Raw genomic sequence first — 45,216 nt, forward strand, 5'->3', positions numbered from 1 at the left:
GTGAGCGCCCCCTTCACGAAGCGGACGGGCATCGGGTTCAAGGACATCTACAAGCACTGTCAAGAGGGGACGATGAAGGAGCTCGCGAAGAAGGCGCCTCTCCACAGCGTCGTGCTGAACATGGTCATCCGCCACCTGCCGAATCCGCTCGAAGCACAGAAGATCCGGATCCCGATCATCTGGAAGGGAGACCCGCAGTCGCCCATCGGCAAAGCGATGATGACCGTCGACGAGAACGGCCCGGTCGGGTTCATGGTGACGAAAATCATCGTCGATCCCCAGGCGGGCGAAGTCGCCGCCGGTCGCCTCTATTCGGGCAAGATTCGCCGGGGCCAAGAGCTGTGGGTCAGCGGGATGCCGAAGCCCCAGCGCGCGCAGACCGTCGCGATGATCGTCGGCCCGGACCGCATCCCCGTCGACGAGATCGATGCGGGGAACGTCGTCGCGGTCGTCGGGCTGCGGGACGCGGTCGCCGGCTCGACCGTGAGCGACGACAAGGAGATGCAGCCGTTCGAGAAAATCGTCCACTATTCGGACCCTGTCGTGACAATCGCCGTCGAAGCGAAGTCAACGTCGGACCTCCCAAAGCTCGTCGAGGCGCTCCGCCTCTTGGCGAAAGCGGACCCGAGCATCCAGGTGGAGATCAACCAGGAGACCGGGGAGCACCTGATCTCCGGGATGGGGGAACTCCACCTCGAGATCACGATCTACCGGGTCCAGAACGACTACAAGATCCCCGTCACGACGAGCACTCCCATCGTCGTCTACCGGGAGGGCGTGGGCGGCAGGGGCGGGCCGTTCGAAGGCAAGTCGCCGAACAAGCACAACCGCTTCTACATGGAGGTCGAACCGCTCGAGGAGAAGGTCGTCGCCGCGATCCGCGCCGGCGAGATCGCGTCCGGGCAGCGCATCAAGGATTCGAAGGTGCTCGCGAAGAAACTCGAGGAGCTCGGGATGGACCGGAACGACGCGAAGAACGTCGTCTGGATTCAAGACACGAACATGCTGCTGGACGCGACGAAGGGGATCCAGTATCTCCACGAGACGATGGAGCTGATCAAGGAGGCGTACATCGAGGCGATGAACCGCGGCCCGCTCGCGGCGGAGAAAGGTATGGCCCTGAAGGTGAGCCTCGTCGACGCAAAGCTCCACGAGGACTCCGTCCACCGCGGGCCGGCACAGGTCATCCCCGCCGCCCGATCGTCGATCTACGGCGCGATGGTCCAAGCGGGGCGGAGCCTCCTCGAGCCGATCCAGAAGGTCTTCATCAACGTGCCACAGGACTTCATGGGCTCCGCGATCGGGGACGTCCAGAGCCGCCGCGGTGTAATCGAGGACATCACCCAGGAAGGCGAGATCACGGTCATCCACGCGAAGGCGCCGGTCGCAGAGATGTTCGGCTTCGCATCGGCGATCCGCTCGGCGACGCAGGGACGCGCCCTGTGGTCGACGGAGAACAGCGGCTTCGAGCCCGTGCCGGGGAACCTTCAGGACGAGGTCGTCCGGGCGATCCGCACCCGGAAGGGACTGCCGCCGGAGCCGTACGACGAAGCCTACTACGCGGCGTGATGTCCGGCGAAGGGTTCCCTCACCGCCATTCGCAATCCTGAAGTCTCCTCACGACGATCGACTGCCCTGAGCACCATGACCACGGACCGACGTTTCAGCCGCTTCAGCAAATCTCGGGACACCGCCGCCTTCAGCCTCACGGAGATTCCGGACGGCGGCGTCTGCCTGTCCGCGTTCCTGATCCTCACGGAAGCCGGACAACCGTCGCGCATCCTGATGGGCCACATGAATCCCGAGGCGCGGTGGGACCACATCGGGGCGCTCGATCCGAAGCGGGTCGAAGTGCACTCGCGCGCCTGGATGCTTCCGTCGTCCCACCTCATCTATCTCGAATCGCCCCAAGGCGCCGCTCGACGGATCGCGCGGGAACAGCTGAATCTCCCGAACGTCGAGCTCTCGGGGCCGCTGGTCGTCTCGGAGGCATACACGCCGAAGCGCTTCCCCGGAACACAGCATCACTGGGACGTCGAATTCCTGTTCCGCGGAGAGCTCGCGGGCCCGGACGTCCCGCGCGCCGCCGCGTGGAAGGAGCTGGCGTTCGTCGACCTGCGCCGCACGCCGAAAGCCGAGATTGCACGTTCCCACGAAGACATCATCGAGTCCGCCGGCCTGCGGTTCGGGACGGACTGAGCGGGCCTCCTCGCGGCCCGTTCCTATGGAGAAAATCGGGCGGGAGAATCAAGCGTGCGGGTGGGAAAGCATAAATACAGCAGGATGATTAGGCGCGTCCCACGGAGCGAAAAGCATGCCCGCGAAGCCCCACCTGAACCTCGTGTTCATCGGCCACGTCGACCACGGGAAGTCGACGACGGTCGGCCGGATCCTCTACGACACGGGAAACATCGACCCGCACGAACTCGAGAACCTGAAGAAGCTCGCCGAGCAGATGGGCAAGGCGACCTTCGAGTTCGCGTTCGTGATGGACCAGGTCAAGGAGGAGCGGGAGCGCGGCCTGACGATCGACGTCGCGCACAAGCGCTTCGACACGGACAAGTACTATTTCACGATCATCGACGCCCCGGGCCACCGGGACTTCGTCAAGAACATGATCACGGGCACGTCCCAGGCGGACGCCGCCGTCCTCGTCGTCGGCGCGGCGGAGGGCGTTCAGACGCAGACCAAGGAGCACATCTACCTCGCGAAGGTCCTCGGGGTCGAGCAGATGATCGTCGCGATCAACAAGATGGACGCGACGAAGCCCGAATACTCGGAGAAGCGCTTCACGGAGCTGAAGACGGAACTGAGCGGCCTCCTGAAGGTCTCCGGCTTCAAGGTCGACAAGATCCCCTTCATCCCGATCAGCTCGTACAAGGGCGAGAACATCGCGAAGGCGTCGACGAAGATGGGGTGGTACAAGGGCCCTGCCCTCGTCCCTGCGCTGAACGATCTCAGTGTGCCGCCGAAGCCGACGAACCTCCCGCTCCGGCTCCCCGTGCAGGACGTCTACTCGATCACCGGCGCCGGCACGGTGCCCGTCGGACGGGTCGAGACGGGCGTGCTGAAGGTCGGGATGAAGGTCCACTTCATGCCCGCCGACAAGGTGGGCGAGGTCAAGTCGATCGAGATGCACCACGAGCAGATCCCGCAGGCGGAGCCGGGCGACAACGTCGGATTCAACGTGCGCGGGGTCGACAAGAAGGACCTCCGCCGGGGCGACGTCGCCGGGCCGCCGGACAACCCGCCGACCGTCGCGAAGTCCTTCACGGCGCAGATCGTCGTCCTGAATCATCCAAGCGTCATCACGGCCGGGTACACGCCGGTCTTCCACGCGCACACGGCCCAGGTCGCCGGCACCTTCGAGGAGATCATCGCGGTGCTCGACCCGAAGACGGGCGCGCCGAAGCCCGAGAAACCCGACTTCCTCAAGACCGGCGACGCGGCCCGCGTCAAGATCCGACCGACGAAACCCCTCGTGATCGAGGCGTTCAAGGCGTTTCCCCAGATGGGGCGGTTCGCGGTCCGCGACATGGGGCAGACCGTCGCGGCGGGCCAGGTCATCGACGTCGAGAAGGCGAAGTGACCTCACGTCCGCGAGATCCGAATCCCCAGGTTGACGTATGGCTCAGAAGGCACGGATCTCGCTCAGCGGAACGGACCCGAAGAAGGTCGACAACGTGTGCCAGCAGATCAAGCTGATCAGCGAGCGGACGGGCGTCGCGATGTCCGGGCCGATCCCGCTCCCGACGAAGCGGCTCCTCGTGCCCGTCCGCAAGTCGCCGGACGGCGAGGGCAGCGAGACGTGGGACCGCTGGGAGATGCGGATCCACAAGAGGCTCATCGACCTCGACGCGGACGAGCGGGCGTTGCGGCAGCTCATGCGCATCCAGGTGCCGGACGGCGTGAACATCGAGATCGTCTTGCGATCGTGAGCCTCAGCGCGGCTCGAGATAGGTTCGGGAGAGCGCGAGCAAGGCGACGACGTCGACCACGAACAGGGCGAATCCCGATGCGACGATCGCGGTCGGGAGATTCGCGAGGACGAGCACGATCGGCCCGAATCCGGCCGCGGACGCGAACGCCACGGGCCACGCCCAGAACCGGCGGCGCAGGAAGCCGATCCCCGTCGCGAGGGCGACGAGCGGGGCGTAGCCGCTGAGGAAGGCGTGGCCGAGCGGGTCGAGGTGTGCCCACAGGATCGCCAGGAGGACGGAGAGGATCCATCCCGCCGCGGGCGCCATCGCGGGCCACGGCCTTTGATCCGCCACGATGCTCACGAGCGCCAGGACGACGGCCAGGGCGGCCGCGGAGACGACCGCCCACGGCGAGCCGGAAATCTGGCCGAACTCGATCGCGCCCGTGAGGAGAGCGAGGCTCCCGCCGACGAGGCTCAGTCCGACGAACCAGCGCAACGCGGCTTCGGTCCGCGGCGTCACGCCCCCGGCATCCGCGGCGGGCGGAAAAGCGTTCGGCCGTTCGTGGCGATGCCTTCGTCGGAAATCCGGGCGGCCTCAGTCGCCGCCGGTCTTCCGCCGCCTCCGCACCGCGACGTACGCCGAGACGACCACGATCGCCCCGAGGACGAGCATCAGGAACCAGAAGTCGATCGCCGGGACCCCTTGAGCCGAGGGCCCGCCGCCGCCGTACACGAACGGAACGCTCGCCTCGGCGACGTTGCCTGCTCGGTCCGTCGCTCGGACGGTCACGAAGTGCGGACCGATCGTCGGCGAGGGTACGTCGTACGTCGTCGCGCCCGTAGCGACGACGGGCGAGCCGCCGTCGTAGGCGACCTCGACCCGCGCGATCCCCGACAAGTCGTCCGACGCGGTCCACGCCACCGTCACGCCGCCGTACACGGTCGAGCCGCCCGCGGGGCCGGTCAGCGAGAGGGAGGGAGGGGTCGCGTCCACCGTCACGGCGACCGTCGTCTCGGCGACGTTCCCCGCGCGGTCGAACGCCTTGAGGAGGACGGTCCGTGCGCCCTCCGGCACGTTCGGGAACGTGTAGCCGGCCGCCTCGGCCAGCCGCACAGCCGGTCCTCCGTCGAGGGACAGCTCGTACCCGTCGATCCCGGAGATCGCGTCGGCGCCGAGCCAGAGCAGTTGCAGCTGCCTCGAGTTGACGTACGGTCCGGCGGGGGCGACGACGGTCATGCTCGGAGGCGTCGTATCGACGGCGAACGGGACCGTCTGCGTCGCGACGTTGCCCGCGCCGTCAATCGCGACCACGCTGACCGCGTGTCCGCCTTCGGGGAGGTCCGCGAGGGGATAGGAGGTCGCGTCCGCCGCGAGCTCGACGGACGGGTTCGAGTCGACGGTCAGCCGGACGGCCGAGATTCCGGCCCCGGTGTCCCGCGCGGTCCAGCGAACGTCGACGGCCGTGGTGTTCACGAACGAGCCGCGCAGCGGCGCCGTGACCTGGAGCTCCGGCGCCTTCGGATCGAAGTGGAAGGGAATCCCCAGGCGGGCCTCGTTGCCCGCGCGGTCCGTCGCCGTGACGATGGCGGTGTGATCCCCTACCCCCTGGAGCGCCAGGTCCGTCTGGCCCGCCGCATCCGAGAAGGCGACGGGGGGCGCGGCGTCGAGCGACACGTCGACGGAAGCGACGCCGGAGACGGCGTCCTCGGCGACCCATTTCAGGACCGTGCGGCTGGTCCATTCGCCCGGAACGGGCGTCTCGACGAACAGGTCCGGCGGGTGCGTGTCGAGGATCGTCTCCGCCTTCGCGGCGTCCGGGCCCGGCTCCCGCCAGTGGCCGCGGTCCACCGCGATCGTCGAGAACTCGTAGGCGTCTTCGCCGCCCGTGTAGTACGTGTCGAAAGGAATCGTCCCGTTCGGGTCGTCCGTCCCGAAGCCGAGCGCACCGTACCATTCGCCGCTCGGGTTCCACGGGGGCGCGTAGCGCGTCCAGTTCGGCGTGTGAAGGCTCCGGTAGTACAGCTCGGTCCAGAATACGCCGCTATTCCCGGAAGACCCGCGGGACGTGAAGTTCAGGCTCACGACCTGCTGGCTCGTGTACTCGGGGAGCGGCGCGATCTCCGATTCCGGCGCGCGGTCGGCGGCCACGACGGCAAGAGGCAAGCTCGGCACGATCCCGGCCGGGCCGAAATACGCCGCCAAGACGAGCGTTATCACGGAAACCGCGGCGAGAGCCGCCATCCTCCTCAACATACCGAACCCTCATAGGATAGACTGGTGTGAAGGTACATAGCCCTTCCGTCGCGCCGGCCCGCCAGGGACCGCCGGGACCAAAGCTCAGAATGAACGAGGAAAGCCCGTGTCGCCCGAGGCCGCTCGAACGGAACGGCTTCCGATCGGCATCAGAGACCCGCGCGGAAAGTTTCATGTGAACGGCGACGCTGTGCGCGCGTCGGGCCGGTAGATCAGCGGAAGATCGCCTGCTTTGCAAGCAGGAAGTCCTGGGTTCAAATCCCAGCCGGTCCATGCCCCAATACATCGGAACTGGCGGATGCAATCAGGCAAGAAAGAGAAAGGGTGGAGGTTGCTCTTTGCTTTCACGGCTACGATCGTTGCCGAACGCCCCTGTATTCCGTGGGAATCTTATTTAGCCCAGTTCATAGTTGCCGCGATGACGCCGCTTGACCGCGAAGGCCGCCAACCGCTGCACTATGCAGCCATGGCGAACGATTCGGCGAAGGTCGCTGAGCGCCTCGCTGCCGGCGATGACGCCAATCTTGGGGACCGGATGGGCATGACCCCGCTGCATCTGGCCTGCCAGGAAGGGGCCACCACAGCCGCAGCTCTTCTTCTGGATGCGGGGGCGAACGTCAACCGGCCCAACAGGCACGGCAACACACCGCTGTTTGTTGCGGTGTTCAACTCACGCGGCCGCGGGGACCTGATTCGACTGCTCCGCTCAAGGGGCGCAAATCCGCTGTACGTGAACAAAGCTGGGCAGACCCCGCTCGGCCTCGCACGAATCATTGGCAACCACGACGTGGCCCAGTTCTTCTCGGACTTGCCATGAAATCGAGTACGACGACCCCGCGGATTCCAACGTTGCGACAGCATGTCGTTGCGGGATGGCGCCGACGATTTTCGCTCCGACATGAAGGAACGGACGCGCGTTGCGGCCAAAGACCTAAATCCAACCCTCACTCTTGTGCCGCCCTATGCCGATGATTGACGTGTACGCACCGCGAGATATTTTCCCTGCAGGGACCGAGGGCCTGCTGGGCAAGGAACTTACGATGGCAGTTCTCCGTGCCGAGGGTGTGGCAACCCCCGGGCCCTTCCATCTGAACAATACCGCGGCGTTCCTTCACCTCATGGAGCCGGGTCATATTCACACCGCGGCAACCCTCTCCGCCCGCACCGTCCGCGTCCAGGTCATCACGCCGCCTGCGGCGTTAACGCGCGAAGGGCAGAAGCAACTCGTAAAAGAGATCACCGAGATCGTAACCAAGGTCTCCAACGACCCGACCCAATCCAGTCGCACGTGGGTGATTCTCACGGAGGCAGCCGAGGGCGGTTGGGGGCTCTCGGGCACCGCCTTTGGCCGGGAAGAATTCGCGGCGCTCGCAGCCAAGGCGGCTGCGGCACGCGCGAAGTAAGCGCACAATCAGTCTAGGAATCCGAGTCCCTATGGCGTGACTCCGGCCGAGTCCGGCGGCGGACCTCCTGGGCGTTCGGCGGCTTGTGACGCCGAGAGGATTTGAACCTCGGCAAGTTTGGAGCCCAGCCGGTCCATCCTTCTCGGCCGCGCGACAGGTCGACCTCGGGGCGCGCGGGACGAGGAACACAACCAGGCGGTCGCCCGGAGAGGTCGCCCGGGCACTGAGGCCCCAATGAAGGCGAACGAGATAGGTGCGGGGTCGGCCCGCGTTCACGCGATCTGTCCGAGGACCGGATCGAACTCCCAGGTGCCGTTCACCTGGCGGATGCACCGGCTCAGGGCGAAGTCCACGGTGACGGTCGTCGTCTGTCCGGACGAGATCGTGAACTGCCCCGCGATCTTGGCCGTCGCGTTGTCGGGCGGCACCATGAAGGTGACGGACTGGCCCGTCGCCGCGTCCACGCCCGTGGCGCTCACGACGGAAATCCGAATCTGCTCGTAGTGGCCCGGAGCCAACCGCGTGCTGCCGAGCAACTCGGAGACGTTCGTCAACGCGGCCAGATCGACCGTCTTGCTCCCGGAGAACACAGTGACCCAGGAGGCGTTGTCCTTCCCCGATTCATGAATCTGTACGCCCGAGAAGGTCACGTTCACGTGAGACCATGTGCTCATCGGGGCATCCTTGACGGAGACCGCCACGGCGCCCTCGTACAGAAAGTAGTACGCAGCGATTCCGCCGAGCACCACCACGACGACGAGCGCGAGCGCGGCGACGGCGCGAGGCATTCGTTCCTCCTCGGATTCCATCGTGTCGGGGGCACCGATAAACTTTCTGGAACGCTCGTCGAAACGGCCAACCCCCGCACGCGTCGGATGGCGGTTCGCGGCTTTATCCACGGCGCACGCATGGGGGGGCGCATGGCGACGGGCCGGGCCGCCCGCGCGTACGACGCCGGATATGTCGCGATCTACCGGACGGGCGTCCGGTTCAGCGACACCGCCGAGGCGACAACGGCGTTCGTGCGGTTCGTGGACCGCACGCGCCCCCGAGGCCGGGCGCTCGAACTCGGATGCGGCGAAGGCCGGGACGCGATCTTCCTGGCGAAGCGCGGACTCGACGTCGTCGCGATCGACGCATCCGCCGCGGCCTTGTCGAGGGCCCGGGAACGGGCGCGACAGGAAGGCGTCCGCGTCCGCTTTTCCCTCGGGAACATGACCGGCCGCCAGCCGTTCGGGGATGCGTCGTTCGACCTCGTCACCTGCATCGACGCCTTCCACTATGCGATCGAGGCCCGCGACCGGATCCGGCACTTCCGGGAGGCGTACCGGGTGCTGAAGCCGGGCGGCCTGTACTTCTTCTGCAACCACACGGCGCGGTGGCCGCGGACGAGCCCGGGCGAAGGGACCGAGACGATCATCGTCGAGGCGCCCGCCGGCGCGCGAGAGATCCGCATCCCGCGCGTCCCGTACGCGGTCCTCACGAAAGCGGGGTACGCCAGGGCCGTCCGCGGAGCGGGCTTCGTGATCCGGATGGCGCGGCACACGCGCACGTTCCCCATCCGAGACGAGGTCGCGCTCATCGTCGGCGAGAAGCCGCCTCGGCGTAGGCAGGGTCAGACGCCCGCATAGAGCCGGTCCGCGAGTTCGGTCGGCAGGCCCGCCTTCCGGATCTCCGCCGCGACGGCGTCGATGTCGTACGACACCCGTCGCACCTCGAACGTCCGGCGGGTGAGGTCGAGCACGCCCCACGCGGCGCGCGGATCCCCGTCCCGGGGCTGGCCCACGCTCCCCGGGTTCACGACGAGGCCCGAGCGGAACGGGCACGTCATCGGGAGGTGCGTGTGCCCCAAGATCACGAACGGAGCGGCCGCCATCCGGACGATCCACTCGTCCGCGGACCACGGGAAGACGTACTCGTCGTCGTTCCGCGGGCTCCCATGGTACATGGCGACGACGCCCTCCGGCAACGCGGTGCGGGCGCGGTCCTCAAGGTCCTTCAGGTAGCCGACCGACGCGGGCGTGAGGTGGATCCGCGTCCATCGGACCGCGATGGACGCGAGCTCGTTGAACGCGAACACCTCACCGGCGAGGGCCGCACGGTCGTGGTTTCCGCGGATCGCCCGCACCTTCCGCGCGCGCAGGGCCTCCAGGACCTCGTTCGGCCATGGGTTGTATCCGATCAGGTCTCCCGCCACCCAGATGCCTTCCGGGGCGACTCGGTCGACGTCCGCGAGGACCGCCTCGAGAGCCGGCCGGTTCGAATGGACGTCGGATAGGACCGCCAGGCGCATCGAGCGGCCGTAGGGGCTCGGGCTATTTCAGGTTCTCAATCGCGCGCGACCGAGGAACCTACAGGGCCCTTCGTGCGACGGGGTCGGATCGGACTTCTCGGGGAGCCCGCGACACGCTCCATTCGCCTACCCTGGAATTACCCTTAAGTAAGGGTAATTCCATCCATCGCCGATGCAAGTCGGCTGCGGCTTCCGGATCAAGGACGTCGGCGGACACCGATACGTCTACTTCTGGCACTACGAGGACCGAGCGGGTCGGTCGCGGCAGGTGTACGAATACGTCGGACCGTGTCGCGCGGCCTCGACAGCCGATCGTCTTCAGCAGGCGCTCGACCGCTACTACGCGTCGGCCGAGGAAGATCTCCGCCGCCAGCGGGTCCGCGCCCGCGCTTCGATCGCCCGCCTCGGGGCCTGACCAATTTCGCCGCACAGACCCCGGTTCGCGTCCATCCCCAGTGCGGTGCTCGAATGCACATCTTTAAGCCATCCGGCCCCTCTGGCCTCTCCATCCGACTCCTGGAAGGAATCGGATAGTAGGTAGTGAATGGACGAAGAGAGAGGCGGCAGACGAGGCGGCGGAGGCGGCGGCGGCGGCGGTTACGACCGAGGCCCGCGTACAATGTACGACGCGGTGTGCTCGGACTGCGGCCAAGCCACCCAGGTCCCGTTCAAACCGGACCCGGCCCGACCCGTCTACTGCCGAGATTGTTTCGCAAAGCGCCGGCCGCGACGGTTCTAGATCGAGAACGGCACAGCGTTCGAACCTTTTTCCGTTCGGGCTCCCAACCCGCCGTGCGGCTGGCGCGGAGCTCGTTTTTCCTTCTCCTGTCGAGCGAGGGCCATCTCGGGAAAGCAAAGCCGCGTTCGGGACGCCGCCGGACGAAGCCTCATTCGGATATCGGCCTTCGGCGGGATGGTCGAATGGGGCACCGGCTCCGGAAGTGGAAGGACGACGTGGACCGGCTCAAGACCGAGGTCCTCGCCCTCTACCTGGCTTCCAAGGATTCGCGCACGCCCTGGTACGCGAAGGTCTTGTTGGCGCTCGTCATCGGGTACGCGCTCAGCCCGATCGACCTGATTCCGGATTTCATCCCCGTGCTCGGCTACGTCGACGATTTGGTCATCGTGCCGGCCGGACTTTCGGCGGTGCGCCGGATGATCCCGCCGGACGTGCTGCGGGAATGTCGGGAACGGGCGAGCGCGGGCGGCGTCCTGACGACCCGCCAGAAGTGGATCGGGGCCGCCATCGTCGTGCTCGTGTGGACCGTCGTGCTCTATGCGTTCGTTCGGCTCCTCCTGCAATTCGTGTGACCGTGGTCCGGGAGGACGACCCGTCGAAGGGTCCGGGGCACGTGAACCCTTATCGCGCACGATGGCCTTGGAGCGCCGTGGACCGGATCGAGATTGCCCGGGGCCTCGAGGCGACCCGCGACTTCGCCCTCTTCGTGCGCGACGAGCGGACGCTGGTGATCTCGGACCTCCATCTGGGGTTCGAAGGCGCACTCGCGGAGCAAGGCGTCTCGATCCCCAGGTTTCAGAGGCGTGTCGTGCTCGAACGGCTCGGCAAGATGCTCGACCGCGGCAAGGCGGAGAAAGTCGTCATCGCGGGCGACTTCAAGCACGAGTTCTCGAAGAACCTCGTCGACGAGTGGGTCGAGGTGAAGCAGGTCCTTCGGTTCCTGAAGGACCGTGTCACGCCCGTCCTCGTCCGCGGGAACCACGACAACTACCTCGCGACGATCCTCGGAGACCTCGGGTTGACGTTGCACGAGCGCGCCGACATCGGCAACCTCACGATCGTCCACGGCCACGAGGACGTCTCGACGTTGCATCCGATCGTCATGGGGCACGAGCATCCGGCGGTCAAGCTGAAAGACGACCTAGGCGCCGTCGTCAGCGTGCCGGCGTTCCTCGTGTCGGACCGGCTGACCGTCCTGCCGGCGTTCAGCCCGCTCGCCCTCGGGGTCGATGTGTCCTCCTATCCGTACCTCTCCCCGATCCTGAACCGGACGCCGATTGACGACGCACGCGTGATCGGCGTGGACGAAAACGAGGGGCTCCTGGACTTCGGCCGCGTCGCGGGACTCAAGTCGATGCGCGCGGCTCTGCTGATGAAGTGACCACGCGTTTCAGTCGGGATGCCGGATCTCGAAGTATTCTCCGAGGACGAACAACAGGCCGACGAACCAAAACAGGACGGGGAAAAGGAGCGCACCGCTCGCGGTGCCCGACGGCGCGAGCGCCACGTATACCGGATAGAGCATCAGGATGATCGCGAGGAATCCGAAGAGCAGACCCAAGTGCCCGAAGAACGCGGCGTACTTCAAGGGAAACTCACGAGGGTTCATCGATCGACAGGGCAAAAAAGCCTGCGCTGCGAGGCGCTCGATATCGAGCCTTGATTGAATCCTCGGAGGGCCGCGACGCATTCGGCGCGGCCGGCTCCCGGGGTGAAGCACACCGCTCCGGCGATAAGACGTATGGAGGGAAGCCCGCGGACCCTCCGCCCGTCCCAGGATGAAGCGTCGAACGGTCTTCACGCCCCTAAGGTTTATGCTTCCGTCGCCACTCCACGTGCAAATGGTTGCGGACATCGACATCGCCCAGGCCGTGGCGATGCGTCGAATCGTCGATGTGGCATCCGGACTCGGACTGGGCCGGGACGACCTCGTCCTGAAGGGCGACCACATCGCGAAGGTCCGCCTCGCCGCCGTCGACCGCACCCGGAACGCTCGACAAGGGAAGCTCGTCCTCGTCACCGGCACGACCCCGACCCGCTACGGCGAAGGGAAGACCTTGACCACGGTCGGGCTGGGCCAGGCGCTCACGAAGCTCGGGTCGAAGGCGATCGTCGCCGTCCGGGAGCCGTCCCTGGGGCCCGTCTTCGGGACGAAAGGCGGCGCCACGGGCGGCGGCCGCTCCCAGGTCCTCCCGATGGAGGAGATCAACCTGCACTTCACGGGCGACATCCACGCGGTCGGCGCCGCGAACAACCTGATCGCCGCCGTCATGGACGCCCACGTCTTCCACGGGAACGAGGTCGACATCGATCCGACGCGCGTGCTGTTCCCGAGGTGCTTGGACATGAACGACCGTCAACTGCGGAACATCGTCACGGGCCTCGGCGGCCCGAAGCACGGCGTGCCGCGGGAGGACGGCTTCATCATCACGGCCGCGAGCGAGGTCATGGCGATCCTCTGCCTGACGGAAGGGATCCGGGACCTCAAGGAGCGCCTGGAACGGATCATCGTTGCGTTCGATCGCCATGAGCACCCCGTCCGCGTCGGCGACTTGAGCGTGCAGGGCGCCGCCTCGATCCTGCTGAAGGACGCGCTCATGCCGAACCTCGTGCAGACCCTCGAAGGCACGCCGGCGTTCGTCCACGGCGGCCCGTTCGCAAACATCGCCCACGGCCACAATAGCCTCCTCGCGGACCGACTCGCCCTCGGCCTCGGGGACGTCGTCGTCACGGAGGCGGGGTTCGGCTCCGACCTCGGCGGGGAGAAGTTCGTGGACCTCGTGTGCCGCGGGAGCGGCCTCGTCGCCGACGCGGCGGTCCTCGTCGTCAGCGTGCGCGCCCTGAAGCACCACGGCGGCGTCAAGAAGAAGGACCTCGCGGTCGAGGACCTGAAAGGCCTCCGGGCCGGCTTCCCGAACCTGGACGCCCACATGAAGATCCTCCAGACGCTCGGCATCGCCCCGGTCGTCGCGGTGAACCGCTTCGCGACCGACACGGATCGGGAGGTCGACGGGATCGTCGACCACTGCCAGGACGCCGGCGTCCGCGCGGCGGCGCACACGTGCCACCGGGACGGCGGGGCGGGCGGGGAAGACCTCGCGCGGCTCGTGCTCGACGCGGCCGGGGCCTCGCCGCACTCCGTGCGGTTCGTGTACAAGGACGACGACCCGCTCGAGGAGAAGGTCGCGAAGGTGGCCACGTCGATCTACGGCGCGGCCGGCGTGAAGTTCGATGCCGCCGCCCTCGGCGACCTCGAGCGCCTCCAGGCCGCAGGCCTCGACCGGCTCCCGGTCTGCATTGCCAAGACGCAGCTCTCCCTCTCCGACGACGAGCGCGCGCTCGGCGCCCCGAGAGGATGGACGCTCCAGGTCCGGGGCATCCGGCCATCCGCGGGCGCAGGATTCCTCGTCGTGCTGGCGGGCGACATCATGCGGATGCCCGGCTTGGGCGAGGAGCCGGCCGCGCTGGCCATGGACATCGACGCGAACGGACGCATCAAGGGCCTGTTCTAGCGAAGGCCTTTAGCCGACCGCCTCGTTCGTCGGGCCGTGCCCGAGCCCTCCTCGTGGGAGAGCCTGTACGCGAGCTCCGACGTCGCGACCCTCCCCTGGTACACGCCCGACCTCGACTCCGATTTCGAGGCCGCCCTCTCGCGGCGCCGCCTCGGAGGCAAGCGGATCCTCGACCTCGGGACGGGGCCCGCCACCCACGCCATCGCCCTCGCGTCCCGGGGCTACGACATCGTCGCGACAGACATCTCACCGAGCGCGATCAAACGCGCGAAGCGGGTCGCGAAGACATCCGGCGTGCGGATCGACTTCCGCGTGGACGACGTCCTGGAGTCGAAGCTCGAAACGAGCTCCGTCGACGCGATCGTGGACCGAGGGGTGTTCCACACGCTGGAGCCGGCGAAGCGTGCCGTCTACGTCCGCACGGTGCACCGCATCCTCCGCCCGCGAGGCTGGCTCTTCCTGAAATGTTTCTCGGACAAGCAGCCCGGCACATGGGGTCCCCACCGGATTTCGAGGCAGCAGCTTCGCGCCTCGTTCGAGGCGGCCTTCGAGATCCTCTCAATCACGAACACCGTGTTCGGGGGAACGTTGGATGAGAATCCGAAGGCGCTCTTCGCGACGATGCGCCGTCGGGGATCGGCGACCTCACGCGAGTGACGTCACCGGACGCCGGCGTCCGACGAGAACCGCGAAAGAAACCGCTCGACGAGATCGCGGTTCCCCACGTACGTGGGCACGGTCTGGTCGATCCCCGTCGGCGGGACGTCGAGGATCCGCTCAGCCCCCGTCGTCCCCGCGCCACCCGCGGCCTCCGCGATGAAGGCGATCGGGTTCGATTCGAAATGAAGGCGGTACTTGCCTTCGGGCTTGTCGACCTGGGCCGGGTAGGCGAAGAAGCCGCCGTAGTGGAGGATCTGATTGAAATCGCCGACGAAGCAACCGCCATAGCGAAGATTCACCAGCTCCCGTTCGAGTTCGCCGACGAACGACTTGACTTCGGGGATCCACTTCTCCCGGTGTCCGCCGATCCCGTACAGTTTCCCCTTCGCCGGCAGACGGACGCCTTCCTCGAGCAGGAAGAAGTCGTGCGGACGGCCGCCTCCTCCCTGGACGAACTCGTGCACGCCCGCGCCCGCCGCGTACACGAGCGTCGTGGCGGGCCCGTAAACCAGGTATCCCGCCGCGAACAACTCGGATCCCCTCGCCGGGAGCGTCGCGCCGTCAAAGATGCCGAAAATCGTGCCGAAGGTGTTGTTGCTCTTGACGTTCGAGGATCCGTCGAGCGGGTCGAGGGCGACCGAGAAACGCCCACGGCCCACCTCCTGCACCTGGCCCATCTCTTCGGAGGCGACCGCGGAGACCAGGTTCGACCGCCGCAGCTCCTCGACGAAAACGTCGTTCATCCAGACGTCGAGTTCGAGCTGCTGTTCCCCGTAGACGTTCCGAGTGGCCGCCGGATTCCGCCGGATGGGGAACTCCCGCCGGATCCGTGTCGCGAGCCCGGCTATCCGCCCGAGGAGGGCGGCGAAGTCGCGGTCCACCTGGGCCGCATGATCCGCGAGCGTGACGTCCGTCTCGCGTCCCTCCTCAGTACTTGACGTACCACCCGTCGAAATGGTCTTGGAGTTTCTCCTTGCCGCCGTAGAAGTCCCACCACGGACGCGCGTGGTCGTGCGCCATGTCCGCGAGGACCTTGAAGTTCTTCACGCCTTGCGTGCGGACGTAGGCCATCTGCTTCTCGATCGACGTCTCCTTGAACGCGTCCTTCCAGATCGCGCGGCCCGCGAGAAACCCGGAGGCGCCGCCCCGGCACGCGTGGTCGACGAGCGTCCGGAAGACGTCGAAGTCCGCCCCCGCGCTCAGGACGACCCACGGCGCCTTCGTCGCCTGACTGAGGCGCTCGCAGTTCTTCCGTAGATCCTCCGGGTCCTTCGTCACCTTCGGGTCCCCAGGGAACTCCGCCTTCAGCACGTCGAGCCCGAGAGGGCTGAGGACCTCCGCGGTGCGGATCACGATGTCCGCCTTGTGGTGGGCGAACTCCTCCTCGCTCTCCTCGACCGGGTACGACATCGGCTCGCACACGAACGCGAGGTCGAGTCGCCTGCATTCGTCGGCGACGGATCGCACGACCTTCACCTGGTGGTCAACGACGTCCCGCGGCGCGTCTGGGCTGAAGAACACGAGGAGCTTCGCCGCGCTCGCACCGAGCCGCCTCACCTTTTCGACGGCCCACCCATCGAGCAGCTTCGTCAGCCGCCAGTTCCCCTGCTTCTCGTACCCGGACGTCTCGAGGGCGACGAGGAGCCCCGTGCGACCGGGGAGGACGAACCGGTTGACGGCGGCGCCCACGCCGTACTCCGGGTCGAGGAGGTACCCGCTCGCGTGCGGGGCGAGCGCCTCCGTGACGCCGAGCTTGACAGCCTCCATCTCGGCGTATGTCGTGGCCTTCGGATTCTCCGGGTGGAGCATCTTCTGGAGGCTCCCCCGCTGGTCCATCGCGATCATCGTGAAGCGGCCCGTGTCGTCGGAGATCTGCTGGAGGCCGCGGAGTTTGCCCACCGAAATCCGGATTCTTTCACCCCGAGATGTCACCAAAGGACTCAGTCGTCTTGACCTTTGCGCAAGGGACGGCAGCTCACGAGGGCAGGACAATCCGCGAATCCGTCCCTGAGGTCGGCCTCCGGGGACTGGGGTCGAGCGGGGCGTAGATTTATCGGCCTGGTCGCGCATCGGAAACGGGGGGAGAGGATCGTCCACGTCTCCGCCGGCCTCATCGTGACAGCGTTGCTCATCGGCGCCGCGGCCGGGGGCGCGGCCGCTTCCGGCGATTCACCCCGCTTCCTGGAGTCTCCGCTAACCGAGATGTGGGGGCCTCCCGCCCCAGGGCCTGCGGGAGACATTCGGTCGCCGTCCCCGCGGACCGTCGTCCCCATCGGGACCGACCTTGCCGATCTCGTAATCGAGCCAAACCGACCCTACGCCTACACCGCCGATCGCTTGCGGGACGAAGTCGAGGTCGTTTCCCTTTCCACCATGTCGGTCGAGCGGTCCATTCCTGTCGGCAACGAGCCGGTCGCCCTCGCCCTGAACCCGTCGTCGACGATCCTGTATGTCGGCCATGCCGCGGAGCGAACGATCCGGGCCATCGATCTCGCTTCTTGGGCGCAGGTTGGGAACTTCAGCACTCCCTTCCTCACGTGGGATCTGGTGGCTCCGACGGATGGCCAGCTCATCGCCACGACCCACGATCCCGCCTACACCGGAGAATACCCGTACGTCGTGAACAGCACGGATGGGTCTGTCTTACAACGGCTCGATCCTGGCGAGCTTGTGTACATGGACTTCCTCGTCGCGGTGAACTCGACGGGAACCCTGGCCTTCCTGGTGACTTCCGCGCTGGCTCCCTTCGTCATGTTCTCCTTCGAACGGGATTCATCGGGAACCTGGACTTTCCAGGGGCGAGGTCCGGACTTCGGTCCCGGCGCCCCAGCGGCGAGCGACATCATCGTTTCCCCGGACGATGGGTGGGTCTACGCGACTTTAGCTAGCGGCATCGTAGAGGGGATCGCGGTCAACGGGCTCGGTTCGGGCCCGATTGGCCTTGGGTCGACCTCGCATACGGCCGATGCGTCTCCGACGGGCGAGTTCGTCGTATCCGCGGGGGACGCGACGGTGCGCATTTATGATGTGAGCCCAGCAACGGATCCGGGTGGATTCCACGGATTTCCGGTCGACCCCGTGGCGACCATCGCTCTTTCGGACCAGCCTTGGCATCTTCGGATCTCCCCTCGCGGGGAGTGGATCGTCGCGATCGTCGGTATCACGGCCGACGCATGGCAAGACCTCGAGATCATCGCCGCGCCGGCGCTGACCGATGTTCGTGGTATTGCCCCACAGCCCTTCACAAAGGACCTCGTCGTAGACGTCTCGGCCCGGGTCGTGGACTTCCGGAGTCTCGCGGACTTTTCCGTGGTCGTCCTACTCGATGGCATGGCAATCCCGGGTTCCTTCGATCCCGCGAGCGGGCTTGTGGTCGCGCGCGTCGGTCCTCTCGCGGAACTCGATCACGACGTCCAAGTCCGCGCGGTCCGCGGGACCGAAGTCACGGAAGCTCGGTGGACCTTCGTCGTTGACGCGACCCCGCCTGTCCTTCAAGTCGATCCGATCCCGAGCGTCGTCGAGTCCGACGCCCTCGTGATCTCGGGAACCGTGGTCGACCTCCATCTCGTCTGGGTGCGGGTCGGGTCGTCGTTCCTGACGGATGTGACGGATAGTCGCTTCAGCGTATCGGTCCGTCTGGATGTCGGCTCGAACTCGTTCGAGATCGAAGCCCTCGATGGCGCGGGAAACGTCGCACAGACGGTTGTGAGGACCGAATTCCGGCCGCCCGTCCGATGGTTCGTCCATCCGGACGGCCACTTCCAAATCCAGATCCCTTGGGGGTGGAGCGCGGAGGGCAACGTGACCCTCGGGAATACGACGTTTGATGTCCTCCTGTCGCAACCGTCTCGCCCGGAGTTAGTCAGCGTGTCCCGTCATGCGCTCGCGCCCAGCGGCGGAGACGACGCCCGCCAAATCCTTAACAACATGATTTCCGACGCCCGCCTCGAAGCACAGGTCGAAATCTTCGAGCCGGTCGCCGACACATCCGTCGATGGACATCCGGCCGCGCGAACGGTCATCGCCCTCACGAGGATTGGCTTACCACAGATCTTCGAGGTCGTGACGGTGGTCGTGGGCACGGAATGGGGGCTCTCCTGGATCCTGATTGGAGCGGCACCGGTCGGGGTGTTCCAAGATTCCCGGCCCGAGATCGAGTCCACGATGCTTACCTTTGACATCTTCGGGTCCGGTCCGCTCGAAATCGCGAACCTAGGACTCCGGATTCTCGCGGGAGGATCCGTCGCCGCAGTGCTTGGAGGAATCATCCTCGTCGCGTTCGTCCAAGATCGCCGCCGTCAGAGGCCTTTGCGACCCTAGGCCAAGTCTTTTTCCAACAGCATCGCCTTCACGACCCGAGATGCGGCTCCCCGCGATCGTCCTGAACTTCAAGACCTACCCGGAAATCCTCGGGAAGCGGGGCTGGGACCTCGCGAAACGCTTCGCCGCGGTTGCGGATGACACGGGCGCCTCGATCGTCCTCTGCCCGCCCGCGACGGACCTCGCCCACGTTGCGAAGCTCGTGCACATCCCGGTCTTCGGGCAGCACGTCGACGCCACGGAAGCGGGGCAGGCGACCGGGTGGATCCCACCGGAGGCGCTCCTTGAGGCGGGCGCCGCGGGGACGCTGATCAACCACAGCGAACGGAAGGTCGCCTGGGAAGAAATGGCGAAGAGCGTCCCTCGTTGCCAAAAGATCGGCCTCGAAGTCGTCGCGTGTGCGGACGACCTCGCGGAAGCAGAGACCCTCGCCAAGCTTTCTCCGGAATACATCGCGATCGAGCCGCCCGAGCTAATCGGAGGAGACGTCAGCGTGACGACCGCGAAACCGGAGGTCATCGCGACCGCCGTCGAGCGAATCCATGCCGTGAACCCTCGGGTCGTGGTCCTCTGTGGCGCGGGCGTTCGGAGCCGCAAGGACGTCGCGAAGGCGCTCGACCTAGGGACTTCGGGCGTCCTGCTGTCCTCCGGCATCGTCAAGGCGAAGGATCCGGAGAAAGCGCTCCGAGACCTCGTGAAAGGGCTTCGCTGATCCCGGATTTGCCGGCGGTTTTCGCAGACCCCTCCGTGGCCTTGAAATATCCGACTGCGCACTCCGGGTTGGGGGATCGAACTCGATGTCCACGCTCGCCGAGAACGCCGTCAAGAACTGCCTTCGGATCGGACCGGACGACAACGTCAGCATCTTCTGTTATCCGCACACGTTGCCGCTCGCGGAGGATCTCGCGATCGAATGCTTCAAGGTGGGCGCGGACGCCCTCCTGGACCTGTACACGGACCGTTACCACGTCGCGTACATGAAGCACCTGTCCGTCGAGCAACTGCGGAAACCGTCCGCGTTCTGTCGCGGCCTTTCCGAGCTCTCCACCGCCGTCTTCTGGGCCGGCTCCCTCTACGATCCGTCCAACTTCCGGAAGTTCACGCCCGAGAAGATGGCGGCGAACGACGAGGCCGAGACCGCCGCCCACCTGCCGATGCGCGAACGGAAGGTACGAAGCCTTTCGCTGGGCATCTCCCTCGTGACGCGTCCGCGGGCGAAGGTATATGGTTTCGACTTCGCGGCGTGGGAGCGGATGGTCCGCGCCGCCTCGTCCGTGCCATCGAAGACGCTCACGACGACGGGGCAGAAGCTCGCGGGCATCCTCGGGACCGCGGACACGCTCCACGTGACCTCCGAAGGGGGAACCGACCTGACGGTTTCCGTGCGCGGGCGGCAGTCCATGATCTACGACGGGGTCGTCGACGAGGATGACATCGCCGCGGGCGTGTTCGAGGCCTCGATCCCGTCCGGCAGCGTCACCGTCTTGCCGGACCCGGCGAGCGCCGACGGGACCGTCGTTTTCGATACGTCGCAGGCCTGGGCCGGTCGGTCCGTCCGAAAGCTGAGCTGGGAATTCCGGAAAGGACGGCTCACGGCGTTCGAAGGGGATCCCGGCGCGGCGGCCCTGAAGAAACAGTACGACCTCGCGTCCGGCGACAAGGACCGCATCGCGGCCGTCTCGATCGGGACGAACCCGAAAGCCCAAGTCGGCTTCCTCCAGAACTCGATCGTCCGTGGAGCCGTGTCGATCGGACTCGGCGGCAACGAATTCCTCGGAGGACCGAACAAGTCGTCGTTCGGGTTCGAGAGCACGATCCGGGCCGCGACGCTCGAGGCCGACGGGAAGGAAATCGTCCGCGACGGCAAGTTGCTCTTCGCGTGACGGCCCGATAGCTGTAGCGTGCGTGCACGCCATCCGCTTATCGACCCCGGCGGCGTCCGTCGGCCGTGCGTACGCCCGGACGATGGCTCGCAGCCCCCCTCGCGGCCTTCGTGCTCCTGGCGTCGCCCCTCTGGACGGAGCGTGCGGCGACCCTCCCCCCGTTTTCTCCGCTATCGCCCGTCCCCTTTTCTTTCGGTTCGGGGGCTGCCGTGGTCCTTGCGCGAGTCTACGCGAACGCGGCCCGCGATGACGAGTTCGTCGAGATCGCGAGCCGGTCACCGGAGTTCCTTGACCTCGCGGGCTGGTCCCTCACGGATGGCGAGGCGACTGCGGTGTTCCCTCCCGATTCGGTATTGCCTCCGGGCGGCCGTCTCCTGATTGCGCGGAACGCGACGAGCTACGCGGAGGATGCACTCGCGACCGCGGACTTCGCGTTCGAGGGGGGCGCCGCTCGTCGGATGGAGGGCGGCATCCCACGGCTCGCCGATGACGGAGACGAGGTCCGCCTCGTGGACGCGTCCGAGCGAGTCGTCGACGCGTACGTGTGGGGCGATTCCTCGGATGCCGGCACGGGATGGCTGGGGCGTCCGGCGGAGGCGATGGGCCGCGGCGAGATCGCGGTGCGCTCCCAGACCGACCTCAGCGCATGGGTCGATTCCGATGGCGCGGGCGATTGGGAAGGGCTCCGACGGCACCGACTCGGTCAGTCGAGTTTCGCACCTTCGGAATTCCAAGTCTCGGGACGGCTCACGGCGGTCCTCTCGCCCGACGCTGGAGACGGCCCGCTGCGTTCGTTCGTCGAATCGACACAAGGGACGCTCGACATCGCGGTCTACACCTTCACGAGCGCCCGAATCGCATCGAGCATCGCGGACGTGGCGGGCCGGGGTGTCCGGGTCCGGGTGCTCCTCGACGGGGCGCCGGTCGGAGGCGTGGAACCGGAAGAGGACCGTGTGGTCCGCGGGCTCCTCGACGCCGGGGCGGACGTTCGGTTCCTAGCGGGCGGTGGAGACGTCGTGAAGCGGTACCGCTACCTCCATGCGAAGTACGCGATCGTCGACGGACAGGCCGCTTGGATTGGTTCGGAGAACTTCGGGGACGCGGGCTTTCCACCGGAGGACGAAGTCGGGAATCGAGGATGGTCGATCGTCGTCGCAGACCCGGTGGTGTCGGCCGCCCTGACGAAGGTATTCGAGATCGACTTCGATCCATCTCGACGGGATTCGATCGCGGCGATCCCCGAAGACGCGGAACCGCTCCCGCCTTTGCCGCGAAGCCCGCCGTGGGGCTCATCCGTCGAATCGACGAGCCGCCGCGCGAGGCTCCTCGTCGCTCCCGACACCTCGCTCGACCCGGATGGCCTCCTGGAGATCCTCGCCTCCGCATCGGATCACATCTGGATCGAAGCGTTCTACCTCGACGAGCTTTGGCGGGACCGTCCGAATCCCTTCCTCGAGGCCGCCTTCGACGGGGCCCGCCGCGGGGTCTCGGTGCGTCTCCTGCTCGACGGGAGCTGGTCCTCGGTCGGCGACGATTCCAGGGGCAACGACGCGGTCGTGGACCGACTCAACCGCCGAGCGAGGAACGAGAGCCTCGATTTCACCGCGCGACTGCTCGAGCCCCACGGACGGATCGAGCGACTGCACAACAAGGGCGTGGTCGTCGACGGCCGGACGGTCCTTGTCTCGAGCATGAACTGGGCGCTCGGGTCCGCGACCGAGAACCGGGAGATCGGGATCATCCTGGACGACCCGGACGTGGCGGGGTTCTTCGAAGCCGCATTCGCCGCGGACTGGGACGGCCGGCCGGCCTCCGGGTTCGACGCGTGGCGACTCGACGACCCGCTTCTTCTCCTGGGCGTGTACGCGTTCGTCGGCGTCGCGTCCGCGGTTTCACTGCGAAAATTGAGAGTCGGGGCCAAAGGGATAAAGCCCCGCCCGAGGGTGCGACGGCGTGGCGCCTACGGAGCTCATCTCCGCGGCCGATCTCGAGAAGTTCGGCTACTGCCCGCTGAGCTGGTGGCTCAGCCGCGGCCTCGCCCCGGAGGACGGCGCGGAGCTCGTCGAGGGCGAGAAAAGGCACGAGGCCGCGTCCGCCGACCTGAAGGGGATTGAGACCCACGAGGCCCGCGCGCGCGAGGCGGAGACGGGCGTCATGTACTTCGCGATCGCCGCTTCGATCGTCGCAATCGTCGGCGTGGGGTTCCTCACGTCCACGATTCTCGAGATCGCGCAGACCCTCGCCGCGATCGCCTTGATCTGGCTCCTCGCGGCGGTGTACTTCCTGTACCGCGCGGAGACGCTGGCGACGCCGGAGGACAAGCTGCTTTCCGAGCGGGTCATCCTCGGATTCGCGATGGCCGCGGCCGTGATCGCGACGGCGGCCGTCTCGCTGCCGGGGATCGAGAACCAGGCGCTCGCACAAGGCTTCGAGGCGCTCGCGCTCCTGTGGCTCATCGGCGCCTCGTTCTTCCTGTACCGCTCGATCGGCGCCCTCGGCGTCGCGCGTGCGACCCGTGAGAGGTACCACGTGAAGGGCGACCTCGTGTACATCGACTCGGCGGCGGAGAAGCCGAAGCTCTTCATCTCGAAACGGCACGGCCTCTCGGGCCGGCCCGACGCGGTCGTCATGGACGGGGACCACCACATCCCGGTCGAGATCAAGACGGGACGCGTGCCTCGCGGGCCCCTCTTCTCGCACATCCTCCAGGTCGTCGCGTACTGCTTCCTCCTCGAGGAGGAGTACGGCAACCCGCCCCCGTACGGCGTCATCCGGTACGGCGAGACGAACTACGAGATCGAGTACAACGAGGACCAGAAGAAGCTCCTCTTGCAGAAGCTCGCGGACATGCGCACGTCGATCGCGAAGGGCGAAGCGCACCGCAATCACAGCCGTCCCGGGAAGTGCGTCCACTGCTCCCGGCGAGGCGTGTGCCCGGAGCGGCTCGCCTAAGGCTCCTTCTTCTCGTCGCCGAGCTGCGCTCCGAGTCGTTCCGCGATCCGCTCAATCTGCTGCCGGAGCTCCCCGACCTCCCGCCGCATGTGGAGCATCTCCTGCTCGAACGGGGTGAAGCCCTTCGTCGAGAGGATCCGATGGGATACGAACATCCCGACGAAGACCGCGCCGACGATCGACAGGACGGAGATCACCATGAGCGCGAAGACGAACGTGAGGAAGGAGCCGATCACGTCCCCGGGGGTGATGAACCCCGTGATCACGGCGACCTCGACTGCGATCAGGACCCCGATGACGAGCAGCCAGAGGAGGGCCCAGCGGGAAATCCTCACGGCAAGGTCCCCTTTCGCGGGAGCACCCATCGGAAGTCGTCCGGCGGCGTGCGACGGATCACGGTCGTCAGGTTGTCGCTCTCGTACGGGAAGGTGAACACCATGACGGTCCGGTTGTCGGCGTCCTTCTCCGTCCCCACGGTGACGTTGTACTCGAAGTAGTTCCCCTGTTGGTCGACGAGGTACGCATCGATCGAGAACGTCGCGTCCGCGGGGACCCAGGTGTGCTCCTCGTACGTGTCGAGCCGGAGGATCGTCTGGTTCGCGCTCGGCTCGGATCCGTTAATCGACAGGCGGATCTCCTGGTACCGGTACGCCTGCACCGCGGCTCCGACATTGACGATGAACGTCGTGTCGTTCCGGGACATCCCGACGATGAGGAGAGGCAGCGTGGCGAGCTCCGTCGGCCGGCCGAGCAGGCCCGGGGTGATGAGGATGAGCAGCACGAGCCCGATGACCGTGATGACCATGAGGCTCCGAATCCACGCGTCCCTCTCCATGTCCGCGCGGAAGGAGGCGGCCGATAATAAACGTTCGGCGCCCGCCGATTCAGGCGCTATCGGGGCCGAAATGGAGGAGGGACGCGACGCCAAACACGCACGCGCTCACGACCGCCACGAGGAAGTTCGTCGCGTTGCCCTCGACCGAACCGAACGCGAGGTACCCGATCGCCGGTATCACGAGCGAAGCGGCGCTGAACAAGCCACTCGAGAGCCAGAGGAATTTTCGTACCCGCGCCGGGAAGGTGAGGTACGGCTCCTCCGCCTCCTCGACCGGGAACGCCAGGAGCTTCCTCGACCGCTCGACGATCGATTGCACGTGGACGAAGAACGAGAGGCCCGTCCGGTGCGCGGCGTCGGGGGCCGCCGGAGACTCCAGGATCGTCGCCACGCGCCCCGGCGACATCGGGACGACGGGATGTACGTGCCGAGGCGGTTATCGCGGCTGAAACTCACGCCTCGCTCGGGCCGACCTTCGCCTGGGAGAGGAGCCAGAAGGTGCCGCCGGAGACGACCGACGCGACGAAATTCGAAGACACGGGCTCGGGGTCCCGGTCCACAGAAACCCGACGAACGCGATCGCGAGACATGCGGCGCTAAACATCCCGGCGAACGCCCACACGAACGTGCGGATTCGGATGGGCAGGTCCCGGACGTACCTTTGCAAGGACTGCGGAACCGCGACGGAGGCCATGGAGGGTGGGCGGTGGACCGTCCCTTCCGCGCGGCCGTCGCGCCGATTTGAAACCAGAATCATCCTTGATCCGATTGGCGAGCCCGCGGCGGTCGATGGCCCGCCGAGCGCGAAAAGAAAATGGGTGGCTTTTGCGGCCACCCAGTTGGGGGGGAGGTAATCGTGACGAATCCCGACCGGACCCGCAACGCCTCCGGCGGTATCCCGTCCCTTCGCTCGCTATTTTTCCATGTACTCCCGCTTGAACGCCTCGGCCTCGGCCAAGGTTCGCTCCGCGTCCTGCATCTTCTTGAGCTTCTCGGTGACCATCTCGACTCGGCCGTACACGAAATCGCGGATTGCCGCGCGCACGGCCTCCGAGCGGCTCGGGAAGTCGTCGACTTGCACGAGGAAGTCGAGTGCCCTCAGGTAGCGCGCGGGCAGGCGCAGCGTGATCTTTTCCGTGTCCGCATCCCGCATCTTGTTCGCCCCACCGCGTATGCCAAACCGACCCCGTTTGACAGACGAGTGTCGGGCGGAACGCCTCCTCGATATATAACGCTTGCTGGACCGTTTCACGGGAAGCGACCCCGGTTCGTATGGAGTTCACGCCCACGGCACTCGTCGATCAGGCGGAAGGCCCAACGGTTCATCGCCAGGAAACGGGCACCTTGTCCGTCCGGAACCGCTGGTCCACGACCGTGTCCCCAACCTTCATGCGGACGCCGCCCCGATGCATCTCCAATCCGGTCCACGCGATCATCGCACCGTTGTCGATGCACAGGTCGCCGGGGGGGACGAACATCTTCGCCCCGCGGTCGGAGGCCATCTGGCCCACCATCTCCTGCAGCCGCCGGTTGCGGGCGACGCCGCCACCGAGGAGGACTTCTTCCTTGCCGACGTGGGCCATCGCGCGCTCCGTGACCTCCGTGAGCATCGCGAAGGCGACCTCCTGGATCGAGAACGCCAGGTCCGCGACGGACGCGCCCTGCTTGCGGAGAGCCAGGGCGGCGGTCAGCATCCCGCTGAACGCGACGTCCATGCCCTTGACGCTGTACGGGAGCGCGAGGAGCTTCGATCCCTCGCGGGCGAGCTTCTCAAGGATCGGACCCCCGGGAAACGCGAGCCCGCACTCGCGCGCGAACTTGTCGAGCAGATTTCCCACGCCGATGTCGAGCGTCTCCCCGAAGACCCGATAGCGGCCGCGGGCGAACGCGATGACCTGCGTGTTGCCTCCGCTCACGTAGAGGAGGACGGGATCCTTCGCGTCCGTGACGCCCCGGCCAATCTCGAGGTGGGCGACGCAATGGTTGACCCCGAGGATCGGCACGCCGAGGGACAGCGCGAGGGCCCGTGCGGCGGTCGCGACGGTGCGCAGGCACGGTCCGAGGCCGGGACCCTGCGAGAACGCGACGAGATCGAGGTCGTGCAGATCGATCCCGGCGACATCGACCGCCTTCGCGATGAGCGGGACGACGAGCTCCGCATGGTGGTTCGCCGCCTCCCGCGGATGGATGCCGCCCTGGTGGGGCCGGATCATGTCGTAGACGTTGGCGAGGATGCGGCAGTGCTCATCCACGATCCCAACGCCCACCGTGTGGGCGGTCCCTTCGATCCCGAGCGCCCGCATCTCTCTTGGAGATTCGCCGTCGTTGCAAAAGCGTTTGGGCCTCCGGCGAGACCTAATAGCGCACGTCGCGTTGCGACGGTCGATGGCCGCTGCGGACCGCGGGCGCCTGCTGTACGCGTACCGCCCGATCCCCGCGAACCCGATGACGGTGGCGGTGCTGTTGCTCGGCGTGCTCGTGACCTTCGTCTTCGGACCGATCGCCGCCGGCCCGGAAGGCCTGTGGCCTCTCGGCGGTCTCTGCTTCGTGCCCCTCGCGGTCGTCCTCGCGGCGATGGCCGCCTTCAAACCAAGCCCGACGTATTTGTTCGAGAGCGGGATCGAAACCTCTCTCCCGCTATGCCGGCGACTCGTCGGCGAACGCCGCTACCATCCGTGGTCCGAGATCCACGACATCTATCCGCGCAGCTACGAAGTGGCCGGGTCGTTCCTCTCTCCATTCGCCTCGTCCGCCGGCACGCTGGTCCACACGGGGATCGGACTCGAGACGAACGATGGCCGGCGACTCCTCGTACGCTTCACCCCGGGATCCATTCGCGCCTTCCGCGCGGAGTCGCGAGGCTATGCGGAGGCGATGGCGGCCATCCGCGATCGCTTCGCGCGTCGCGGCGAGCGCATGGTCACGACCGCTCGGGCGCTCACGGACGCCGAAGTCCTCGGGATGCAGGCGCGTGCCCGCGAGCCGCTCGTCTCGATCGTCGGCGTCTTCTTCGCGTTCTTCCTCCCGCCCGCCATCGTGGCGGCGGTCCTGTTGATCGCGAGCGCCGTCCGAATCGCGCTGACGCCGGTGGTCGTCGCGGCCGCAATCGCGGTCGCCCTTATTCCGCCCGCGGCGTCGATGGTCCGGACCCTTCGACAGAGCGAGCGGCGGAACGAAATCCTCTCGGAGCTGGCGAAACATCAGGAGCACCTTCGGGAGGAGGCGGAGGCCATGGGCTCGAATCGGACGGCCCCGGAAGTTAACCCCGAACCGGGTTAACGCGGCTCGATCACGGACCCGGTGGTGGCCCTGCCTCGGCGGCTCCGGGATCCTCCGACGTCACGAGCCGCACACGGTGGGCATCGCGAACGTCGTACACACGGCCCCGCCACCGGACCGTCTCGGGATGCCGGGTCCGCGCGAGTCCCCATGCCATGACCCAGGGGACTGCCAAGGTGGCGACGGCCGACCGCCATCCGGGGACGCTCCATGCGGCGGCGATTTCCGGAGCGGCGGAGAACAGCGCGCGACGGCGCAAAGACGCCTTCACAATCGCGGACGGCAACGGTGTGAGGAACAGAACCGCAGGCGCCAGGTAGAGCGGCCCCCAGAGCCCTGCCATCGCCAACGACAGCGCTCCGAAGACAATCGATCCCACGAAGACCGTAAAGGCGGCGACGGCGTAGCGGCGGACGACCGGCAGGTACAGCGTCGCCATCGTCATCTGCCGCTCGCACCACTCGAGGCACGTGGCGCGCGTCGCGCCCTCGATCGTCGCAACGAGGGCCGTGGGGACGTAGGCGATCTGGAGCCCCGCCCCTCGCACCGCCTGCGTCAGGACGAGGTCGTCGCTCAGGACGCCCCGCCACCGCTCCCCGAGCCGCAACGTCGCCAGGCGATCCCGCCGGACGGCGCACGAGCCGCCCCAGGCGAACGACCGCTGCGGGTCGAACAGGACGTTCGCGCTGACGCCGTTCCATTCCGCGCGGACGAGCGACCAGAACGTCGGGCGGGGAGGGACGTACCAGCGGAAGCCCGTGGCCACGCCGACTGTCGAGTCCGCGAGCGGCTGCACAAGCTGCCGCAACCAATCCCTCCCCGGCCGGATGTCCGAGTCCGCGAATACGACGACCGCGTCGTCACGCGACAGATGGACGAGCGCCGACCGGAGGGCGTTCACCTTGCCCCGCAGCGGGTCCGGCTCCGACATGACGAAGTCGACTCGGACCCGGGGGAATTCCGACGCGAGGTCGCGAGCCCGGGTCGCCGCCGGGTCCTCCGAATCGTCCGCCACGATGAGGAGGCGGTACGTCGGGTACGCCTGCGAGAGGATCGCTCGAACGTTCCCGTCGAATCCCTCATCGATGCCACGGACCGGGAGGATCACGACGCACGCCGGAAGGAACGCGCCGAGGGCGGTTCGCGTCGCGCGGCGCACCCGGTCCTGGAAGCGGACGCCTTGCGCGATCGATGCCGCGCTCGCGAGGACGGCCAAGGCTGCGAGGACGGTGAGTACGACCCAGACCGGATCCAACGATACGCCGGCGTAGGAACCTATCTGGGTCCGTTAAAGCTTGACCGCTGCGCCCACGGCCAGCGGGGGGCTGGGCGACCGCGCGGCTGCGGTGGCCGCGGTCTGGCGAGGGCGCACTACGTAGCCAGGAAGATGCCGTACGATGTGCACCGCCCGGCTCACGAGCCCACGAGGACATCATCGCCTTCGAGGCGCACTTCGAACGTCCGAAGCCGCGCGGCCGGATTGATCGTGTTGGCGCCCGTGCGGACGTCGTACTCCCATCCGTGCAACGGGCACGTTACGACGGACCCGTCGAGCTCCCCTTCGCCGACGGGACCGCCTCGGTGCAAGCAGACGTTGGATAGGGCGTAGAACCGACCGTCGACGTTGAACAGTGCAACGGGATGGCCCTGCACGACGACGACGCGTCCCTTCCCCGGCGGAAGGTCCGAGGCCTTCGCGACCCGAACGAACGTGGCCATCGGGACCACGAGCCGCGGCGCCATCATGAAGATTGCGAACATTTATGGAAGCGGGGCTGCATGGACGGACGGGTCTCTCCATGACGCGAGAGGAGCACGCGAAGTTCCTGGCCCAGTGCAAAGAGTTCGTGCTCGGCATGAACCGACTCGAGCAGACGGTCATGAAGCTCGACCTCCGTCTGACGAAAGACGAGCAGCGCGCGGCCTTCAAGGATATTTTCGACTGGCTCGGCGCGACGACGGAGGTCCCGGCGAACTCGTACACCCGAGAATGGGCCCGAGAACTGCTCGCGGCGATCGGGGCGCTCGCCCAGTACGATAAGTACGAAGGCTCGCCCGACTCGTACATCGTGTGACGCCACGGTCCCGTGGATCGAGTCGGACGGCCGTGCGGTCCGACGGATTCCGCCGCAGCGGCGGAACGCCTCGTGGTCGTCGCCCACGCGAAACTCTTATTCACGCCTCTGCCATCCGTCGGCCGAGGGCGTGGTTCGATGGAATTCCGGAACGAGCGGACGTGGCAGAACGCGGTGGATCTCGGGAAGACGGAGGAGTTCCACGCGCACTACGAAGCCGCGGTGGACAAGCTCCGCACGGAGCTCGGCGCGAAGCATCCGATGATCATCGGCGGCCAAGAGGCATGGGCCGACGCAACGTTCGAGGACTCCAGCCCCGCCGACACGACGCTCGTCCTCGGGCTCTTCCAGAAGGGAACGAGGGCCCACGCGAGGCAGGCGGTCGAGGCGGCGAAGGCAGCGTTCCCCGGGTGGGCCGCGACGCCATACACGGAGCGCGTCCGGATCGTCCAGCGCGCGGCGGACCTCATCGCCGAGCGGAAGTTCGCCCTCGCCGCGCTCATGTCCTTCGAGAACGGCAAGAACCGCTACGAGGCCATGGCCGATGTCGACGAAGCGGCGGACCTAATGCGCTGGTACGCCGCGGAGATGCTCCGCAACCAGGGCTACGAGCGTCCGATGGGGCAGTTCATCCCGGGCGAGACGACCCGCTCGATCCTGAAGCCGTACGGCGTGTGGGCCGTCGTCGCGCCGTTCAACTTCCCCCTCGCGATCGCGGCCGGGATGTCGACGGGCGCGCTCATCACGGGCAACACGGTCGTCTTTAAGCCGGCGAGCGACACGCCGTTCTTGGGCCTGAAGCTCTGCGAGGTCCTGCACGAAGCGGGCCTCCCGCCCGGGATCTTCAACTACGTCACCGGACCGGGCGACGCCGTCGGCCAGGAGCTCGTCGAGAACGCAGACGTCGACGGATTCGTCTTCACGGGGTCGCGGGCCGTCGGCATGAAGGCGTTCCGCGCGTTCGGCGAGGCGCGACCGAAGCCCGTCATCACGGAGATGGGCGGCAAGAACCCGACGATCGTCACGGCGACCGCGGACCTGGAGAAGGCCGCGCTGGGCGTCATGCGCGCCGCGTTCGGGTACGGCGGGCAGAAGTGCTCCGCGTGCTCGCGCGTCCTCGTCGACCGACGGGTGAAGGACGCGTTCGTTGAGCGACTCGTCGCGGAGACGCAGAGTATCAAGGTCGGCGACCCGACGGTGCGCGACGTCTACCTGGGGCCGGTCATCAACGGGGCCGCGGTCGCGACGTACGACAAGGCGATCCAGGAGATCAAGCGGTCGAAGGGCACGATCCTCACGGGCGGCACGTCGGGCAAGGGGCCCGGTCACTTCGTCGCGCCGACGATCGTCGATGGCCTCCCGCGCGATCACCGGATCAACAGGGAAGAGCTCTTCGTCCCCATCCTCTCGGTCATCGAGGTCGACGGCCTCGACGATGCGGTGCGCGTCGCGAACGACGTGGACTACGGGCTCACGGCGGGCATCTTCACGCGGGAGCCCGCGGACCTCCGGCGGTTCTTCTCGGAGATCCAGGCGGGCGTGCTGTACGCGAACCGCGCGGTCGGCGCGACAACCGGCGCGGTCGTCGGCGTGCAGCCGTTCGGTGGCTGGAAGATGTCCGGGAGCTCGGGCAAGTCGGCGGGCGCCCACTACTACCTCCCGCAGTTCATGCGGGAGCAGAGCCAGTCGGAATACGCGTGAGGGTCCGCTCCAAGGGACGTCCCAATTCACGCGACCCGAGAAACATTATATAGATTCCCATCGAATCCCGTCATCACGCTGCATGGGGGCCGTCCTCCATGTGTCGTTCGGGTCGGGGTCGCGTTGGCCGGGCAGGACCACGTATCTTGGGCGTCAATAAGGCGACTCATCGTCACACTGCTCATTGCCGCCTTGGTCCTCACCGCGATGGCGGCCGTGACCTCTGCATCGACGCCGCCCGGCGCTTCGCCCGCAGCTCCGTTCCGGTCGCTCCGGCTCGGACAGACCGGTTTGAAGGCGATCACGGTCAACCCGAATGCAATCACGCTCACCCTGGAGTTCATTGTAGTCTATAGCGTCTACAGCACGCTCCTGACGTACGACAGCTCGTACCGTGCGGTGGGCGATTTGGCCACCGGATGCACGGTGGGCCTTGACGACGTGACTTGGACGTGCAATCTCGTCCGTGACGCGGTCTTCACGGACCCGACGATCCCCGCGGACACCTCCCATGCGGTGACCGCCGACGACGTCGTGTTCTCCTATCAGCTACTCATCGATAACCCCGGCAGTGTCTTGAGCGGCTATGTCACGGCGCTCAGCAGCGTCTCAAAGATCGACGCCTACACGGTGCAAATCGTGACGAAGGAGCCGTACGCCCCCATGTACTCGACCCTGACGGGCGTCCCGATCTTGCCACAGTACCTCTGGGCCTCCATCCGCAATCCGGTGACGCAGGAGCCCCGCACCGTCGTCGGCTCGGGCCCGCTGTATTTCGACTCGAACAGCGACCTTGCCGGCGGCCTAATCATCTTGCACCGGAGTCCGAACTACTACGGCGTTGCCGACTATTGTCGGATTTCGCGCCCGGACGAAGTTCGCATCCTCCCCTACTCGACATCCGGCGCGATGGTGGACGCGTTCAAGGCGGGGCCTCCGGACAACCTCGACGGGATCTTCGACATCTCCGCGGCCACGTTCTCCGCCGTCCCGTCGACCGGGAACGGAATGTTCCGGTGGCAAGTGCCGTCCGGTTTCATCGGCGAAATCGCGTTGAACCAAATGACCGACAGCCTGCGTACCGCGCTCGGAAAGACCGCGGGCGGCGCGACGAACAATCAGGTCCTGTTGAACGAAACGGTCCGGAAAGCCGTCGCGATGAGCATCGACAAGGATGCGATCGTGCGGTACGCATACGTAGGCCTCGCGACGGTGGCCGATAGTGTCGTCCCCGCGGTGAACCCGTGGCACCGGCCGTTCACGTCGGCCGAGCTGTACAAGTTCGACCCGGCCGCGGCCCGAACGATGCTGAACGACGCGGGCTGGACGTACGACGCGGCCGGCAACCTCGCCCCGGATGCGACACCTCTCTACCAGGCCGGAGGGACGCAGGGTCTCGTCTTCCGGCTGTACGCGCCCGACTCCCATCCGGAGTTCGCCGTTGCAATCGCGAATATGAGCGTCTGGCTGCGGCAGGCGGGGATCCAGACGGTCGACAACCGCTATAACCCGGTCCCAGGCTACATCGTGCTGCCCACGAACCAGATGAACACGATCTGGAAGAACAGCGACTACGACCTGTGGTACTGGGATTGGGATTTCGCGACCCTCGCGGAAGTCTCCCTCGACATTCTGTACGTCCAGACGACGATGGCGATCCCATCTTCGACGACGGACAACTGGTACACGAATTCGACGTTCGATTCGCTCTATAACCAATCCCTCTCGGCCACGGATCCGGCCGTCCGTCGGCAGATCGTCTACACGATGCAGAAGATGGTCTACGACTACGCGTCGTACATCATCGCGAACTACCCGCAGAAGCTCTACGGCGCCACGAACCGGACGGACCTGGCGTACGGCTGGCAAGGATGGCCCGACTTCGCAACCTACCCGGGCGACGCAATGGACAGCGCGCTTCCGAACCTATACTTCAAGCTGTCTCCGCACGACAACCCGGCTCCCATTCTCTCGTCACTCCAACCGATCGACTATGTCAGCGGCAGTCCCGTGACGATCAACGTCGTCGCGGCGGACCCGAACAACGAGCCGCTGAACTTCGTTTGGGACTTCGGCGACGGCACGCCGACCGTTACCACGACAACCAACTCCGTCGACCACACGTTCGCGTCGACGGGAACGTTCAACGTGAGCGTGCGAATCACGGACTCCGAGTGGCCGGTGTGCGCGACCACGACCGCGACGATCGCGGCGCCGAGCGGCAACTTGCCGCCCGTGGCGACGCTCGACTACCAGTTCCCGAGCGGCCTGGACCACGGCTGGGCTAACCAGTCGATTGCATTCGGCGTTACCGTGCGCGATCCTGAGGGCGACCCGCTCTCAATCGAGTGGGACTTCGGTGACGGGGCCAGCGCTTCCAACACGAGCACGAACACGGTAACGAATCAGAGGGTCGTACAGGTCCACGCGTATGCGCAAGCGGGCGACTACACGCTGACGGTCACCGTGACGGATAACCAGCCCGGCGCGGGACACGTCCAGACGAAGACCGCACCGATCCTGATTCAGACGCAGACGACCGGAGGCGGTGGGACCACGGGCGAAGTGAATCCGTGGATCAACTACGGCGTTCCGCTGGCCATCGTGCTCGTCGCCGTCGCCGCAATCGCGACCGTTATCTTGCGTCGTCGGAAGGTCTCCAAGGAGGAAGAGGAGCGGCGAGAGCAGCCGCCACCGCCGCCACCGCCGCCCCCGCAGTGAACGATGGCGGCGATGCGCGTCGCCTGGGCCCAGGAGCGTGACGAGCGATGAGTCGACTCCTCCGGATCGTAGCTCGGCGAATCATCAACGCAGGCATCACTATCTTCGGAATCGTCTGCCTGAACTACGTCCTCATCCGCCTGATGCCGGGCGACCCGTCGCTCTCAATTATCCCACGCGATCCGAAGTATATCGGGTTCCGGGACTACGTGATCCAGTTCTTCGGCCTTGACAAGTCGCAGTGGGAGCAGTTCGTCATCTACCTGCAGAGGCTGTTCACGCTCGATTGGGGCATCTCCTACAACTACAAGCGGCCCGTGGCGGAAATCCTCCTTCACGATCTAAGTTGGACGCTCCTCTTGGTCGGCACGTCCACCGTATTCACAATCTTGATCGGGATGCTAGTCGGCGCGTATGCCGCGGTCCGCCGAGGGAAGCCGTTCGACTTCTTCACCACGGGTCTCGGGATCTTCTTTTATGGGATGCCGATCTTCTGGCTCGGCCTCGTTCTCCAAGCGCTCTTCCGGTCGAATTCGCCGCTCCGCTCATGGTTCACGTGGTGGCCCGCGCTCCCGACATCGGGCTACTTCAACGACCGCCTCCTCCCCTGGGCCTGGGACTGGGTCCACGTCGCCGATGCGACGGCGCATCTCGTCCTGCCGGCGATGACGCTTTCGCTCGCGACGTTGGCCGGGATTTCGCTCGTGATGCGCAGCTCGCTCATCGACGTCATGACGGAGGACTTCACGATCACCGCGAAGGCGAAGGGGCTGAGCGATGGCCAGGTGCTCCGGCGGCACATCTTGCCGAACGGGATGCCGCCGATGGTCTCGCTGATCGCCTTGAACACGGCGTTCATCCTGGGTGGCGCCTATCAAGTGGAGGTCGTTTTCCGCTACCAGGGGATCGGCTATCGCACGCTTGAGGCAATCCACAATCTCGACTATCCACTGCTCCAGTTCATCATCGTCATCGGTGGCGTCGCGGTCGTGATTGCGAACCTAGTCTCGGACTTCCTCCTGCTTCTGCTCGATCCGAGGATCAAGATCTCGTGAGGTGCTCCGTGGGTACAGTCCAGGTCGTCCAGTCCGCGAAGGTCGTATCGCCTTTCCGCGCGAGGGCGACCGTCCTCGGCCGCCGTTTCCGGGAAGTCGGCCTCCAGGTGCTGCACAATTACACGGCGATGACCGGGCTCTGCTTGTTGGCGTTCTTCTTCTTCCTCGCCCTCGCAGCACCCTGGCTCGCTCCGTACGGACCGCTCGAGGCCGTCCCAGACGCGCTGCCGCGCACGCCGTACACGACAACGCACCCGCTCGGCACGAACGCTTTCGATTACGACATCTACTCGCAGGTCATTTGGGGGACGCAAATCTCGCTCATCGTCGGAATCTTCTCCGCCATCGTCGCGAGCGTCATCGGGACGGTGGTCGGGCTCGTGTCCGGCTTCGTGGGGGGTTGGGTCGACGAGGTGATCATGCGTGTCAACGACGTCGTCCTGTCGATCCCATGGCTCGTCTTGATGATCGTCGTGGCGGCGCGTGTCTCCTATCTGGACATCTGGGGGATCGTCTTCGTCATCGGTTTCACGGGATGGTCGGTGACTGCCCGGGTCATCCGGAGCCAAGTCCTCAGCCTGAAGGAGAGGATGTTCGTCGAGCGGGGGCGCATGATCGGGTCCTCGAATGCACACATCCTCATCCGCCACATCTTCCCGAACGCCTTCCCGCTCATCTTCGCGAACACAATCCTGACGGTGGCCATCTCGATCCTCTCGGAGAGCGTCCTGGCTTTCCTGGGCCTCTCCGTAAAAAACAACGTGAGCTGGGGCCGCATCATCGCAGAGGCGTACGAGAACGACGCCCTCACAATCGGGATGCCCGGCTGGATGGTCGTCCCGGGCCTCTGCATCGTATTCCTCGTCTTCGGATTCTACCTGTTCGGCTACGCCCTCGATGAGATCCTGAACCCGCGCCTTCGGAGACGTTGACCGTGGCGCTCCTGGAGGTCCGCGACCTCGTGGTCGAATTCCAGACCAAGGGCGGAATCGTTCACGCCGTCGACGGGGCCTCGTTCGACGTGGAAGCTGGAGAGGCGATGGGGCTCGCCGGGGAGAGCGGCTGCGGGAAGACGACGACCGCGCTCTCTCTGATCCGCCTCCTCCCGCCGAACGGCCGGATCGTACGGGGCTCCGTCCGCTTCGACGGCCGCGACCTCGTGCGTCTCTCGGAGATGACAATGCGGAAGATCCGATGGCGGCAAATCTCGATCGTCTTCCAAGGAGCGATGAACTCGCTCAACCCCGTCCAGCGTGTCGGGAAACAGATCGCGGAGCCAATCGTGCTCCATGAGAAGGTGGAGGAGGCGGCTGCGAGGCAACGCGCCGGCGATCTGCTCGAGCTGGTCGGCATCTCCCGGAAGCGGGTCAACGACTACCCGCACGAATTCTCCGGGGGCATGCGACAGCGGGTGATGATCGCCATGGCGCTCGCCTGCAACCCGAAGCTCGTGATCGCCGACGAGCCGGTAACCGCGCTCGATGTGATGATCCAGGCGCAGATCCTCGACCTCCTCGAACGCCTGCGCAAGGAACTGAACCTCTCGATGATCCTGATCAGCCACGACCTGTCCGTCCTCGCAGACACGTGCGACCATGCGACGATCATGTATGCGGGCAAGACGATGGAAGCGGGTAAGACCGTGGACGTCTTCACGGATCCGAAGCACCCGTACACGCAGGGCCTGGTCGGCGCCTTCCCGGATATCCGAGGCCCCCGGACGATGCCGGACGCGATCGCCGGAGACGTGCCGAGCCTGATCGATCCTCCGCCGGGCTGCGTGTTCCACCCACGCTGCAAGTTCGCGTTCGACCGCTGCGTCAAGGCCGAGCCGCGCTTGTCCGCGATCGCACCGGGCCGTCAGGCCGCTTGCTTCCTTTATCCTGAGGTCACGGAGGTGACGGGACGACCGATCCGGCCGAGCCCCTCGTGAGAATCCGAGACCTGAAGGTCTGGTTTCCTCTGCGACACGGTCTCCTCCGCGAGTTCGTCGGCGGCGAGCCCACGTGGGTCCGGGCCGTCGATGGCGCGTCGTTCGACATCCGTCGCGGGGAGGTCTTCTGCCTCGTCGGCGAGAGCGGGTGTGGCAAGACGACGACGGGCAAGGCGATCCTCAAGCTCGTCGAGTCGACGGAAGGCGACATCTTCGTCGACATGCCAGACGCCGAATTCCGGAATTACGAGGCGGCGACCCGCGACGCCACGGGCCCGGCCACAGCCCGCCGCCTTGATGAGCTCCGACGGAAGCATTCAATCACCTGGAAAGAAACACAGGCGTGGACCTATGCGCAGTTCGCCACGCTAATCGCGATGGTCGAGACGGCGTTCCTCGCTGCACTCCTGATTCCGGGCGCCCTCGTGGGCCTCCTGACGGACCCGTTCGTGGACCCCACCAAGACCCTCGGAATCGCGATCGGTGTAGGTTTCGCTCTGGGATTCATCGGCTCCCTGCCGCCGGCGAGACCTTGGAATCGAACACCGATCGTGCTCACGGCCGCGGCTTTCCTCGCGATCATCGGCGTGTCGCTTCCCGCGTTCTTCTTCCATGCCCTCGTTACCTCGACGCTGTATGACCCGAGCGTAGCGCTCGGGGCTCCTTGGCAGGAGGATCTTTTCGGAATGCTCTTCGCGACTGCGTTCGGCCCAATCGTCGCCGGCGGCGTGAGCGCGTTCTGGATTGACTCCCGCAAGCGACGAGAGGGCATGACCGGGATCCGGATCCGAGGGCTCCGGAGACGCTTGCAGCTGATCTTTCAAGATCCTTACGAGTCCCTGAACCCGAAACAATCCGTCTACGAGATCGTCGCGGAGCCCCTCCTGGTGAACAAGATCGTGACGAACCCCGAGGAGGTGAGCGACCTGGTGGTTCGGACGCTCGAGGACGTCGGCCTGAGGCCCGCGAGCGAGTTCGTTTTCCGCTTCCCGCACGAACTGAGCGGCGGCCAGCGGCAGCGCGTGTCGATCGCCGCGGCCCTCGTGCTCCAGCCGGACTTCATCGTGGCGGACGAGCCCGTGTCGATGCTCGATGTCTCGATCCGCACGGAGATCCTCCAGCTGATGCTCGACCTCCGCCGGAGCCGGGGCCTCACGTACTTGTTCATCACGCACGACCTTTCCTTGGCCTGGGTCCTCGCCGACCGGATTGGCGTCATGTATCTCGGGAAGATCGTCGAGCTGGGCTCGACGGAGCAAGTCATCGCGCGTCCGAAGCATCCGTACACGCAGGCGCTCATCTCCGTCGTGCCGAGCCCCGATCCGAGACACAAGGTCGAGCGGATCATCCTCCGCGGGGAGCGACCGGACCCGGTCGCCATCCCGCCGGGATGTCGGTTCCATCCGCGGTGTCCCCTCGCCTTCGAACGGTGCGGCTGGAGCGCGGCCGAGGTCTCCGAAGAACTCCGGTCGGCTCAGGCAGCTGGCCTCCTGCCTGGCATCGCGTCGATCGAGCCCTTGGAAACAGGGACAGTCGACATCGGGCTGATGCCTGGGGCCTCCGTCGAGGCCGCGGCCTTGACGCTCCGATCCCTGACCGAGGCGAACCGGGATTCGCGCCTCGCCCTCAAAGGCATCGCGGATATCCGGCCGAGCGGAGCGACCGTCCGGGTCACGTTGCACGAGGGGTCCGAGCCTCAACTCGTCGAGGTCGAGCCGGGAAACGTCGTGGCGTGCCACCTCGTCACCGCGCCGATCGAAACGCCCCAGGCCGTCACGGCCTGAGGCGGCTCAGTCGCTCGAACAGCCGGTGGAATCGGGAGACCCGCGCGCCCACCAGGAGGCGCGAGGGCAGCGGCGTCACGGCGGGCCACGGCGTGACGGTCGTCCGCCATCGGACGAGGATGTACGAGCACGGCACGACCGTGACGGCGCCCAGGAACAGGCCGAGGTTCACAAGCTCCGTCGCCGTCGTGAGCAGCCCGACGAGCGGCTCCAGAATCACAATCCCGAGGGTGTACGCGAACGATCCCATCGAGAGGACGGTCGCCCGCTGCCCGGGCTCGAGGCGGCGGTTTAGGAACGCCGTCGTCAGCGCGGGCTGAAGGCTCCAGACGACGTAGATCGGGATCTGGAACAGGACGGCCGCCGCCCAACGGCCGGCGCCGAACATCGCGACGAACGCTGCCGACGCCAGGGCAACCATGAGCGCGATCGTGCCGAATTCGCCGAGCCGACGCGCGATCCCGCCGGCGAACGCGGAACATACCGCCGCGATCAGTAGGAAGCCGGAGATAGCGAGGGCGATCTCCGCGGGAGAGAGGCCGAGGAACTGCAGATACAGCGGGCGGAAAAGCGCCATCGCGTACAAGGTGATCCCCAAGAACACCTCGAGGCCAATCAGGAGGGCGACGCCCTCGCGTCGGCGCACGATTCGCAGACCCTGTCGCAGCTGCGCCGCGTACGTCGGCTCCGTCGTCCGCGCCACGTTCGGCTCCGCGAACGTCAGGGCGACCGCGACGGCCGCGAGGTTCAGCGCCGCGCCGACGAACAGCGTGAGCCGGATCTCCCCGACCGCCTGGACGAATAGGCCACCCGCGAACGCGCCCGCGGCGTTCGAAACGAGTTGGATGGTCGTGTTCCGTCCGATGTACCGCGGGAACTCCGACTCGTGGCCAGCCTCGAGGAGCGCGTCGTACAGATACGCGGACGTCCCGATCGAGAACGCGGCGCCCAGCGACCAAACGACGTTCGCGATAACGTACCCGGCGAAGCTCATCCCGAGGCCGTATCCCAGGATCCCGGCGGACCGGATCGCCTCGCTCAGGACGATCGTCCGCTTCCGGCCGACGCGGTCCGCCATCACGCCGACCGGCAGCTGGAACGCGAGCATGCCGAGCCAGAACGCGACGTCGACGAGGGTGAACTCGAAGTCCGACCCGACGTTGCCGCGGATCCAGAGCGTCCAGAACGGGATCCAGAGGGCGAACGACGAGGCGCCCGTGTACGCGTAGAAGCGGCGGACCCGACGCGCCAGTTCCGTCACGTCGCCGCCTCCCGGGGAACCGACGAAACTGGACCCCTATTAGACGTTGGTGCCGCGGGCCGTCAGGTTGCCCGCCTCCGGCAGCGACCGGCGTCCTTAACCATCGGGACGGCGCAAAGACTTACAAAGCAACCGCGTGTTCCGCGGGGCGCCAGCCGATGGACAAGCTCATCATCACGGTCGCGCCAACGGGGTCCGTTCCGCGGAAGAAGGACACCCCTCACGTGCCCGTGACTCCGGACGAGATCGCGGAAACCGCGTATCGATGCGAGCAGGAAGGCGCCTCCATCATCCACGTCCACTGCCGGGACGACCAAGAGCGACCCACGTCTCGATTCGACATCTTCAAGGAGACGGTCGAAAAGATCCGGAAGCGCACGAAACTCATCGTGATGACGTCGACGAGCGGCATCGCCGGGGTGACCGACGCGGACCGCGCGGCGCCGCTGCAGACGAATCCGGAGATGGGGAGCCTGACGACCGGCTCCCTGAATTTCGCGGGCCGCAAACCGTCGGTCGTCTACGTAAACTCCGTCGAGACGGTCCAGTTCCTCGCGAAGACGATGGTCGATCGGGGCATCAAGCCGGAGATCGAGGCGTTCGACGTCGGGTTCATCCAGCAGGGCAAGGGGCTGATCGAGATGGGCCTCGTGAAAGAACCCGCGCACTTCCAGCTCGTGATGGGCGTGGACGGCGGCATCCCCGCGACCCCCGAGAACCTCGTCCACATGGCGAATCAGCTCCCGCCCCGCTCGACCTACGTCGTCGCGGGCATGTCGCGGATGCAGCTGCCCATGACGACTCTGGCCATCGTAATGGGCGGACACGTCCGGGTCGGCCTCGAGGACAATCTCTATCTGAAGAGGGGCGTCCTCGCGCGCAACGAGGAACTCGTGGCTCGCGCGCGGCACCTGGCCGACGATCTGCAGCGGGAAGTCGCGACGCCGGACGAGGCCCGGCGGCTCATGGATCTCGCGCCGCGGGGATAGTCACGCGGCCGGCAGTGCGTCGTCCATCGCCTCAATCGTGTGGCGAATCGCGGCGTCGTCGTGCGCCGTCGATAGGTAGAACGGCTTCGTCGGCTTGACGAAAATCCCTCGTTCGAGCAAGGCGAGGTCGAGGGCCTTTCGTTTCTTCGAGTCCTCGCGGAGTGTGTCGCGATAGGTTCGGATGGTGCCGTCGACGAAGAGGATCGAAAAGACGGTGCCGACCAACGGAACGCGGGCGGGGACGCGGTGTTGTTCGAAGAGCCGCTCGATTCCGGAGGCCAGTTTCCGGCTCTCCGCGAGGACGCCTTCGAAAGCCCCTGGCGCCTCGAGCTCATCGAGCGTCGCCATCCCGGCCGCCATCGCCAGCGGATATCCGGCGAACGTGCTGCTGTGGAAGAATTCGCCCGACCGGGGATCGGCGAGGTCGAGGATGTCCGAGCGACCGAGGAATGCACCGCACGGGAGGCCGCCACCGATGATCTTCCCCAGGCACGTGAGGTCCGGTGTGACGCCGAACGCGTGCTGGGCGCCTCCGAATGCGACGCGGAAGCCGCTCATGACTTCGTCGAAAATCAGCGGGATGTCGTTTCGAGCCGTGATCTCCCGAACTCCTTTCAAGAACTCCGGATCGGGAGCGATGTACGATCGCTCGACCGGCTCCATGATGACGCATGCAAGGCGATTCGCGTGATCTCGGATCCGCGCCTCGGTCTCGGCGAGATCGTTGAAAGGGAGCACGAGCGTGTTCTCGAGCACATGGTCCGGGGTGCCGCGCGATCCGGAAACCGGGCGCAGTCCGCGCTCCGTCTCCGCTTTCGATGGCGCGTGGCTCACAAGGAACTCGTCGACGCCGCCGTGATAGTGCCCTTCGAACTTCGCGATCATCGGCCGCTGGCGGTACGCCCGCGCGGCGCGCACGGCGTGGACGGTCGCCTCGGTCCCCGACACCGTGAAACGCAGCTTCCCGTCCGGACGAAAAATCTGCAAGAGGCGTTCCGCGTACGTCGCCTCGAGCTCGTGCGGCGTCCCGAACATGGTCGTGCCCGCACTCTGTAGGGAATCGCGAATCGCCTTCATGACACGCGGGTGACCATGGCCGAGGACGAGAGGGCCGAACGAGAGACAATAGTCGACGTACTCGTTCCCGTCGAGATCCCAGAGACGGCAGCCCTTCGCCTTGCTCATGGCAACCGGGTACGGATCGAAGTACTTGACCCCGGCCGTCACGCCACCGGGCATCGAACGACGGGCTCGGGCCGCATACGTCCGGGATGCTTTCGTCCGAGCCGCGAACCCGGACCCTTCTGCTGTGGTCATCGGCTCCGAGGCCATCGGCTCGCGGCCGATATAATCTTCGTCGAACGGCTCCGTCCCCGGAGGTTAGCAAAGAGATATCCGCCGCCCGACGCCCACGATCGGCAATCTAGGAACCCGCGAAAGCTCTGCAAAAACCGTTCCACAAACATGATGCCACCCATCTATCGTGCGGCAGGACACGATTAAGGAGAGGATACGCCGTGAAATGGAAAGTGACAGGAATCGCGCTTGTGTCTACGTTTTTGATCGGTCTCGCCTTGGCACCGCCGGCCCTCGCGTCGAGCGTCCATCTCAAGGGGGGTTCCCACGCGGAGCCGTCGTTCTTCGACGGCGGCCTCACCTTGAGCGCTTCGGGCGAACTGTCGGGTCTCGGGTTTGAGGACGTGCTCGTCAAGCTGACCGCCGTGGGAAACCCGACGGCGACGTGCACGAACCCAGGCAGCGACACGCACGAGCCGCCAGGGCAGAACCCAGCGCCGATCACGGTCACCGGGAGCGAACCGATTCCGAAGAGCGAGATCAAGAACGGCAACACGCCGTTTGCGGTCACGACGCAGTCGCCAACAACGCCGGTTCCGGGAGCGCCGGATTGCTCGAACCCGAATTGGATTGAGGACATCACGGACATGGCGTTCACGAGCGCCACGATCACCGTGGAGCAGCCACCCGGGACGGTCGTCCTGACCGTGAGCTGCACGTTCAGTTCGCCAACGTCGGACGGATCTGTGCCGAGCTCGGGCGTTACCTGCACGAGCAGCTAGGCCTCGAACCAGACCGGATCAACGGGGGCACCGAGGGGTGCCCCCCCTTTTGCCGAGGGACGGCTCCGCAGGGTCCAACTCCGCCCCGATGGGCGCTCGAAAGCGATAGGCATCAATAGGAACGGGTATCGGGTCCACCGTGCCGTTGCTCACTGGGGGCGGCCGGCCCAAGAAATTCTTCGATCGGTTGGCGAGCCGATACGATCGGATCAACGCGCGAATCTACAGGGGGGAATGGCTCGACCGCGTCCGGCTGGCAATCCGAGGGAAGCGCGTCCTGGATGTCGGCGTGGGAACCGGTTTCACGACGAATCACCTCGATGAAGCGGTGGGGATCGACCTCTCGCGCGAGATGCTCCGCCGCGCCCGATATCGAGGCCACCTGGTCCAGGCCGATTTCATGCGCCCCCCGTTCCGAGGGCCCACGTTCGACTCGATCGTGTTCGCAGGGTCGTTCTACTACCTCCCGAGCGCGCCCGTGGGGGCGGCCATCGCGGCGGAGCTGCTACGGCCCGAAGGTCGCGTGATCATCTTGTCTCCCGCCACTCTCCTCCTCGCGGCTTTCGTGCCGATCTACACGGAATCGGACTACCGCGAGTTGATGGCTCGCGCGGGGCTCCGCCTCCTTTCGTACGAACGACTTAACTGGGCCGCGTGCCTCGTCATCGCGGAGAAGCCGTAGTTTCCTTCTTGTGAATCGGGCACGGCTTCCCGGCCTTGCAGAACCGGCACTTCTCCGGTTTCATGACGGGAAGGGGCTTGATCATCCGACCGTATTTGCGACGCGGCGTATCGGTACCATCCTCCGTCTCGGACCTCACACCGCTTGCACGAGCGGCTTCTCCGCGTCCCAATGCCCGCATCCTATAAACCGTTTCTTCCGGACGCTGAAATCGAGGAGGGCGCTCGAACACGCCGGGATTACGACTAGGATCTGTCGGGGGCCACCACCGGAATGCGGCCAGCCGATTGTGCATGCGGCCAGGATCGCAAGTCGCCGGCTCTCGGATTCAGCATTATCATCGAACTGATGATAATCCTTAGAGAGAACGTTCAAGTAGGAAACGCGGGTCGAGCGGGAGCAATCGGATGGCGTCGAGTCCTCGCGATGCCGCGCCGGGCGCCTCCGCTCCGTCGCGGCTCTTGGTCTTCGGAGCAAACCATCGCACGACTCCCCTCGAGATTCGAGAGACCCTGCTCGACCGCGTCACGTATGCGCGGTTCCGCCGCGGACGAACCCCGACGAACGCTCTCCGAGATCTCATCCTCTTGAAGACCTGCAACCGCGTGGAAGCATATGTGACGACCTCGAACCTGGAGGCGGCGATGTCCGCGCTCGATCGCGGTTTCGGGCTCCCGCAGGGCAGCGGATACACCTACTGCCTGGAGGGACCGGACGCCGCCGTTCATCTGTTCCACGTGGCAGCGGGCTTGGACTCCGTCGCCCTCGGGGAAAGTCAAGTCGCCGAGCAAGTTCGTCGAGCCGTCGAACAGCGACCGCGTTCGTGGCGGACGGGCCCGCTGACGGACCTCTTCATCCAAGCCGCCCGAAATGCTTCGCGGTTGC

Annotated in this window: 46 protein-coding genes, 1 tRNA gene and 1 pseudogene (1 of these 48 cut by a window edge); 31 read left to right on the plus strand and 17 right to left on the minus strand. The window is 66.2% G+C overall.

The genetic code is table 11. The features are described from left to right. The 4 genes from VF992_01290 to rpsJ form a co-directional block, all read left to right on the plus strand. Positions 1-1,569: the 3' portion of an elongation factor EF-2 gene (locus VF992_01290; GenBank protein HEX9339794.1), read on the plus strand. It extends 630 nt beyond the left edge of the window; only the last 1,569 of its 2,199 coding nucleotides appear in the window; its start codon lies beyond the left edge, outside the window; its stop codon occupies positions 1,567-1,569. 75 nt (positions 1,570-1,644) lie between these two features. Then, a complete protein-coding gene (locus VF992_01295; GenBank protein HEX9339795.1) occupies positions 1,645-2,199 on the plus strand; it encodes an NUDIX hydrolase in 555 nt (184 codons plus the stop codon). 115 nt (positions 2,200-2,314) lie between these two features. Beyond that, complete coding sequence (tuf, locus tag VF992_01300; protein ID HEX9339796.1) at positions 2,315-3,589, plus strand: translation elongation factor EF-1 subunit alpha; 1,275 nt, start codon at positions 2,315-2,317, stop codon at positions 3,587-3,589. A 37-nt stretch (positions 3,590-3,626) separates the two neighbouring features. Further along, positions 3,627-3,938 (plus strand): 30S ribosomal protein S10, encoded by a 312-nt coding sequence (gene rpsJ, locus VF992_01305; GenBank protein ID HEX9339797.1) that lies wholly within the window; start codon positions 3,627-3,629, stop codon positions 3,936-3,938. A gap of 3 nt (positions 3,939-3,941) precedes the next feature. Here rpsJ and VF992_01310 read toward each other — a convergent pair whose 3' ends face one another. Beyond that, positions 3,942-4,442, minus strand: a complete 501-nt coding sequence (locus VF992_01310) for a hypothetical protein (GenBank protein ID HEX9339798.1) — start codon at positions 4,440-4,442, stop codon at positions 3,942-3,944. 75 nt (positions 4,443-4,517) lie between these two features. Further along, the gene (locus VF992_01315; protein HEX9339799.1) at positions 4,518-6,164 is read right to left on the minus strand and encodes an Ig-like domain-containing protein; all 1,647 of its coding nucleotides are present in this window, start codon (positions 6,162-6,164) and stop codon (positions 4,518-4,520) included. Between the two features lie 213 nt (positions 6,165-6,377). On the opposite strand from VF992_01315, the gene VF992_01320 reads away from it, so the two are divergent. The 3 genes from VF992_01320 (at position 6,378) to VF992_01330 (ending at position 7,579) form a co-directional block, all read left to right on the plus strand. Then, positions 6,378-6,449: transfer RNA gene (locus VF992_01320), tRNA-Ala, on the plus strand. A gap of 145 nt (positions 6,450-6,594) precedes the next feature. Further along, entirely contained in the window at positions 6,595-6,993 is a 399-nt protein-coding gene (locus VF992_01325; protein ID HEX9339800.1) for an ankyrin repeat domain-containing protein, read from the plus strand. Between the two features lie 145 nt (positions 6,994-7,138). Beyond that, a complete protein-coding gene (locus VF992_01330) occupies positions 7,139-7,579 on the plus strand; it encodes a tautomerase family protein (GenBank protein ID HEX9339801.1) in 441 nt (146 codons plus the stop codon). 272 nt (positions 7,580-7,851) lie between these two features. Here VF992_01330 and VF992_01335 read toward each other — a convergent pair whose 3' ends face one another. Continuing rightward, on the minus strand, positions 7,852-8,367 hold the full coding sequence (locus tag VF992_01335) for a DUF4382 domain-containing protein (protein ID HEX9339802.1): 516 nt from the start codon (positions 8,365-8,367) through the stop codon (positions 7,852-7,854). A 132-nt stretch (positions 8,368-8,499) separates the two neighbouring features. Between VF992_01335 and VF992_01340 the strand changes: the two genes are divergently transcribed. Further along, the gene (locus VF992_01340) at positions 8,500-9,210 is read left to right on the plus strand and encodes a class I SAM-dependent methyltransferase (protein HEX9339803.1); all 711 of its coding nucleotides are present in this window, start codon (positions 8,500-8,502) and stop codon (positions 9,208-9,210) included. On the opposite strand, the gene VF992_01345 is transcribed toward VF992_01340, so the two are convergent. After that, the gene (locus VF992_01345) at positions 9,195-9,872 is read right to left on the minus strand and encodes a metallophosphoesterase family protein (protein HEX9339804.1); all 678 of its coding nucleotides are present in this window, start codon (positions 9,870-9,872) and stop codon (positions 9,195-9,197) included. The genes VF992_01340 and VF992_01345 overlap by 16 nt on opposite strands. 172 nt (positions 9,873-10,044) lie before the next feature. On the opposite strand from VF992_01345, the gene VF992_01350 reads away from it, so the two are divergent. The 4 genes and pseudogenes from VF992_01350 (at position 10,045) to VF992_01365 (ending at position 11,992) form a co-directional block, all read left to right on the plus strand. Further along, entirely contained in the window at positions 10,045-10,287 is a 243-nt protein-coding gene (locus tag VF992_01350; protein ID HEX9339805.1) for a hypothetical protein, read from the plus strand. Positions 10,288-10,491: 204 nt separating this feature from the next. After that, positions 10,492-10,611: a CxxC-x17-CxxC domain-containing protein gene (locus VF992_01355; protein HEX9339806.1), complete on the plus strand. Its 120-nt coding sequence runs from the start codon at positions 10,492-10,494 to the stop codon at positions 10,609-10,611. Between the two features lie 227 nt (positions 10,612-10,838). Beyond that, a pseudogene (locus VF992_01360) lies at positions 10,839-11,075 on the plus strand (YkvA family protein). 185 nt (positions 11,076-11,260) lie between these two features. Next, positions 11,261-11,992 carry a metallophosphoesterase gene (locus VF992_01365; GenBank protein HEX9339807.1) on the plus strand — a complete coding sequence of 244 codons (732 nt, stop codon included), beginning with the start codon at positions 11,261-11,263 and terminating at the stop codon, positions 11,990-11,992. A 9-nt stretch (positions 11,993-12,001) separates the two neighbouring features. On the opposite strand, the gene VF992_01370 is transcribed toward VF992_01365, so the two are convergent. Next, positions 12,002-12,220 (minus strand): hypothetical protein, encoded by a 219-nt coding sequence (locus tag VF992_01370; protein ID HEX9339808.1) that lies wholly within the window; start codon positions 12,218-12,220, stop codon positions 12,002-12,004. 232 nt (positions 12,221-12,452) lie between these two features. Between VF992_01370 and VF992_01375 the strand changes: the two genes are divergently transcribed. Together VF992_01375 and VF992_01380 are read left to right on the plus strand one after the other, a co-directional pair. Continuing rightward, positions 12,453-14,123 carry a formate--tetrahydrofolate ligase gene (locus tag VF992_01375; GenBank protein ID HEX9339809.1) on the plus strand — a complete coding sequence of 557 codons (1,671 nt, stop codon included), beginning with the start codon at positions 12,453-12,455 and terminating at the stop codon, positions 14,121-14,123. A 36-nt stretch (positions 14,124-14,159) separates the two neighbouring features. Further along, positions 14,160-14,780: a class I SAM-dependent methyltransferase gene (locus VF992_01380; protein ID HEX9339810.1), complete on the plus strand. Its 621-nt coding sequence runs from the start codon at positions 14,160-14,162 to the stop codon at positions 14,778-14,780. A 2-nt stretch (positions 14,781-14,782) separates the two neighbouring features. On the opposite strand, the gene VF992_01385 is transcribed toward VF992_01380, so the two are convergent. Beyond that, positions 14,783-15,664 carry a class 1 fructose-bisphosphatase gene (locus VF992_01385; GenBank protein HEX9339811.1) on the minus strand — a complete coding sequence of 294 codons (882 nt, stop codon included), beginning with the start codon at positions 15,662-15,664 and terminating at the stop codon, positions 14,783-14,785. Positions 15,665-15,710: 46 nt separating this feature from the next. Beyond that, positions 15,711-16,682 carry a tagatose 1,6-diphosphate aldolase gene (locus VF992_01390; protein HEX9339812.1) on the minus strand — a complete coding sequence of 324 codons (972 nt, stop codon included), beginning with the start codon at positions 16,680-16,682 and terminating at the stop codon, positions 15,711-15,713. A gap of 474 nt (positions 16,683-17,156) precedes the next feature. Here VF992_01390 and VF992_01395 point away from each other — a divergent pair, with 474 nt between their 5' ends. The 5 genes from VF992_01395 (at position 17,157) to cas4 (ending at position 23,938) form a co-directional block, all read left to right on the plus strand. Next, positions 17,157-19,103 carry a hypothetical protein gene (locus VF992_01395; protein ID HEX9339813.1) on the plus strand — a complete coding sequence of 649 codons (1,947 nt, stop codon included), beginning with the start codon at positions 17,157-17,159 and terminating at the stop codon, positions 19,101-19,103. 40 nt (positions 19,104-19,143) lie between these two features. Next, entirely contained in the window at positions 19,144-19,815 is a 672-nt protein-coding gene (tpiA, locus tag VF992_01400) for a triose-phosphate isomerase (GenBank protein ID HEX9339814.1), read from the plus strand. A gap of 85 nt (positions 19,816-19,900) precedes the next feature. After that, entirely contained in the window at positions 19,901-20,986 is a 1,086-nt protein-coding gene (locus VF992_01405; protein HEX9339815.1) for an aminopeptidase, read from the plus strand. Between the two features lie 209 nt (positions 20,987-21,195). Then, positions 21,196-23,100: a phospholipase D-like domain-containing protein gene (locus VF992_01410; protein HEX9339816.1), complete on the plus strand. Its 1,905-nt coding sequence runs from the start codon at positions 21,196-21,198 to the stop codon at positions 23,098-23,100. A gap of 241 nt (positions 23,101-23,341) precedes the next feature. Next, a complete protein-coding gene (gene cas4, locus VF992_01415; protein HEX9339817.1) occupies positions 23,342-23,938 on the plus strand; it encodes a CRISPR-associated protein Cas4 in 597 nt (198 codons plus the stop codon). Here the strand turns inward: cas4 and VF992_01420 are convergent. The 6 genes from VF992_01420 to VF992_01445 all read right to left on the minus strand — a co-directional run bounded on the left by VF992_01420 (position 23,935) and on the right by VF992_01445 (position 27,076). Continuing rightward, a complete protein-coding gene (locus tag VF992_01420; GenBank protein ID HEX9339818.1) occupies positions 23,935-24,273 on the minus strand; it encodes a hypothetical protein in 339 nt (112 codons plus the stop codon). The genes cas4 and VF992_01420 overlap by 4 nt on opposite strands. After that, positions 24,270-24,773, minus strand: coding sequence for a hypothetical protein (locus tag VF992_01425; GenBank protein ID HEX9339819.1), 504 nt, complete (start codon positions 24,771-24,773; stop codon positions 24,270-24,272). The genes VF992_01420 and VF992_01425 overlap by 4 nt, the downstream gene beginning before the upstream one ends. Before the next feature lie 49 nt (positions 24,774-24,822). Beyond that, a complete protein-coding gene (locus tag VF992_01430; protein HEX9339820.1) occupies positions 24,823-25,164 on the minus strand; it encodes a hypothetical protein in 342 nt (113 codons plus the stop codon). A 61-nt stretch (positions 25,165-25,225) separates the two neighbouring features. Then, a complete protein-coding gene (locus VF992_01435; GenBank protein HEX9339821.1) occupies positions 25,226-25,363 on the minus strand; it encodes a hypothetical protein in 138 nt (45 codons plus the stop codon). Between the two features lie 323 nt (positions 25,364-25,686). Beyond that, positions 25,687-25,926 (minus strand): ribbon-helix-helix domain-containing protein, encoded by a 240-nt coding sequence (locus tag VF992_01440; GenBank protein HEX9339822.1) that lies wholly within the window; start codon positions 25,924-25,926, stop codon positions 25,687-25,689. A gap of 169 nt (positions 25,927-26,095) precedes the next feature. Beyond that, a complete protein-coding gene (locus VF992_01445) occupies positions 26,096-27,076 on the minus strand; it encodes a bifunctional N(6)-L-threonylcarbamoyladenine synthase/serine/threonine protein kinase (protein ID HEX9339823.1) in 981 nt (326 codons plus the stop codon). A gap of 82 nt (positions 27,077-27,158) precedes the next feature. Here VF992_01445 and VF992_01450 point away from each other — a divergent pair, with 82 nt between their 5' ends. Beyond that, positions 27,159-28,052, plus strand: a complete 894-nt coding sequence (locus VF992_01450; protein ID HEX9339824.1) for a hypothetical protein — start codon at positions 27,159-27,161, stop codon at positions 28,050-28,052. A 10-nt stretch (positions 28,053-28,062) separates the two neighbouring features. Here VF992_01450 and VF992_01455 read toward each other — a convergent pair whose 3' ends face one another. Beyond that, a complete protein-coding gene (locus VF992_01455; protein ID HEX9339825.1) occupies positions 28,063-29,307 on the minus strand; it encodes a glycosyltransferase family 2 protein in 1,245 nt (414 codons plus the stop codon). 158 nt (positions 29,308-29,465) lie between these two features. Then, a complete protein-coding gene (locus VF992_01460) occupies positions 29,466-29,771 on the minus strand; it encodes a non-heme iron oxygenase ferredoxin subunit (GenBank protein HEX9339826.1) in 306 nt (101 codons plus the stop codon). A gap of 80 nt (positions 29,772-29,851) precedes the next feature. Between VF992_01460 and VF992_01465 the strand changes: the two genes are divergently transcribed. The 7 genes from VF992_01465 to VF992_01495 all read left to right on the plus strand — a co-directional run bounded on the left by VF992_01465 (position 29,852) and on the right by VF992_01495 (position 39,321). Further along, on the plus strand, positions 29,852-30,127 hold the full coding sequence (locus VF992_01465; GenBank protein HEX9339827.1) for a hypothetical protein: 276 nt from the start codon (positions 29,852-29,854) through the stop codon (positions 30,125-30,127). Between the two features lie 138 nt (positions 30,128-30,265). Continuing rightward, a complete protein-coding gene (locus VF992_01470) occupies positions 30,266-31,828 on the plus strand; it encodes an aldehyde dehydrogenase family protein (GenBank protein HEX9339828.1) in 1,563 nt (520 codons plus the stop codon). Between the two features lie 123 nt (positions 31,829-31,951). Then, entirely contained in the window at positions 31,952-34,549 is a 2,598-nt protein-coding gene (locus tag VF992_01475) for an ABC transporter substrate-binding protein (GenBank protein ID HEX9339829.1), read from the plus strand. 47 nt (positions 34,550-34,596) lie between these two features. Further along, positions 34,597-35,604 (plus strand): ABC transporter permease, encoded by a 1,008-nt coding sequence (locus VF992_01480; GenBank protein HEX9339830.1) that lies wholly within the window; start codon positions 34,597-34,599, stop codon positions 35,602-35,604. 8 nt (positions 35,605-35,612) lie between these two features. Beyond that, complete coding sequence (locus VF992_01485) at positions 35,613-36,536, plus strand: ABC transporter permease (protein HEX9339831.1); 924 nt, start codon at positions 35,613-35,615, stop codon at positions 36,534-36,536. A gap of 2 nt (positions 36,537-36,538) precedes the next feature. Continuing rightward, the gene (locus tag VF992_01490; GenBank protein ID HEX9339832.1) at positions 36,539-37,537 is read left to right on the plus strand and encodes an ABC transporter ATP-binding protein; all 999 of its coding nucleotides are present in this window, start codon (positions 36,539-36,541) and stop codon (positions 37,535-37,537) included. Then, entirely contained in the window at positions 37,534-39,321 is a 1,788-nt protein-coding gene (locus tag VF992_01495; GenBank protein HEX9339833.1) for an oligopeptide/dipeptide ABC transporter ATP-binding protein, read from the plus strand. Before VF992_01490 ends, VF992_01495 begins: the two co-directional genes overlap by 4 nt. Here the strand turns inward: VF992_01495 and VF992_01500 are convergent. Then, positions 39,311-40,582, minus strand: coding sequence for an MFS transporter (locus VF992_01500; protein HEX9339834.1), 1,272 nt, complete (start codon positions 40,580-40,582; stop codon positions 39,311-39,313). The genes VF992_01495 and VF992_01500 overlap by 11 nt on opposite strands. Before the next feature lie 158 nt (positions 40,583-40,740). On the opposite strand from VF992_01500, the gene VF992_01505 reads away from it, so the two are divergent. Beyond that, the gene (locus tag VF992_01505) at positions 40,741-41,571 is read left to right on the plus strand and encodes a 3-keto-5-aminohexanoate cleavage protein (protein ID HEX9339835.1); all 831 of its coding nucleotides are present in this window, start codon (positions 40,741-40,743) and stop codon (positions 41,569-41,571) included. Here VF992_01505 and VF992_01510 read toward each other — a convergent pair whose 3' ends face one another. Next, positions 41,572-42,888, minus strand: coding sequence for a glutamate-1-semialdehyde 2,1-aminomutase (locus tag VF992_01510; protein ID HEX9339836.1), 1,317 nt, complete (start codon positions 42,886-42,888; stop codon positions 41,572-41,574). A gap of 230 nt (positions 42,889-43,118) precedes the next feature. On the opposite strand from VF992_01510, the gene VF992_01515 reads away from it, so the two are divergent. From VF992_01515 to VF992_01525, 3 genes are all read left to right on the plus strand, one after another. After that, positions 43,119-43,649 (plus strand): hypothetical protein, encoded by a 531-nt coding sequence (locus tag VF992_01515; protein ID HEX9339837.1) that lies wholly within the window; start codon positions 43,119-43,121, stop codon positions 43,647-43,649. 139 nt (positions 43,650-43,788) lie between these two features. Then, positions 43,789-44,331, plus strand: coding sequence for a class I SAM-dependent methyltransferase (locus VF992_01520; GenBank protein HEX9339838.1), 543 nt, complete (start codon positions 43,789-43,791; stop codon positions 44,329-44,331). A 407-nt stretch (positions 44,332-44,738) separates the two neighbouring features. Beyond that, positions 44,739-45,216 (plus strand): hypothetical protein (locus tag VF992_01525; GenBank protein ID HEX9339839.1); only part of this gene is annotated, 478 nt, incomplete at its 3' end.

This window comes from Thermoplasmata archaeon (assembly GCA_036395115.1).
Lineage (GTDB): Archaea > Thermoplasmatota > Thermoplasmata > RBG-16-68-12 > RBG-16-68-12 > RBG-16-68-12.

Bases quoted from the DNA above. Each gene is read 5' to 3' on its own strand.
- VF992_01330 (HEX9339801.1), top strand. From the start codon at position 7,139: ATGCCGATGATTGACGTGTACGCACCGCGAGATATTTTCCCTGCAGGG.
- VF992_01350 (HEX9339805.1), top strand. From the start codon at position 10,045: ATGCAAGTCGGCTGCGGCTTCCGGATCAAGGACGTCGGCGGACACCGA.
- VF992_01340 (HEX9339803.1), top strand. From the start codon at position 8,500: ATGGCGACGGGCCGGGCCGCCCGCGCGTACGACGCCGGATATGTCGCG.
- VF992_01325 (HEX9339800.1), top strand. From the start codon at position 6,595: ATGACGCCGCTTGACCGCGAAGGCCGCCAACCGCTGCACTATGCAGCC.
- VF992_01375 (HEX9339809.1), top strand. From the start codon at position 12,453: ATGGTTGCGGACATCGACATCGCCCAGGCCGTGGCGATGCGTCGAATC.
- VF992_01445 (HEX9339823.1), bottom strand. From the start codon at position 27,076: ATGCGGGCGCTCGGGATCGAAGGGACCGCCCACACGGTGGGCGTTGGG.
- VF992_01450 (HEX9339824.1), top strand. From the start codon at position 27,159: ATGGCCGCTGCGGACCGCGGGCGCCTGCTGTACGCGTACCGCCCGATC.
- cas4 (HEX9339817.1), top strand. From the start codon at position 23,342: ATGGCCGCGGCCGTGATCGCGACGGCGGCCGTCTCGCTGCCGGGGATC.
- VF992_01355 (HEX9339806.1), top strand. From the start codon at position 10,492: ATGTACGACGCGGTGTGCTCGGACTGCGGCCAAGCCACCCAGGTCCCG.
- VF992_01345 (HEX9339804.1), bottom strand. From the start codon at position 9,872: ATGCGCCTGGCGGTCCTATCCGACGTCCATTCGAACCGGCCGGCTCTC.
- VF992_01465 (HEX9339827.1), top strand. From the start codon at position 29,852: ATGACGCGAGAGGAGCACGCGAAGTTCCTGGCCCAGTGCAAAGAGTTC.
- VF992_01405 (HEX9339815.1), top strand. From the start codon at position 19,901: ATGTCCACGCTCGCCGAGAACGCCGTCAAGAACTGCCTTCGGATCGGA.
- tuf (HEX9339796.1), top strand. From the start codon at position 2,315: ATGCCCGCGAAGCCCCACCTGAACCTCGTGTTCATCGGCCACGTCGAC.
- VF992_01480 (HEX9339830.1), top strand. From the start codon at position 34,597: ATGAGTCGACTCCTCCGGATCGTAGCTCGGCGAATCATCAACGCAGGC.
- VF992_01295 (HEX9339795.1), top strand. From the start codon at position 1,645: ATGACCACGGACCGACGTTTCAGCCGCTTCAGCAAATCTCGGGACACC.
- VF992_01315 (HEX9339799.1), bottom strand. From the start codon at position 6,164: ATGGCGGCTCTCGCCGCGGTTTCCGTGATAACGCTCGTCTTGGCGGCG.
- VF992_01505 (HEX9339835.1), top strand. From the start codon at position 40,741: ATGGACAAGCTCATCATCACGGTCGCGCCAACGGGGTCCGTTCCGCGG.
- VF992_01425 (HEX9339819.1), bottom strand. From the start codon at position 24,773: ATGGAGAGGGACGCGTGGATTCGGAGCCTCATGGTCATCACGGTCATC.
- VF992_01460 (HEX9339826.1), bottom strand. From the start codon at position 29,771: ATGGCCACGTTCGTTCGGGTCGCGAAGGCCTCGGACCTTCCGCCGGGG.
- VF992_01370 (HEX9339808.1), bottom strand. From the start codon at position 12,220: ATGAACCCTCGTGAGTTTCCCTTGAAGTACGCCGCGTTCTTCGGGCAC.
- VF992_01440 (HEX9339822.1), bottom strand. From the start codon at position 25,926: ATGCGGGATGCGGACACGGAAAAGATCACGCTGCGCCTGCCCGCGCGC.
- VF992_01435 (HEX9339821.1), bottom strand. From the start codon at position 25,363: ATGTCTCGCGATCGCGTTCGTCGGGTTTCTGTGGACCGGGACCCCGAG.
- tpiA (HEX9339814.1), top strand. From the start codon at position 19,144: ATGCGGCTCCCCGCGATCGTCCTGAACTTCAAGACCTACCCGGAAATC.
- VF992_01395 (HEX9339813.1), top strand. From the start codon at position 17,157: ATGTCGGTCGAGCGGTCCATTCCTGTCGGCAACGAGCCGGTCGCCCTC.
- VF992_01335 (HEX9339802.1), bottom strand. From the start codon at position 8,367: ATGCCTCGCGCCGTCGCCGCGCTCGCGCTCGTCGTCGTGGTGGTGCTC.
- VF992_01510 (HEX9339836.1), bottom strand. From the start codon at position 42,888: ATGACCACAGCAGAAGGGTCCGGGTTCGCGGCTCGGACGAAAGCATCC.
- VF992_01470 (HEX9339828.1), top strand. From the start codon at position 30,266: ATGGAATTCCGGAACGAGCGGACGTGGCAGAACGCGGTGGATCTCGGG.
- rpsJ (HEX9339797.1), top strand. From the start codon at position 3,627: ATGGCTCAGAAGGCACGGATCTCGCTCAGCGGAACGGACCCGAAGAAG.